Genomic DNA, 54,323 nt, shown 5'->3' on the forward strand with positions numbered 1-54,323 from the left:
CTCCCGCCTACGCTGCCTGCTCATCGCCGGCGGACTCACCCCATAACCCCACACTCAGGTCGGAAGAGCCAGTAACAGGCGATGCCGCTGTAGAGGCCGCCGTAGAGGTCGCTGAACTCCGTTCGCGCTAACTGCTTCTCGTCGAGGTGGAGGATGGTGTCGCGGGTTGGTTGGCCCGGGGCGGCGATGTCGGTGAGCCGGTCGACTCGCCAGACCGTCGTGGGCTGCTCGCCGATGAAGGTGGCCGTGAAGGTGGCGAACCTCGTCGGTTCATGGAAGGCCATCCATTCCCCGGTGAGGACGCGTTCGTCACGAGCGGCGTTCCTGATGAAGTAGCGAAGGTCGTAGCTCTTGCACCGCCTCATGGGCTGGGCGGGCCAGAACTGAAGTTGCTGTCCGTCCTCGTAGTGAGTCGCCCCGGGTGTGGTGGAGGGTCTGATCTGCCGAGAGGATGCAGACATGCCCGCTCCGAGGAAGTATCCCGATGAGATTCGTGACAGGTCGGTCCGGTTGGTGCGTGACCGGCTGGCTGATGTGCCTGGCATGACCGTGACGAGGGCGTGTCGGGACGTGGGTGAGCAGCTGGGGATCAAGGGCGACACGCTACGGAACTGGGTGACAGCGGCCCGCGTCGATGACGGTGAGCTGCCTGGAACCACGAGCGTTGACGCGGCAAGGATCGCCGAGCTGGAGAAGGAGAACCGCGACCTGCGGCGCGCGAATCTCATTCTTCGCCAGGCGAGTGCGTATTTTGCCCAGGCGGAGCTCGACCGCCGCTGAGTGACGTCGACGCCTTCGTCGACGCCCACCGTGACGAGCACGGGGTCGAGCCGATCTGCTCCACGTTGGCCGAGGCCGGCTACCAGATCGCCCCCAGCTCGTACTACGCCCGCAAGTCCCGTAAGCCGTGCGCGCGGGCTGTCTCGGACGCGGTGTGGGACGCACGGATCACCACGATCCACGCCACCAACCGCGGCCTGTACGGGGTCAGGAAGGTGTGGAAGGCGCTGGCGCGTGCCTATCCCGACGAGCACATCGCCCGCTGCACCGTCGAGCGACGCATGCGTGCTCTGGGACTGGCAGGGGTCTCGAACAAGCGGACCCCCACCACCACGCGCCGCCCGAGCAAGACGGTCGCGTTCCCGGCCGACAGGCTCGAGCGGGACTTCACCGCGCCCGCGCCGGACCGTCGCTGGGTCGCCGACATCACCTATGTGGCGACGTGGTCGGGGTTCGTGTACGTCGCGTTCGTCACCGACCTGTACTCGCGGCGGATCGTGGGCTGGCGGGTCGCGAACCACCTGCGAACCGACCTGGCGTTGGACGCCCTAGAGCAGGCCATCTGGTCACGTAGGCAGGACGGCGAGGCCACCCTCGACGCGCTTGTGCACCACAGCGACCACGGCGTCCAGTACTGCGCGATTGCCTACACCGAGCGCCTCGAGCAGGCCGGGATCGAGGCGTCGGTCGGGTCAGTGGGCGACTCGTTCGACAATGCCGCAGCCGAAGCGGTCAATCGGCTCTACAAGAAGGAGCTCATCTGGCGAGAAGGCCCCTGGTCCGGCGTCGAGGCCGTCGAGGCCGTCGAGGCCGCGACCCTGTCCTGGGTCCACTGGTACAACCACGAACGCCTGCACAGCCACTGCGACCACACCCCACCCGCCGAGTACGAAGCCACCTACTACGCTGCACTCAACCGTGCCCCGGCACCCGCCGGCACGGCATAACCCGCCCTCCACGAAATCCGGGGCGACTCACTCCCGTAAAGATCAAGACCCTCCACCAAACCCGGGGCGGTTCAGAGAGCCACCACAACGGCGACCGGGTCCGCAAGCACAACCACTACCTCAAGAACTCGATGTGGTGCGGACAGTGCGGCGAGCGGATGCTCGTCACGAACTCCAAGTCAGCCAGCGGAGACATCTACCCCTACTTCTTCTGCGCCGGACGGCACTCCAAGCGCACCACCTGCACCCAGCGCTCAGTGCTGATCTACGAGATCGAACGCAAGGTGAAGGACCTCTACCTGCAGATCCAGATCGACGCGACGTTCCGCGCCCACGTCGAGGCCCAGATGCGTGCCGAACTGGCCGACGCCCGCAGCGAGGTGGAGCGGCTCCGCGTGTCGCTCAAGAAGAAGCAGGAGCAGTTGACCCGGGAGCGCGGCAAGCTCATGGAAGCCCACTACGCGGGCGCGATCCCGGTCGACCTCCTCGGGCAAGAACAAGACCGGATCAGCAAAGGCCTCGCGAGTATCCAGACCGAACTCGATGCCACCAACGAGAAGTGGGAGGTCATCGAGCGCAACCTGGGACGGGCGCTCGACCTCGCGACCGACTGCCACGCCGCTTACACCAGCGCACCTGAGCACATCCGGCGGCTGTTCAACCAAGCCTTCTTCGAGAAGATCCTGATCCTGCCCGACGACAACGACCGCGTTGGAGTGCGACTCGAAGCCGAACTCGCAGAACCGTTCGACACCCTGCTCACCAAAGCGAAGAGGTCCGCTGGCGATGCCAGCGGACCTCTTCGTCAATCTTCAAACCACTCATCGGCGCTGACTCAATCCATTTGTTTGAGTAAGGACACCGTGGTGGAGCTGAGGGGACTCGAACCCCTGACCCCCTCCATGCCATGGAGGTGCGCTACCAGCTGCGCTACAGCCCCTCACGGGACGGATCCCGTGCGTTGTCGTGACGGACCGTGGCCCGCTGCGACTGGATTACTTTAGCCAGAGTTCATCGCTGCGACCAAATCGGCGTGTGCCGTGCCGGTCGCCCGGCCTCAGCGCTCCGTCGGCCAGGAGGCGCCCTCGTCGGCGTCGGGGGCGCCGAGGTTCCAGGTCTCGATGCGCCAGGCGCCCGAGGGCATCTGCGCGAGCTCGGCCCAGTGGCAGTTGCGAAGACCGCCGAGGACGAGCCAGGCCTGCTTCTGCGGAAGGCCGACGAGCTCGGCGGCGAGGGCGCGTGCGGCGACCCCGTGCGAGACGACCACGGCGAGGCCGTCCTGCGGCATACGGCCCACCAGGTCGAGCGCACCGGCCAGGGCGCGCGTCGCCACGTCGGCCACCGACTCCCCGTGCCCGCCGCGCTTGAAGTCCTCGCCGGTCAGCATGCGCTCGGCGTCGGCGGGATACTCCGCGCGCACCTCGGCGCCCGAGCGGCCCTGCCACTCCCCCGCATGGATCTCGCGGAAGCGCTCGTCGCGCTGCACCTCGACGCCCAGCAGGCCCCCGAGCGCGTCGGCGGTCGCCGCGGCACGCAGCAGGTCGGAGCTGACGATCACGTCAGGACGACGAGCCGCGAGGTGCGGGGCGGCCGCAGTCGCCTGCGCCAGCCCGGTCTCGGACAGCGCGATGTCGAGCTGCCCCTGCCAGATGCCGGCGGCGTTGTGCGCGGTCTCGCCGTGCCGCCACAGGATCAGTCGCTTGCGCATGGGGGTCAGTCGCGCAGACCCGGCCACCCGGTCGTGCGGGCGGGCGCGTCGGCATACGGGTCGTCCTCGTCCTGGCGACCGGTGGGGTCCGGCAGGTCCAGGTCCACCGTCGGGCAGTCCTTCCAGAGCCGCTCGAGGCCGTAGAACTCGCGCTCGTCGCTGTGCTGGACGTGCACGACGATGTCGACGAAGTCGATGAGGACCCAGCGACCGTCCTTCTCGCCCTCGCGACGCACGGGCTTGGCGCCGAGGTCGCGCAGGCGGTCCTCCACCTCGTCCACGATGGCCCGGACCTGGCGGTCGTTGGGCGCGGACGCGAGGACGAAGATGTCGGTCAGGGCGAGCTGGTCGCTGACGTCGAGCGCGGTGATGTCGCGGGCTCGCTTGTCGTCCGCCGCGAGGGCGGCGGCCTTGGCGAGCTCGATGGCACGCGGGGTGGCGGTCACGCAGGATCCTTTGGGGTGGTGGTCGATGACGGCGCGGGCGCCGGCGAGGTGGGGTTGTCCTGTGCTGGGTCGGTGGCGACGAGGCCACCGTTGACGGTGACGCCCGACAGCGCCGGGTCGGTCGAGACGACGGGCGCGGACGCGGCATACAGCCGATATTTGTTGATGTGCTGCACGACGCCGTCGGGCACGAGGTACCAGACCGGCTTGCCCTCGGCGACGCGCTCACGGCAGTCGGTGGAGCTGATCGCCATGGCCGGCACCTCGGTGAGGGTCACGCCGTCGGCGGGCAGCCCGGACTCCGACAGGTGATATCCGGGGCGCGTGACGCCGATGAAGTGCGCCAGGCCCCACAGCTCGTCGACGTCCTTCCACGACAGGATCCGGGACAAGGCGTCGGCGCCGGTGATGAAGAACAGCTCCGCGTCGGGGTTGAGCCGGCGCAGGTCTCGCAGGGTGTCGATGGTGTAGGTCGGGCCGTCCCGGTCGATGTCGACCCGCGACACCGAGAAGCGTGGGTTGGAGGCCGTCGCGATCACCGTCATCAGGTAGCGGTGCTCGCCCGGCGACACGCTCGCGGCGGCCTTCTGCCACGGCTGCCCGGTCGGCACGAAGACGACCTCGTCGAGGTCGAACAGTGCCTGGACCTCGCTCGCCGCGACCAGGTGACCGTGGTGGATGGGGTCGAAGGTCCCACCCATCACGCCGATCCGCTGTCTCAGTGCCCGCTCCCGGGCGCGCTGTGCGAGCCGTGCGACGCGTCGTTGGCGCCCTGGGCCGGGGCCAGCTTGGCGGCGGTGTTGCGGAACGCGAACGTGATCGCCAGCAGCGTCATGAACGCGGCGAGCGCGATGACCCCGAACCAGAAGTCGGCGAACGGCAGCGTCATCGCGTGCTCGGAGTGGTGCTCGCCCTCGGCGAGGATCAAGGCGGCAGAAGTCATGCGGTCATGCTACCTGCTCGGTGCGGGGCCGCCCCCGATGTCGCTGTCGGGGGTGTAACGGCACAGCCGACGCACAGCACCCCCTGCGGCCATTGCTAACGTCGCGGACCTAGGCTGGCACGCATGGTCCCTGAGCTGTCCGTCGTCATCCCCATGTACAACGAGGAGCAGGTGCTCCCGCTGCTGGTGCAGCGGCTGCGCCCGGTGCTCGACGGTCTCGGGACGAGCTACGAGGTCGTCGCGGTCGACGACGGCTCCAAGGACCAGACCGCCGTGCTGCTGCAGCGCTACCGCCGCGAGTGGGAGCAGCTGCGCGTGGTGCGGCTGCGCGCGAACTCCGGCCACCAGGCAGCGATCTCGGCCGGCCTGGTGTCCGCGCACGGCGACTTCGTCGTCACCTTGGACGCCGACCTGCAGGACCCGCCCGAGACGATCGCCGACATGCTGCGCGCGGCCCACGAGGAGGGCGTCGACGTGGTCTACGGCGTCCGCTCGGACCGTTCCACCGATTCCTTCTTCAAGCGCGAGACCGCCAAGGCCTTCTACTCCGTCCACTCCCGCCTGACCGGGATGGAGACCGCGGGCAACGCGGGCGACTTCCGCCTCATGTCGCGGGCCACCGTCGACGCGGTCAACGCCCTGCCCGAGCACGGACGGGTGCTGCGCTTCGTCGTCCCCGCGCTGAACTTCCCGTCAGCGAGCGTGTCCTACAAGCGCGAGGAGCGGGCGGCCGGCGAGTCGAAGTACCCCTTCATGAAGATGGTGATGCTGTCGGTCGACTCGATCATCGGCTTCAGCCTCAAGCCGCTGCGGCTGGCCACGTGGTTAGGCTTCGGGGGCTTCATCGCCTCGCTGCTCCTGATCGCGTATGCCGTGATCGGCCGCTTCACGGGCCATGCCATCGCCGGCTGGGCCTCGACCGTGGGCATGATCGCGCTCGTGGGCGGCCTGCAGCTGCTCTGCCTCGGCATCCTCGGCGAGTACCTCGGCCGCATGTACCAGCAGCTCCAGGAGCGACCCAACTACTTCATCGCCTACGACTCCGCGCGGGACCGTGACGACCACCGGTTCGCCATACCGCGCAGTGCTCGTATGGCGACCGGCCAGCCCGCCGGCGCCACGGCGGCACGGCCCGCGGTCACCCTGCAGGCAGGGTCCGTGGAGGCCGGGGCGGGCCCGCGAGTTGCCGACCCGACGCCGCGGGGGACAGACACGAGCGAAGGCACCCTGGACGCCCACGGCCTGGCGGGCGAACCCATCGACCGCTGACCTACCGGGGGTAGGGGCATCGACCGGGCTTCGTCCCCCAGGCTGATGATCCCGCCGGGGGTAGGGGCAATCAGCCGGGCTTCGTCCCCCAGGCTGATGATCCCGCCGGGGGTAGGGGCATCAGCGCCGACGCGCGACGACGAACTCGCTGACCCCCGGCAAGTCCTTGACCGGCAGGTAACGCTCCACGGTGATGACCGCCCGCAGCGCCGCGTTGACCGCCCAGTGGGTGTCCTGCAGGTCGCTGCCCTGGCTCGTGCGGCGGCGCATCGACACGACCGGCCGCAGCAGGACGTTCCAGGCGAAGCGTCGCTGGATCTCGAAACCGTTGCGCTGCAGCAGGTCCAGGATCTCGGCACGGTGATAGCGCCGCACGTGACCCACCGCGACGTCGTGGTCGGACCAGAGCTTGGGGTCGACGGGCACGGCCACGAGGAACGGGGCGCCCGGCTTGAGCACCCGGTGCACCTCTTGCACGCAGGCGCCGTGCTCCACCAGGTGCTCGAGCAGGTCGAAGGCCATGACCAGGTCCAGCGAGCCGGTCTGCACCGGCAGGTTCGTCGCGTCAGCCCGCATCACCGGCACCGAGCGCTCGTCAGCAGCCAGCGCGCCGTCCTGGGTGTACTCCAGCGCCACGGCCTGCCACCCGTGCTCGATCAGCACGCGGGTGTTGCCTCCCCCGGCGGCCCCGATGTCCAGGGCCCGGCCGGGCGTCATACCGGAGATGAGGCGAGCGAGGATGTGCCTCCGCTCGCGGTACCACCAGTGCGCGTCCTCCAGCCTGGCCAGCTTGCGGACCTCGTGACCCTCCACGTACGGCACGTCCTCTCATCGTCGAATGGCACCAACCTAGAGGAACGTTGGCGCCCAGGCGTGCAGATCGCGCCGTCAGACGCGGACCTGTCCGTCGCCCTCCACTACCCACTTGGTGCTCGTCAGCTCCTCGAGGGCCATCGGGCCGCGGGCGTGGAGCTTCTGGGTGGAGATGCCGATCTCGGCGCCGAAGCCCAGCTCAGCGCCGTCGGTGAACCTCGTGCTGGCGTTGACCATGACCGCGGCCGAGTCCACCTCGTCGACGAATCTCCGTGCCGCAGAGCGGTCGTCGGTGACGATCGCATCCGTGTGACCGCTCGACCAGCGGCGCACGTGCTCGATCGCCTCCTCGAGGGAGGGCACGACGCGGACCGACATGTCCAACGAGAGGTACTCCACCGCCCAGTCCTCGTCGGTCGCCTCCACCCAGCGCGCCCCCGCCTGCTCGGTCACGTCCTTGAGAGCCGGGTCGGCGTGGATGACGACGCCCTCCTGTCCAAGGGATCGCAGGATCCGGGGCAGGGCCTGGTCGGCGACGGCCTCGTGCACCAGCAGCGACTCGGCTGAGTTGCAGACGCTGGTGCGGTGGGTCTTGGAGTTGAGGGTGATGCGTTCCGCCATCTCTAGGTCGGCGCCGGCGTCGACATACACGTGGCAGTTGCCCACCCCCGTCTCGATCGTGGGGACGGTCGACTCGGTCACGACGGTCTGGATCAGACCCGCTCCCCCGCGCGGGATGAGGAGGTCGACCTCCCCGCGGGCGGTCATCAGGGCGCGCACGGCGTCGTGGCCGGGCGCGTCGAGCAGCTGGACGGCGTCGGGGTTGAGCCCGAGGGTGCGCAGGGTCTCGCGGAGGATCTCGACGAGGACGCGGTTGGTGTGCTCCGCCGCGCTGCCGCCGCGCAGGATGGCCGCGTTGCCGGACTTGAGCGCCAGGCCGGCGGCGTCGACGGTGACGTTGGGGCGCGCCTCGTAGATCATGCCCACGACACCCATCGGCACGCGAACCTGCCTGACCTGCAACCCGGTCGGCGTGGTGCTGCCGCGGACGACGTCGCCGACGGGGTCGGGCAGGCCGGCGACGTCGCGCAGGCCCTGGGCGGCCGCGGCGACCCGGGCTTCGGTGAGGGTGAGGCGGTCCAGCAGGTTGGCCCGGGTGCCCGCCGCGGACTCGCGCTCGACGTCGATGGTGTTGGCCTCGACGATGCGGTCGGTGGCGGCGACGAGCGCGTCGGCCATGGCGCGCAGCGCCTCGTCCTTGCGGCCACGCGGCAGCAGCGCCAGCTCGCGGGCAGCGGCGCGGGCACGGGCGGCGAGACCCGAGACGAGCTCGCGGGCACCGGGATCGATGGACATGGCGGGCTGGGCTGTCATGGCTCCATCAAACCGCACCGGCTCGTATGACGCCGCCGCCGTCTCGTCCAACCCGGGTCGATGCGCCTACCTGAGGTAGGTGCATCAGCCGGGGGAACGAAGGCCGGTCGATGCCTTTACCGGCGGCAGAGGCATCAGCCTGGGGAACGAAGGCCGGTCGATGCCTTTACCGGCGGCGGGTCAGAGGAGGGCGAGGTCGTCGCGGTGGATGACTTCGCGGCGGTACTGCTCCCCCAGCTCGTCGCCGAGATCGTGGGTGCTGCGGCCGAGCATCGCGGGCAGCTCGGACGACGCGTAGTTGACCAGCCCGCGCCCCACCACGCGCCCGTCCGGCGCGACCAGGTCGACCGCGTCGCCCTCGTCGAAGCTGCCGCTCACGCCCACGATCCCGGCCGGAAGCAACGAGCGGCGGTGGCTCACCACGGCGTCCACGGCCCCCGCGTCCAGCTCGAGCCGGCCCCGCGCCGTCGACGCGTGCCGCAGCCACAGCAGGCGGCCCCGCGGACGCACCTCCGGCGCCTCGAAGACCGTCCCCACGTCCTCGCCGCCCAGCGCCTCCGCCGCCAGGGCGGCCGACGTCACCAGCGCGGGGATGCCCGCACCCGTCGCGATGCGGGCGGCCTCGATCTTGGTCGTCATGCCGCCGGTGCCGACCTTGCTGCCGGAGCCACGGATGACGACGTCCGCCAAGTCTGCCTCGCCGCGCACCACCGGGATCCGGCGGGCGCCGGGGCGCGACGGCGGTCCGTCATACAGCGCGTCGACGTCGGAGAGCAGCACCAGGGCGTCGGCCTTGACCAGGTGCGCGACGAGGGCCGCGAGCCGGTCGTTGTCGCCGAAGCGGATCTCCTGCGTGGCGACGGAGTCGTTCTCGTTGACGACGGGCACGACGCCGAGGTGCAGCAGCCGCACCAGGGTGCGTCGCGCGTTGACGTAGTGCGAGCGCCGCGTCACGTCCATCTCGGTCAGCAGCACCTGCCCGACGCGGGCCCCGTGCCGCCCGAAACTCGTGGTGTAGGCCGCCATCAGGGCGCCCTGCCCCACCGCCGCGGCGGCCTGCTGGGTGGCCAGGTCGCGGGGGCGCTTGGGCAGCGCGAGCGGGTTGAGCCCGGCGGCGATGGCCCCCGACGAGACGAGCACGACCTGCGCGCCGTCGCGCCAGCGTCGGGCCAGCGCGTCCACCAGCCGGCCGATGGCCAGGTCGTCCAGGTCGCCGTCCCCGCCGGTCAGCGAGGACGATCCCACCTTGACGACGATCCGCCCGGCGCCGGCGATCCGCTCGCGGGTGCCGCCGCTCCCTGCGCTCTCGGCCACGGCAGGTCAGTCCTCGTCGCGCAGCGTCGCCCAGTGGCCCGAGCGTCGCTCGGCGTCCAGCTCGGCGGCGGTCTTGCGGCGGGCGGCCTTGAGGTCGGCGAGCTCGTCGCGCTTCTCGGCGCGGGTGGCCCGGCGGGCCCCCTCGGCCTGCTCGAGCCGCAGGTCGGTGCCGCGGCGGCCGAGCAGCTCGGCGCCGGCGGCCAGCGTCGGCTCCCAGTCGAAGACGACCGCGTCGTCCTCGGCGCCGATCACGACCGTGTCGCCGGCGACCGCGCCGACCTTGAACAGCTGCTCCTCGACACCCAGCCGGCCCAGCCGGTCGGCGAGGTAGCCGACGGCCTCGTCGTTGCTGAAGTCGGTCTGACGGACCCAGCGCGCGGGCCGGTCGCCGACGACGCGATAGATGACCCCGTCGGAGGTGTTCTCCTTGCGGACGACGAAGCCGGTGTCGTCGACGGCCTTGGGGCGTATGACGACGCGCCGGGTCTCGACCTGCTCCACCTCGGCGCGGGCCGCCTCGACGTGGCGCGCCAGGGCGTAGGTCAGCTCCTTGAGACCGGTGCGGGCCACCGCGGAGACGACATGCACCTCGAGGCCGCGAGCCTCCAGGTCGGGCTTGACGAACTCGGCGAGCTCCTCGGCCTCGGGGACGTCGGCCTTGTTGAGCACGACGATGCGGGTGCGCTCGGTCAGGGGCTTGCCACCGAGCGTCTCGTCGGGGACGTAGAGGCTGAGCTCGCGCTCGATCGCCTCGAGGTCGGACATCGGGTCGCGGTCGGGCTCGAGGGTGGCGCAGTCCACGACGTGCACCAGCACCGAGCAGCGCTCGACGTGGCGCAGGAACTCCAGGCCGAGGCCCTTGCCCTCGTGCGCCCCGGGGATCAGCCCGGGCACGTCGGCGACCGTGTAGCGCGCGGAGCCCGCCGTCACGACGCCGAGGTTGGGCACCAGCGTCGTGAACGGGTAGTCCGCGATCTTGGGGCGGGCGCTGGACAGGACGGAGACCAGCGAGGACTTGCCCGCGGAAGGGAAGCCGATCAGCGCGACGTCGGCGAGCGTCTTGAGCTCCAGCACGACGTCGTGCTCGTCGCCGGGCTCACCCAGCAGGGCGAAGCCGGGAGCCTTGCGCCGGGTGGACGCCAGCGCCTTGTTGCCCAGACCGCCGCGTCCGCCCTGGGCGACGACATACTCCCCGCCCATCTCGACGAGGTCGGCGAGCAGCCGGCCCTGCTTGTCCTTGACGACGGTGCCCTGCGGCACGCCCAGCACCAGGTCGTCGCCGTCGGCACCGTTGCGCTCGGCACCCTCGCCCGGCTTGCCGTTGCCGGCCTTGCGGTGCGGGGTGTGGTGGTAGTCCAGGAGCGTGGTCTTCTGCGGGTCGACCCGCAGCACGACCGATCCGCCGCGACCGCCGTTGCCGCCGTCGGGGCCACCGAGCGGCTTGAACTTCTCGCGGTGGACGGAGGCCACGCCGTGACCACCGTTGCCCGCCTGCACGTGCAGCGTCACCCGGTCGACGAAGCTCGCCATGTCCCTGGTCCTTCTCTCGTCAGCAGTGAAACCACGCGAGGGTGCAGGCTCGTGGCCTGCACCCTCGCGCAAACATGTGTGTGTGCTGAGCAGACGCTCAGCGGTGCGTCACTCGCCGGCGACGATGTTGACGACCTTGCGGCCGCGCTTGGTGCCGAACTCGACGGCACCGGCAGCGAGGGCGAACAGCGTGTCGTCCTTGCCGCGGCCGACGTTGGCGCCGGGGTGGAAGTGCGTGCCGCGCTGGCGGACGATGATCTCGCCGGCATTGACCTCCTGGCCGCCGAAGCGCTTGACGCCGAGGCGCTGAGCGTTCGAGTCGCGACCGTTCTTGGAGCTGGATGCACCCTTCTTGTGTGCCATGACTAAGCCTGCCTTCGTCGAATCGTGAGCTGGGGGTGCGAGGAGGCTCAGGCCTCGATCGCGGTGACCTTGATCTGGGTGGTCGGCTGACGGTGACCCTGGCGCTTGCGGTAGCCCGTCTTGTTCTTGTACTTCATGATCGTGATCTTGGGGCCCTTGGTCGCCTTGACGACCTCGGCCGTGACCTTGACCTGGGCAAGCTTGGCTGCGTCACTGGTGACGGTGGAGCCGTCAACGAGGAGCAGGGGCTGGAGCTGGATGGACTCGCCGGGCTTGTCGTTCACCTTGTCGATGATGAGGACGTCGCCCACGGAGACCTTCTCCTGGCGCCCGCCTGCGCGAACAATCGCGTACACGTTGCAGACTCGCTCTCTTGATGAGGATGTGAAACCGGTCGTCGCTTCGTGACCGGCCTCCGATCGCGCCTGGCACTTCGCCTGGGCAACGCGGGGGACGGTGGACGCACCGACGTATCAGACTACCGGGGCGGGGGTGCTGCGGCCAAATCCTGGCCTCGCTCCCCCGCCCCGGCGGTTCGTGCTGCTGGTCCCGCTGCCGACCCCGTCCGAGGGCCGTGGCCGGTCAGGCCTGCGTCGTCTCGGGGGCCTCGGTGCTCGGGGCCCCAGTGCTCTCTGTGTCGCCGGTGTCCTCCCCGCGGCCGACCGGCTCGTATGCCGAACCGCCCGTCTCGAGGGGCTTCGGCGGACCCGCGGGGGCGACCACGCGACCGCGGCGTCGCCGGGGGCGCTTCTCGGGCTCGGGCGTGGCCTCTGCCTCGGCGGGCGACTCGTGGGCCGCCTCGGGCAAGGACGTCGCTGCCGCGATCGCCTCGACCGGGGCGTCGACGTCGCCGACGACGCTGTCCGAGCCCCACCCGGCGCCGGAGGTGCCCGCCCCGGACCTGCCGGGGTCGGAGCTGCCGGTGCCGGAGGTGTCCTCGGGACCCCAGCCGAGGCCGGGGTGGTCGGTGCTCGCCGCGGCGTCGTCGGCGGCGTTGGCGGCCGACTCGGCGTCGGATCCGGGAGCGGCCTCGTCGCCGGCGTCGGGCTCCCCTGCCGGGGTGGCGGCGGGGCCGGCCTCGGCGGGGGTCGATGCCGGCACGGGTGCCGGAGCGGGCGCGCCAGCAGCGGCCTTGGAGGCGCGGCCCTTGCGGGCGGAGCGGCGGCCCCGGGCGGGGCGCTCCTCCTCAGGAGCGTCGGTGACGCCGGTGGCGTCGGAGGCGTCGGAGACGGCGCCGACCGGAGCGGCAGCCGCGTCCGGCTCGTCGCCCAGGACCGAGGCCATGGCGTCGTCGATCGCCCGCGCGACCTCGTCGGGCGAGGCCGGCTGCTCGTCGTCGACGACGGCCTTGGAGGCCGCCATCGCCGCTGCGTGTGCGGCCGCCGCGATCTGGGCCGGCGTCGGGCCGGAGTCCTCGGCCTTGGCCGCGTCGTCCCGTCCCCGTCCGTTGCCGTTGGACCCGTTGGACCCGCCGTTGCCGGACCCACCGTTGTTGGACCCGTTCGAGCCACCGTTGCCGGACCCGTTCGAGCCGTTGCTGGAGCCGCCGTTGCCGGATCCGTTGCCCCCATTGCCCTTGCGACCACGGCGTCCGCCCTGGTCGTGGGAGTGGTCGACACCGGACTCGGTGCCGGGCGCGACCGGCGTGGACGAGATGAGGATCCCGCGGCCGTTGCAGTGCTCGCACGTGGTGGAGAAGGACTCGATGAGCCCGGTCCCGACCCGCTTGCGGGTCATCTGGACCAGCCCGAGCGAGGTGACCTCGGCGACCTGGTGCTTGGTGCGGTCGCGACCCAGGCACTCGACCAGTCGACGCACGACCAGGTCGCGGTTGGACTCCAGCACCATGTCGATGAAGTCGACGACGATGATGCCGCCGATGTCGCGCAGCCGCAGCTGGCGCACGATCTCCTCGGCCGCCTCGATGTTGTTCTTGGTGACGGTCTCCTCGAGGTTGCCGCCCTGACCGACGAACTTGCCGGTGTTGACGTCGACCACGGTCATCGCCTCGGTGCGGTCGATGACCAGGGACCCGCCGGACGGCAGCCAGACCTTGCGATCCATCGCCTTGGCGAGCTGCTCGTCGACGCGGTGCTCGACGAAGACGTCCTTGTCACCGGTCCAGCGCGTGAGGCGCGGGGCGAGGTCGGGGGCCACGGACTCGACATACGAGCTCACGGTCTCCCAGACCTCGGGGCCGGACACGACCAGCGAGCTGAAGTCCTCGTTGAAGACGTCGCGGATCACCCGGACGGTGAGGTCCGGCTCGCCGTGGAGCAGCGCGGGGGCGTTGGTGCCGCGGGCGCCGGCCTTGGTCTGGATGTCGTCCCACATCGCGGTCAGGCGGGCAACGTCGGCGCGCAGCTCCTGCTCGCTGGCCCCCTCGGCGGCGGTGCGGACGATCACGCCGGCGTCGGCTGGCATGACGTCCTTGAGGATCCGCTTGAGGCGGGCCCGCTCGGTGTCGGGCAGCTTGCGGCTGATGCCGGTCATCGAGCTGCCGGGCACGAAGACCAGGTAGCGGCCGGGCAGCGAGATCTGCGAGGTCAGGCGGGCGCCCTTGTGACCCATCGGGTCCTTGGTCGCCTGGACCAGGACGGTCTGGCCGGACTTGAGGGCGTTCTCGATGCGGCGCGGCTGGCCGTTCTCCAGACCGGCGGCGTCCCAGTTGACCTCGCCGGCGTAGAGGACGGCGTTGCGGCCCTTGCCGATGTCGACGAAGGCGGCCTCCATCGACGGCAGGACGTTCTGCACGCGCCCGAGGTAGATGTTGCCCGCGATGCTGGTCGAGCTGGCCGACTGCTCCCGCGAGACGTAGTGCTCCACGAGGACGCCGTCCTCGAGCACCGCGATCTGGGTGCGGTCGCCGCTGTCACGGACGACCATCGTGCGCTCGACGCTCTCGCGGCGGGCGAGGAACTCGGCCTCGGTGATGATCGTGCGGCGACGCCCGGCCTCACGGCCCTCGCGACGGCGCTGCTTCTTGGCCTCCAGGCGGGTCGACCCCTTGATGCCCGTGGCGGACTCGGAGCGGCGCGACTCGCGGACCTTGGTCACGGTGCCGGGCGGGTCGTCGTCGCCACCGCCGGAGCCGGAGCGACGACGGCGGCGACGCCGACGCGAGGAGCTCGACGAGTCGTCGTCGTCCTCGCCCTGGTCGTCCCGGCCGTTGCGGGAGCTGCGGCCGTCATCGGAGTCGTCCGACTCGTCGTCGCCCTTGTCGTCGCTGCGGTCCTCGCCGTCGGAGTCCGCGCGTCCGCCGGAGCGACCACGGCCGCGGCGGCGGCGCGAGCGGCGGGATCCCCCGGACTGCTCGCCGTCGTCGCCCTGGTCGTCGGTGTCGTCTGCGTCGGTCGTGTCGGTCGTGTCGGTCGTGTTGGTCGTGTCGTCGTCGACCTGACGGTCGTCGCGGTCGCCGGTGCGACCGCGGCCCGCGTTGTCGGCGCTGTCGTCGTCGCCGTCGGCCTGCTCGTCAGAGGCGCCCCGGTCGTCGCCGCGGTCGTCGGAGCCCGAGCGACCGCGACGGCCCTTGCCGCCGCGACGGCGACGGCGCGGACCCTGGTCGTCGTCCTGCTCGTCCCGCTCGGCACGGTCGTCGTCGCCCTGAACACCACGCCCGCCCTGCACATCGGCGTCGTCCTGCAGGTCGCGGCCACGGGAGTCCCGGCCACGCAGGTCCCGCTCGTCCCGCGAGCGCGAGACGCGGCCACGAGGCCGGCCGTAGCCCGAGTCGTCGAGGTCGTCGGTGTCGTCCTGCGCACCCTGTGCGTCGTCGGACTCGTCGCGCTGGATGGTGGAGGGGTCGACGCTCGGCGAGGTGGCGCGCCGCGAGCGGCGGGCCACCGTGGGGTCCGGCGCCTGGAACAGCAGGCCGAACGGCGACACGGTCGGCTCGGCGGAGTCGTCGGCGGAGCGGACTGGCAGCTCGTTGATGAGGTCGTTGAGGTGGTCCTGGTCGAGCACGGCCAGGGCGATGTCGACGACCTCCTCGTCGCTGTCGTCGGCGTCCACGTCAGCCGCTGCGGCGGCGACCTCGGGGGCCTGCTCGACGGCGTCCGCCTGGGCGGCGGCGCGCTCGGCGGCGTGGTCCGGGACCCCGGAGGTGAGGCCGGGCGCGTCATACACGTCATCGTCGGCGTCGGTGCCGACGACGGACTCGGTGACGGAGGGGGCCGAGGCCTTCTTGGTGGCCCGGCGGGTGCGCTTGGCGGCCTTCTTGGCCGGCGCGGCAGCGGTGACGGCGTCGACGGCGGCGCGGGCGTCGCCCTCCTCGGCATCGGTGCCGGGGGTGCCGAGCAGGTCGTCGGCGTCGCTGATGCTGGGGCGGTGCGCCTGGCCGGCGACGTCGGCGGGCGCCTCGGCGCTGGCCTCGCTGGAGTCGTTGTCGCCGGAGTCGCTGTCGCTGGGGGCGGCGGCCGCGGCGGGCGCCTTCTTGGCGGCCTTGCGGGGCGCGCGCTTGGTGGCGGCGGCCTTGCGGGCGCGGGTGGCCTTCTTGGCGGGCGCCGCAGCCTCGGTGGTCTCAACAGACGCCGTGGTCTCGGTGGTCTCCGCAGACGCCGTGGTGTCGGCAGGCTCGGCGGTCTGCTCGGACGGCGAGGTCTCTGCGCCCTCGGTGGCCCCAGCGGCCTCGGCGGCGTTGTCGGCGGGGAAGGTGTCGTTGTCGGGTGCCATCGGAGGCGTTCCCTTCTCGACCACGAGGCCACGCCCACTGCCGGCGCGATGCGCCTCGTCGCCGCGTGGTGCGCGGTCGTCGTCGTCACCGGAGCAGGTTGCCCCGACGACGGAAGTCGTCTGCTGCACCGCGCGGCTCGCGCCAGGCGCGTCACTCACGTGGTGCCGCCGCCATCACGTCGACGGAGCCGGTCGGCTCGGTCGTCGGGCGAGACGGGCGACCAGATCGGTCGCGACGCCGCACGTCGCCGTGATGTCGTCGGGTCAGCGGCACGAAGTGGGTCGCACCGTGACCTCTAGCAGTATCGCACAGCGCGCCCGCCCCACCTCTCAGGTGGCCCGGGGACCGCCCACCGCGCGTGGCGCGGTCGGCCCTCAGCGCAGCGGGTCGCCGACCGTGGCGTCCGCCTCTGACCAGGGGCCTTGCACCAGGCGGGTCATCAGCGGGGTGACCTGCGGCAGGCCCTCCCCCGTCGCGGCGAGCGCCGTGATGACGTCGTCGGGTCGCACCGTCGGGGTCGTATGACGCAGCAGCACCCGCAGCAGCTGGGCATCCGTGCTGACGGTGACCCCGCTGGCCGCGGCCCGCCCCGCAGCACCCTCCAGGTCGAGGGCGAGCACCGCCGAGCGGACGTCGAAGGTGCGGTTCCCGCTCTTCGTCATACGGCTGATCTCGACCGTCTCGGCCGCCAGGAAGGCCGACACGGTCCGCTCGACCTGAGCGCGCTGGTCGGCGTCGAGCCCGCGCAGCTCGACGATCCACTCCGAGGCCTGCAGCCGGTCGGCGAGCGACCCGGGCAGCGCGTCGGCGGCCTCGAGGACGTCGATCCCGTCCGGGAGGGCCTCGTCGAGGGCGGCCGCGACCCGGGAGGGCTCGACCGGCTCGGTCACGGAGATCTCGAAGTACTCCGCCTCGCTGGCGGTGCCCGTCGGCGCGGCGTTGGCATAGCTGATCTTGGGGTGCGGGTGGAAGCCTGCGGAGTAGGCCATCGGGACGCCGGCCCGCCGCAGCGCCCGCTCGAGCGCCCGCTGGAAGTCGCGGGTCGAGGAGAAGCGCAGCCGCCCGCGCTTGGCGTAGCGCAGCCGGATCTTCTGCACCGCGGGAGGCGGAGGGGGACCTTCGGGGGTGCGCTGACGAGCCATGAGGCCCAAGGTTACGGGAGTCCTCCGCCCCGCTGGTCCCCCCGTGGTTCCCCACTGGCCCCTCCGGTGGGTCCTCCGGCTCAGACCCCGGTATGACGAAAGGTCGGCACCGTGGTCCGACGCCCGCGACACGGCGCCTTCGGGATGGTCGACGGCATGAACCTCACCACCTCCCCACGCGCCGAGACCCACCATCCCGAGAGCCGCAAGAGCACCGGGAGCCCCGAGAGCAGCGAGAGCCCCGAGGCGGCGCTCGTCGGCCGGGCGCTCGTCAAGACCTACGGACCCACGCGGGACGAGGCGCCACCCGCCCTGGCCGGCGTCGACCTCGCCATCGCGCCGGGATCGTCCGTCGCCGTCATGGGACCCTCCGGCTCCGGCAAGACGACCCTGCTGCACCTGCTCGCCGGGGTCGTCACCCCGACCTCGGGCACCGTCTCGTGGCGGGGGAAGGACCTCGCCCGGCTCGGCGACGCGGCCCGCAGCCGGTTGCGGCGCAGCGACTTCGGCTTCGTCTTCCAGTCCGGGCAGCTGCTGCCCGAGCTCCCCGCCATCGAGAACGTCGCCCTGCCCCTCATGCTCGCGGGGACCGCGCGGCGCCAGGCCGAGGTGCGGGCCCGGGACTGGTTCGCGCCACTGGGGCTGCAGGGACTCGAGCGCCGCCGCCCGGGCGAGCTGTCCGGCGGCCAGGCCCAGCGCGTGGCGATCGCGCGGGCCCTCGTCGGGTCGCCGGGGGTCGTCTTCGCCGACGAGCCGACCGGCGCGCTCGACCAGACCACCGGCCAGGAGGTCATGCACCTGCTGACGACGGCATGCGCGGCGCAGGGGGCGGCGCTCGTGGTCGTCACCCACGACCCGGACGTCGCCGGCTGGTGCCGACGCGTCGTGCGGCTGCGCGACGGACGCGTCGAGAGCGACGAGGTGACCCGATGAGCGCGCGCCGCAGGAGTGCGCAGCGGGCAGGCGCGAGCACGTCGGGCGTGGGGTCGCTGCGCACCGTGTGGACGATCTCCCGGATGGTCGCGCGCGGGCGCCAGGCCCAGGACTCGCTGTCGGGGGTGCTGTCGGTCCTGGCCTTCGCCGTCGCGACCGCCGCGCTGCTCGTGACGGCGGGCGGGCTGCAGGCCTTCGCGCGGCGGGCGGGCGGCCTGGACCCGGAGGTCGGCGACCCGCCGCGATCTACGTCGTGCTCGCCGTCGTGGCGACGGCCCTGCTGGTCGTGCCGATCCTGACCCTCGGAGGCGTCGCCGCCCGGCTGACCCTCGCGCGCCGCGACCAGCGCCTGGCCGCGCTGCGCCTGGCGGGGGCCACGTCGGGCCAGGTCACCGCGCTGACTCTCCTCGAGGCGGGGATGCAGGCCGCGGTCGGTGCGGGTGCAGGCGTGGCCGCCTATGCCGTCGCCCTGGTCCCGGTCGGGCTGCTCCGCTTCGACAGACGGGCGCTCGGGGCGGGCGACCTGTGGCTGGGCGTCCCGATCGTCCTCGCCGTCGCGCTGGGCGTGGTGCTGCTCGCCCTGGGCGCCGCCGGGTCGACCCTGGCTCGCGTCGTGGTGACACCGTTGGGCGTGGCGGCCCGGCATACCCCTCGGGCGCAGTCGGTCCTGCGACTCGTCCTCGCCCTCGTGGTGGCAGCGGTCTGGACGCTGGGCTTCCAGCTGCTCGGGCAGGTCGGCACCGGGGTGCTCGTGCTCGCGATGGTCGCCATGGTGGCGACGGTCAACGTCGTCGGGCCCTGGTTCGTGCAGGTCAGCGCCCGGATCGCGGCCCGAGCGGCCCGCCGCCCCACGACCCTGCTCGCCGCCAGGCGCATCGCCGACGACCCCCAGACGACGTGGCGCTCGGTGGGCGCGCTCTGCCTCGGAGTCATCGTGGCGGCGTGCGGCGGCGCGATGGCCTCGGCGTTCTCCGCCCGTCCGGACCCGGCCACGCCCCACCTCGCCGACGATCTCGTCACGGGGTGCGCCGTCGCCCTGACGATCCTCGCGCTCGTCGCCGTGACGTCCAGCGGCGTCGTCCACGCGACCCGCGTCTACGACCAGCGCGGCACCCTGCAGGCGCAGGCCCTCGCCGGCACTCCCCTGTCGCAGCTGCGGGCCGTGCGCCGCCGCGAGGTCACGCTGCCGCTCACCGTGGGCGTCGGGCTGGCCACGCTGCAGGGCGGCCTGCTGATGGCGCCGGCCGCCGCCACGGCCTTCAACGCCGGGGCGCTGGTGCTGTTCGCGGCATCGATCGTCGGGTCCTTCGTCGTGGCCCTGGCGTCCGTCCGCGCCAGCGACGGCCTGGTGCGTGAGGCCGTGGCCATGGCCTGATCCCGCTGGCCGCCGCCGGCCCGGGTCGGCTGCCTGCCGCGACTCGCACGCACAACGGGCCCGATCGATGAGGCGACCTGCGCCGATGCGTCGTTGTGCATGTGAGTTCACGGCCCGCGCGCCTCGCCGCCGCGCAGCACCACGACGAGACGCCGGGCGGTCGGCATACCGGATCGTCCCCTCGCGCCCTAGGGTCAGGGGCATGCTCAGCGCACTGGCGGCGGGGCCGCGCACCGACCTGGAGATCCTGCTGCTCCAGGGGTCGCGGATCGAGGTGGGCGCGGACCACCTCGTCGTGCGCTCGCCGCACAACCCCGACTTCCACTGGGGCAACTACGTGCACGTGACGACCGGCGACCCCGACGACGCGGGGCGCTGGCTCGAGGTGTTCGCCAGGGCGTTCCCCCAGGCCGGGCACGTGGCGCTCGGGCTGCCGCGGCTCCCCCACCCCGCTGCCTATGCCGTGCACGGGCTGGAGGTCGGCACCGACGCCGTCCTCACGACGACCGAGCTGCCGGAGCAGCGGCCGCTGGCCGAGGGGTATGCCGTCCGGGCGCTGCTGCCAGACGACTGGGCCCAGGTGCGCCGGGCCGCCGCCGACGAGAACGCCCGCACCGGGGACTACGACCCGCGCGAGCACGACGCGTTCACCGTGGCGCAGATCGCCGCGCGACGACGCCTCGCGGCAGCGGGGAGCGCGGCCTTCTTCGGCGCCTTCACGGACGACGGGCTGCTGGCGGCGGACCTCGGGATCGTCGCGCTGGGGCGGCGGGCGCGCTACCAGTCGGTGGGGACGGTGGCCGAGCACCGGCGGCGCGGCCTGGCGGGGCACCTGCTGGGGGTGGCGGCACGCTGGGCGGCGGAGCGCGGGGCGCGCGAGTGGGTGATCGTCACCGAGTCGACCAACGACGCCGGTCGGCTCTATCGCTCCGTGGGGTTCCGGGACGACGTGCAGGTGGTTGCGGCATACCGCAAACCAGATCGTGAGACATAATCCGAAGTTATTGACCCCATAAGCGTTGCCGCCCTAGTCTCCTCGCATGCCGCCCTTCCCGAGGACCACGCCATGCACCTGACTCGCGTCGTGCGCCGGCACGTGGACCTGCAGCGGGTTGCCAGTCAGCTCTGTCGCTGACCCGCTCCCGCCCCTCGTCCACCGCACGTCCTCAGGAGCCCCCGCATGCCCTCCATCATCATCCTCGCGATCGTCGGTCTCATCGCCCAGCTCATCGACGGCAGCCTCGGCATGGCCTATGGCGTGACGTCGTCGACGCTGCTGCTGGCCGCCGGCACCAACCCCGCCTCCGCCTCCGCCACCGTGCACCTCGCCGAGATCGGCACGACCCTCGCCTCCGGCGCCAGCCACTGGAAGTTCGGCAACATCGACTGGAAGGTCGTCGGTCGCATCGGCATCCCCGGCGCCATCGGGGCCTTCCTCGGCGCGACGGTCCTGTCCTGGCTGTCGACCGAGGTCGCCGCCCCGATCATGTCGCTCGTGCTGCTGGCCCTCGGCGTCTACATCCTCGTGCGGTTCACGGTCCAGAGCGTGACGACCCAGCACCTCGGCAAGCCGCTGCGCCGCCGGTTCCTGTCGCCGCTCGGCTTCGTCGCCGGCTTCGTCGACGCCACCGGTGGCGGCGGCTGGGGCCCCGTCGGCACGCCGGCCATCCTCGCCAGCGGTCGCCTCGAGCCGCGCAAGGTCATCGGGTCGATCGACGCCTCGGAGTTCCTCGTGGCCATCGCGGCGTCGATCGGCTTCTTCCTCGGCCTCGGCGGCGGCGCGATCGTGCCCGGCATGGCCTTCGCCCTGCTGATCGGCGGCCTGATCGCCGCCCCCATCGCCGCCTGGCTGGTCCGGCACCTGCCACCGCGCCTCCTCGGCTCGGCCGTCGGCGGCCTGATCGTGCTCACCAACGCGCGGACCCTGCTGCGCAGCGACTGGATCGACGCCTCCGGCGCCGTGCAGAACCTCTCGTATGCCGCCATCGTCGCCGTCTGGATCGGCGCCGTCGCGTGGTCGCTGCGCGAGCACCGGCGCGAGCAGCGCGAGCTCGTCGAGGCTGACGTGCGACGGGCCGAGGCGCTCGACCCGGCCTGACCCGCCGGACCCACCTGACGGATCTCCCTGCCGGATCTACCTGAGGTAGTCACATCGACCTGGCGTGCGAAGTCGGGCGAATGTGACTACCTGAGATAGGTCAGGCGAGGCCGCGGCGGTCCAGCTCCGCCTCGATCTCCACCGCCAGGGCCGCCCAGGCGGGCGACCGTCCGCGTTGAAGCTCCGCACCAGCGCATAGGCCGCCGCGCCGTGCTCGACCTCCACCTGGTCGGCCTCCAGCCAGCCCTGCCGCTGCAGGTGGTCGACGTTGCGCACGGCCACCTCGCGGATCCTCGGGTCGTCGGGCGGCCAGTCGTACATCTCGTCGGTGACGAGGTAGAGGTCGCGGAACTGCGGGTCGTCCAGCTGGTCCACGCCGATCCGCAGCCAGTGGGACACGAGCTGTGGGTAGAGCACCTGCATGAGCACCCACCCGTCGCGCTCCAGCCGGACCATCCGCTCGGACACCCCCAGCGTGCGGACCTTGTCCAGGTAGGCCTGGACGGCCGGGTCGAGCGGATCGCCCGACGCGAGCCTCCGCAACCGGCGCCGGTTGCCCTGCAGGTCGCGGATGCGCCGCCCCAGCTCGTGGTCGATCTCGTCGAGCGCCGTCCTGGTCTCGGCCGGCGGAGCGTCCTGCAGCTCCTTGACCCGGGACAGCGGCACGCCTGCCTCGGCCAGGGTGCGGATGCGGGTCAGGTCGACGACGGCCTGCCCGTCATACCGCCGATAGCCCGAGTGGTCCCGGCCCGGCTCGGGGAGCAGACCCAGCCGGTGATAGTGCCGTATGGCGCGCTGGGTCACCCCCACGTAGTCAGCGAGCTGCCCGATCGTCAGCACGCGTCGTCTCCCCCTCTGGTGTGGCCGGCGGCAGCACGAACGCCCGCAGCCCTGGCGCCAGGATCCCGTAGGCCGCGGCCGGGATCCACGCGACCAGCATCGCCCAGCCGGCCGCCTCCAGGGGCTGGAAGCGCAGCAGCACGGCCATCAGGCCGAGACCCAGGGGCGAGGCGACCAGCGCGAGGGCGTTGAGCAGCCCGAACACCCGCCCGCGGACCGCGTCGTGGACGTGCTCGGTCATCGCCACCATCGAGATCGGCCCCATGAGGCCGCTGCCGATCCCGGCCGCCGCCATGCCGGCCGCGACGAGCCAGAAGCCGACGAGCGGTGCGATGAGCAGGAAGGACCCGGTGAACAGCGCGATCGAGAGCACCCAGGTCAGCCAGCGGCGCCCGGACAGGGCCACCGCGTAGAGGACGGCACCGACCATCGACCCGATCGCGAACGCCGAGGTCGCGAGGCCGAGCTGCTCCGGCGCGCCGAGACCCTGGAAGTGCGCGGGCAGGACGACGGCGAGCAGGGGCGCGACGACCAGGGCGGAGGCGAAGGACAGCACGATGACCGCGACCAGGGCGGGGCTGCGGCGGACCACGGCCCAACCGCTGCGGGGCGAGTCGTCGTCCTGCGCGGGGGCGGGTGCCGGGGCGAGCCGCATCGCCAGGGTCGCGAGGGCGGCGAGGGCCGAGCAGGCCGCGGTCAGCCACACCACGCGGATGGGGTCGAGGACCGCGAGGAGCGTGCCCGCGAGCGCCGGCCCGGCCAGGAAGCTCACCCCGAACACCGCCTGCCGGTAGCCCGCGACCTTGTCGAGCGGCACGCCGCCGGCCGTGGCGACGTTGGCCATGAGGGTCTCGCGGGCCGTCATACCGGGCACGTCGAAGACCGCGCCGAGCACCCCGAGGACCACGAACCACGCCACGGTGAGGCCGGTGAGGTGGTCGACGACGGCGAGTCCGGCGACGGCGACGGCGGAGCCGAGGTCGGCGAGGACGCTCATCCGGCGGCGCCCGACCCTGTCGATGAGCCAGCCGCCGACGAGGGCGGCCGCGACGGACGGTATGCCGGAGGCCGCGGCGACCAGGCCGGTGACGGAGGCGTCGCCGGTGCGCGACAGGACCAGCCAGGGCAGGACGATCCCGATCGCGGCGTTGCCGAAGAGCGAGAGCGCCTCGGCGGTGAGGAAGAGCCAGAGCGAGGATCGTGAGGTGATGCCGACATCGTGGAGGGTTGACCCTGCGTCAAGGTCAAGCAGCCGCGGCGCACGATCCCGACGCAGGAATCGGTGCCGGTGCCGGTGCCGGTCGACGTGGACGCTCCAGACCTACCGCGGGCAGGATCATCAGCCTGGGGAACGAAGGCCGGTCGATGCCTCTACCGGGGGTAGGTCGCGAGGAGGGTGGCGAGATGCACGCCCTCGCGCCGCGCGAGGTCGTCGAGCTGGGTGCGGCAGCTGAACCCGTCGGCCAGCACCACCGCGTCGGGCCCCGCCTCCCGCACCGCCGGCAGGAGCTGCTGCTCGGCCACCGCCACCGACACGTCGTAGTGCCCCTGCTCGACCCCGAAGTTGCCGGCCAGGCCGCAGCATCCGCCCAGCCGGACCACCTCGGCCCCCGAGCGCTCCAGCAGGGCCGCGTCCGCGCCCCAGCCGAGGATGGAGGCGTGGTGGCAGTGCGGCTGCGCGACGACCTCGACGCCGGTCAGGTCCGGCGGGGTCCAGCCCTCGGTGCGGTCGAGCAGCTCGGCGAGCGTCAGCACTCCCCCGGCGACGCGGCGCGACGCGTCCGTGCCGAGCAGGTCGACCACGTCGTGGCGCAGCGCCGCCGTGCAGCTGGGCTCCAGGCCGACGATCGGGATGCCTTGCACGACATACGGATCGAGCTCGCGGACCGCCTTGGTCAGGATCCGCCGGGCGCTGTCGAGCTGGCCCGTCGAGATCCACGTGAGGCCGCAGCAGACCTGGCGCCCGGTGACGATCGGCGTGTAGCCGGCGGCCCGCAGCACGGTCACCGCGTCGATCCCGACCTGGGGCGAGAAGTGCTCCACGAAGCTGTCGACGAAGATCACGACCGGCCGACCCGGCGATCCCTCGGCGGACGGGTCGGCGCCGTGCTCGGCGAACCACCCGCGGAAGGTCTGCTCGGCGAACCGCGGCAGCGAACGACGCGGGTCCACGCCGGCGGCCTTCATGCCGACCTTGGCCACGCCGGGAGCACCCATGAGCGCGTTGGTGATCCGCGGGCTCTTGCTCGCCAGTCGCGACCACGCGGGCAGCCACCCCAGCGCGTAGTGCGACGGCGGGCGCAGCCGCCCGCGGTAGGTCTGGTGCAGCACCTCGGCCTTGTAGGTCGCCATGTCGATGCCGGTCGGGCAGTCCGAGGCGCAGCCCTTGCAGGACAGGCACAGGTCGAGGGCCTCGTGCACCTCGGGCGCGCGCCAGTCCTTGATCGCCGAGAACGGGCTCAGCATCTCCTGCAGGGCGCGGGCGCGGCCGCGGGTGGAGTCCTTCTCCTCCCGGGTCGCGAGGTATGACGGGCACATCACCGACACGGCGCCCGGCGCGTGGTCCGCGCGGCACTTGCCGACGCCGGTGCAGCGGTGCACGGCCTGCGTGAAGTCCCCTGCGTCAGCGGGATAGTGGAAGGCCAGCCGGTCGCGGTTCGTCGAGACCGGCTGCGCCGCAGCGACCCTCACGTGGGCGTCGACCGGGTCGGGGTCGACGAGCACGCCGGGGTTGAGCAAGTCGTCCGGGTCCAGGGCGCCCTTGAGGCCGCGGAACAGGTCGATGGCGCCGGGTGAGTACATCCGGGGCAGCAGCTCGGAGCGAGCCCGCCCGTCGCCGTGCTCGCCGGACACCGATCCGCCGTAGCGGGCCACGAGATCGGCCGAGGCATAGAGGAACTCGCGGAACCGGTCGGTGCCTCCGGGCCGCTCGAGGTCGAAGTCCAGCCGGATGTGCAGGCATCCGTCGCCGAAGTGGCCGTAGGGCAGGCCGGTGAGGTCGTGCTGCTCGAGCAGCACGTCGAACTCGCGCAGGTAGGCGCCGAAGGACTCCGGGGGCACCGCCGCGTCCTCCCACCCCGCGTGGCCCGGACGGTCGCGCGGGGTGCGTCCGGCGAGCCCGGCGCCGTCCTCGCGGATCCGCCACAGCGCCCGCCCCTCCACCGGGTCCTCGACGACCCGGTGCGAGCGCGCCCCGACGGCGCCGACGAGATCGGCCACCCGCGAACGCAGCTCGTCGACCGAGTCCGCCACCGGCTCGACGAACAGCCAGGCGTTGCCCTCGGGCAGGTCGGGAACGGCGTTGTCGCCCAGTCGTGCTCGCACCACGTCGACGATGCGGCGGTCGATCCCCTCGGAGGCCACGGCCCCCAGCTGCTTCATCAGGGGCGCCACGTCGCCGGCGGCGTAGATGTCGTCGAACCCCAGCACCACCAGTGTCTTCTCGGGCGGGTCGGTGACCAGCCGCACGGTGGCCTCGGTGACGACGGCGAGCGTGCCCTCGGAGCCCACCAGGGCCCGCCCCAGGTCGAATCCCCGCTCGGGCAAGAGGTGCTCGCAGGCATAACCGGACACCTGGCGGCCGAACCGGCCCATCTCGGTGCGGATCGTCGCGAGGTTGGCGCCGACGAGCGAGCGCACCGCCTCGACCTGCTCGGCGCCACCTGCCCCGGTCGTCGACACGGTCGGCGCGTCACCGAGCACCCCTGTCGTCAGGCGCAGCTCGTGCCCGGGGCCCGTCAGCGCGACCATCCCGGCGATGTTGTCCGACGTGCGGCCGTAGCCCAGCGCGCGGTTGCCGCACGCGTTGTTGCCGATCATGCCCCCGACCGTGCAGCGGGTGTGGCTCGACGGGTCGGGACCGAAGCGCACGCCGTGCGGCACCGCCGCGCGCTGCAGGGTCGCGTGGATCGCTCCGGGCTCGACCACCGCTGTGCGGGCCTCGGGGTCGATCGACAGCACCCGCCCCATGTGCCGCGAGAAGTCCAGGACGACGCCCGGGCCCACGGCGTTGCCCGCGCAGCTCGTTCCCGCGCCCCGGCTCGTGAGCGGCACCCCCGTGCGGCGGCACACGTCGAGCACGGCCGCGACCTCGGCGGCGTCGTGCGGGCAGACGACGACCTGCGGGACCACCCGATAGAGCGACGCGTCGGTGGAGTACATCCCCCGCGTCAGCGCGTCCGCACGGATGTCCCGCACCCCCGCGCGTTCCAGCTCCGGCACCAGGTCAAGGGCGGTCGTCATACCGGCATCCTCCCCGATCACCAGGCGAGACGACACCGGCGGGTCGCGCTCTGGGACAGTTAGCGTCGGACCATGCCGAGCGCCGAAGGAAACCTGACCTGGCTCCCCCTCGCTGACCGCGCCGACCTCGTCGCACCGCCCGTCGCGGCCGCGGCGCACCTGGTCCCGGGCGCCCGCGTCGCCGAGATCGACCCGCACCTGGCGGACACCGCGACCTTCTGCGAGACGTATGACGTCGCGCCCGACGCCTCCGCCAACTGCGTGGTCGTCGCGGGCCGCCGCGGCGACGAGGTCACCTACGCCGCCGTCATGATCCTGGCCACCGACCGCGCCGACATCAACAAGGTCGTGCGCAAGGAGCTGGGGGTGCGCAAGGTGTCCTTCGCCGACCAGGAGGACGCCGAGACGCGGACCGCGATGATCCAGGGCGGCATCACGCCGATCGGCCTGCCCGAGGACTGGCTGATCCTCGTGGACGAGGCCGTCGTCGCGGCGGGTCCCGTCGTGATCGGGGGTGGCCTGCGCGGGGCCAAGATCCTGGTCGAGGGGTCGGCTCTTGCCTCCCTGCCCGGCGCCCGGGCCCTGCCGCTCGCCCTCCCCCGCGCCTGACCCCGCTCCCCGTCGACTGGTCTGGCACGGCCCGTCAACGAGGGATCCCGTCGTCGTCATAACCGATGATCTCGTCCCCGTCCTGCTGTCGAGCACGGGGCGTCGACGGCCGCGGTCGACGTACTCCAAGAGACCACCCAGACCGGCCCGGAGGTCGCCCGCCTGCGCGATCCGGTCGTCCTCGATGTGCAGCCCCATGGATCGAGCGTCGCAGCGTGGCTCCCGGCGGGACAACCCCGTTCCTGGACGACCCGCCCTCCGGCGACTCGGACTCAGCGCAGCGGGAGGAGCATGAGCTCGTCGGCCGGTTTGTACCCGAGCGAGGCATAGAACGGCACCGACATCTCGCTCGGGTGCAGCACGAGGCGGTCCAGCCCCTCGTCCCTCGCGTGCTCGGTCAACGCCTTCATCAGCGCGACGGCGATCCCCTGGCGCCGCACCCGCGGCCGGACGTAGAGCTGGGCGACATAGCCCCACCGCCCCTGCGGCCGGGCCAGGTCCGGCATACGGCTGTAGACGAACAACGAGACCATCCCCACCGGCTCGTCGTCGATCGACGCCGCCCAGAAGCGGCGCGACTCCCCTTGCGCCGCAACCCAACCCGCGAGCTGCCGGCGCAGCTCGACGAGGTCCCCCTCACGCCCGCGATCCGCGGCCCACGCCGCTCGCAGCTCGACGAGCACGTCGAGGTCCGCGGGGTCGCGGCGGGGCTGCAGGCGATCGACGGTGACCATGGTCCGAGCCTAGAGCCCGTATGTCGTCAGCTCGCCCGCACGCGTGATCACACGCCATTGGTCACCAATGGACGCTGGACGGGGGTTGTGAACGATCCAAAACGTCAGTGGTGACCAATGGCGCGAGCGGGGGTCGCGAGCGGGGATTGCGAGCCGGGCAGCGAGAACCAGCGAGGGCGGTCAGGCGTCGGAGCCGTCGTCGGTCGAGACCCGCATCCCGGCGCCCTCGCCGCCCGACGCCGACGGCACGCCCACCGACGCGGCGCGCAGCGCGGCCGTCCCGGGGTTGGCGACCGACAGGGGCAGGAGCTTGCGGCCGGTCGGGCCGGTCTCGATCGTGGTCCCCATCTGGGGGCACACGCCGCACTCGAAGCACGGGGTCCAGCGGCAGTCGTCGACCTCGGTGAGGTTGAGCGCGTCCTGCCAGTCGTCCCAGAGCCACTGCTTGTCGAGCCCGGAGTCGATGTGGTCCCAGGGCAGGACCTCGTCCTCGTCCCGCTCGCGCTGGGTGTACCACGCCACGTCCACGCCGGTCCCCTCGAGGGCGGTCGAGGCGCAGCGCATCCACCGCTCGTAGGAGAAGTGCTCGCTCCACCCGTCCATGCGCCCGCCGTCGCGGTAGACGGCCTCGATGACGCGGCCGGTGCGCCGGTCGCCGCGGGACAGCAGGCCCTCGACCTGGCCGGGCTCGCCGTCGTGGTAGCGGAACCCGATGGAGGAGCCGAACCGCTTGTCCGAGCGGATCGACTCGCGGAGCTTGGCCAGGCGCGCGTCGGTGTCCTCGGGCGAGAGCTGCGAGGCCCATTGGAAGGGCGTGTGCGCCTTGGGCACGAAGCCGCCGATGGAGACCGTGCAGCGGATGTCCTTGCGGCCCGACACCTGTCGCCCGGTCTCGATCACGCGCTTGGCCAGCTCGGCGATCTGCAGGACGTCCTCGTCGGTCTCGGTGGGCAGCCCGCACATGAAGTAGAGCTTGACCTGCCGCCAGCCCGCGCCGTAGGCCGCGGCGACGGTCTTGATCAGGTCCTCCTCGGACACCATCTTGTTGATGACCTTGCGGATCCGCTCGGAGCCACCCTCGGGCGCGAAGGTCAGGCCGGAGCGCCGCCCGTTGCGGGTCAGCTCGTTGGCCAGGTCGATGTTGAACGCGTCGACGCGGGTCGACGGCAGCGACAGGCCCGTCTGCGTGCCCTCGTAGCGGTCGGCGAGCCCGCGGGTGATGTCGGCGATCTCGGTGTGGTCGGCCGAGGACAGCGACAGCAGCCCGACCTCCTCGAAACCCGTTGCGGCCAGGCCGCGCTCGACCATCTCGCCGATGCCGGTGATGGACCGCTCGCGCACGGGGCGGGTGATCATCCCGGCCTGGCAGAAGCGGCAGCCGCGCGTGCACCCGCGGAAGATCTCGACGGACATCCGCTCGTGCACCGACTCCGCGAGCGGGACCAGCGGCTGCTTGGGATAGGGCCACGCGTCGAGGTCCATGACGGTGTGCTTGGACACCCGGTCGGGGACCCCGGGTGCGGTGGGGGTGACCGCCTCGATCTGGCCGTCGGGGCGGTAGGTCACGGCATACAGGCTGGGCACGTAGACCCCGCCCGTCCGCGCGAGCTCCAGCAGTATGCCGGCGCGCCCGCCCGGTCGCCCGGCGGCCTTCCACGCGCGGACCAGGTCGGTCGCCCGCAGCACGGCCTCCTCGCCGTCACCGACGATGGCGCAGTCGACGAAGTCCGCCATCGGCTCGGGGTTGAAGGACGCGTGGCCACCCATGACGACGATGGGGTCGTCCTCGCCGCGGTCGGCCGCGTGCAGCGGGATGCCGGCGAGGTCGAGGGCGGCGAGCAGGTTGGTGTAGCCCAGCTCGGTGGAGAAGGAGATGCCGAAGAGGTCGAAGTCGCGCACGGCGCGGTGGGAGTCGACGGTGAGCTGCGGGATGCCGGCGGCGCGCAGCTGCTCCTCCATGTCGGCCCACACGGAGTAGGTCCGCTCGGCGAGGGCGTCGGTGCGCTCGTTGAGCACCTCGTAGAGGATCATCATCCCCTGGTTGGGCACGCCGATCTCGTAGGCGTCGGGGTACATCAGGGCCCAGCGCACGGTCAGGTCCTCGCCGCCCGGACCGTGGCCGCCGCAGTGCCAGTCCTTGACGGTGGAGTTGAGCTCGCCACCGACGTACTGGATGGGCTTGCTGACCCGCTCCAGCAACGGCTCGAGGGCCTCGTAGTACGAGGCGCCAGGCGTCTCGTGACGCACGGCGCCGGGGGCGTTCTGGGTGATGGGCATGACTCAAGGGTAAGAGACGAAGACGTCCACCCAGGATCTGCCGACTCGTGACAGGGTGGAGCCAGACCACCGGACCGATCGAGGAGACCCCATGACCGAGCCGCTCACGCCCCCTCCCGCGACCGCAGCCGCCACCGAGCCCGCCCTGCGGCTCGAGGCCCCGCCCGCCCCCGCGCCCGTGCAGGCGACGCAGGCACCCAAGATGGCGCCGGCGGTCGACCCGTCCGCGATGCCGGGCCTGGACGCCAAGGTCGACGACTACCTCTCGGCGCTGACCGGCGCGCAGGCCAAGTCGCCGGAGTTCGAGGCCAAGGCGGCGGACGTGCGCACCATGGGTGACGCCGAGATCCGCAAGGCCGCCGAGTCGTCCAACCGCCTGCTCAAGACCCCGGTCACGGCTCTGCAGAAGGGCGGCCTGTCCCAGGAGTCCGGCGTCGGCAAGTCCCTGCTGGACCTGCGCCGCACGGTCGAGGACCTCGACCCGAGCCAGGCCCGGGGCTCCAAGAAGTTCCTCGGGATGATCCCCTTCGGCGACAAGGTCACCGACTACTTCCGCCGCTACGAGTCCGCGCAGGGCCACCTCGACGGCATCCTGCAGGCCCTCAAGAACGGCCAGGCCGAGCTGCAGCAGGACAACGTCGCGCTCAACCAGGAGAAGACCCAGCTCTGGACCACGATGGGGCTGCTCAACCAGTACATCTACGTCGCGGAGCGGCTCGACGCCAAGGTCGCGGCGCAGATCGCGGAGCTGGACGTCACCGACCCCGACAAGGCCAAGGCGCTGCGCGAGGACGTGCTCTTCTACGTCCGCCAGAAGCACCAGGACCTGCTCACCCAGCTCGCCGTGTCGATCCAGAACTACCTGGCCATCGACATCGTGATCAAGAACAACATCGAGCTGATCAAGGGCGTCGACCGCGCCTCCACGACCACCGTCAGCGCCCTGCGCACGGCCGTCATCGTGGCCCAGGCCCTCAACAACCAGAAGCTCGTCCTCGAGCAGATCACCGCCCTCAACGCGACGACCTCGACGATGATCGAGCGCACCTCCGAGCTGCTGCGCGACAACTCCGTCGAGATCCAGCGCCAGGCGGCGTCGGCGACGATCGGGCTGCCGCAGCTGCAGGCGGCCTTCCAGAACATCTACACGACCATGGACGCCATCGACAGCTTCCGCAACGAGGCCCTGGACACGATGGCCACCACCATCGGCACCCTCGAGGGCGAGGTGTCCAAGAGCCAGGAGTACCTCGCTCGCGTCCGCCAGACCGACGAGCGCCGCGCCGCCGGCTCGCTCGACCTCGGCCAGTGAGCGGGTCGGGCCCCGGCGGTCTGCGGGCGTCGATCGACGCCCTGGTCGAGGCGGGCCGCGCGGCGGGGCTGGACGCCGAGCGGGTCCGTGACGAGGGCCTGGCCCTGTCGGCGGCCGTGCTCCAGACCTCACGTCCGGGCAGCACCGTCCACACCTCCTGGGCCACGGAGCTCGGGCGGTGGGGGTCGGAGTTCTTCGAGCACGCGCCGCGCGGGCGCCGGTTCGCGTCGTCCCCGTCCACCCTGCTGACGGGGCTGCTCGCCGACGGCTCGTCCCACGCCGCGGCCTACGCGTCCGCCCTCGCCGAGGTCGCCACGGCCGCGTGCACCCTGCCGGGGGCCGACTCCGGGGCCGTCGGTCGCGCGACCACCTCCGCCGGTGCCCAGCTGGCCGCGGCGGGCGCGCCGGGTTCTGCCGTCGGGGCAGCACCACCCGGCCGTATGCCGGACGCGCCGACCCCACCCGGGGTCGCCGGCTCGCCGCGAGCATCCGCGTCGCCACCGTCCTCGTCGTCCGACTCCGTCCGCGAGCAGCTGCGGGCGCTCGAGGCGGCGACCCTGCAGGCGCTGCGCGGGCTGCGACCCCCGTCCGTGGGCGATGCCCCGCACCCTGCCCCGCCGACGCCACCCGGCATACCGGCCGGCCCTCCCCCGTCCGGCCCGGGCGCACCCGGCATCCCCGAGCAGCCGTCCGCCCCCCGCGCCGCTCCCACCACCCCGAGCGAGCCGGCCGAGCCGGTGGCGCCCCCCGAGCCGGAGAAGTCCGTCGACGAGCTGCTGGCCGAGCTCGATGCCCTGGTCGGGCTCGCCCGCGTCAAGCGCGAGGTGCACCGCCAGGTCGCCCTGCTGCAGATGGAGGCCAAGCGTGAGAAGGCCGGGCTGCGGTCCGCCACGCTGACGCGACACCTCGTCTTCACCGGCAACCCGGGCACGGGCAAGACCACCGTCGCCCGTCTCGTCGGCGGGATCTATCGGGCGCTCGGGCTGCTGAGCAAGGGGCAGCTGGTCGAGGTCGACCGCTCCGAGCTGGTGGCGGGCTACCTCGGGCAGACCGCGACCAAGACCTCCGAGGTCGTCGGTTCCGCGCTCGGCGGCGTGCTGTTCATCGACGAGGCCTACGCGCTCAACGGCGACCAGTACGGCAAGGAGGCCATCGACACCCTGGTCAAGGAGATGGAGGACCACCGCGCCGACCTCGTCGTCATCGTGGCGGGCTATCCCGAGCCGATGTCGGAGTTCATCCGCACCAACCCCGGGCTGCAGAGCCGGTTCAACACGGTCATCGAGTTCGAGGACTACACCGACGACGAGCTCGTGGGGATCATCGAGGACCTGTCGGCCAAGAACGACTACGACCTGTCGGAGGGCGCGATCACGCGGTTCCGCGAGATCCTGGCCGCGACGCCGCGCGGCGAGTCCTTCGGCAACGGGCGCTTCGCCCGCAACACCCTCGAGGGAGCCATCGGGCGTCACGCCTGGCGGTTGCGCGAGGAGGACGACCCCTCCGTCGAGCAGCTGCGCACGATCGAGGCCGAGGACCTGGACGAGCGCGAGGGCGTGGATCTCACCGTCTGAGCCCAGCCGGGCTGGGTATCCTTGGTGATGCGTCGACACGCCCTCCCCCTCGGTGTGGCCACCGCAGCCGGTCTGGTGACCGCTGCCGTGGTGTGGCACCCGTGCCTGCCCGGCCCGGGTGCGCACGCGCAGTCCCGCGCCGGCGGGTCCAGCGTCAACGCAACCGGGGTCAGCGGGTCCGGCGCGGCGGCGGCCAGGTCGTCCTCGCCGACCCCCACCCCCAAGGGTGCCCCGATCCACAAGGTCGTCACCCTCGGAGACTCGGTCGCCGAGGGTGCCGCGACGGGTGGCCGGTCGTTCGGGGACATCGTCGCCGCCGACCTCTCCCGCCCCGGCGCCCCCGTCACGTCGGCCAACCTCGCCGTGAGCGGACTGACCACCCCCGACCTGATCGAGCAGGTCAGGACCGACGCCGACACCCGCAAGGCCCTCGACGACGCCGACGTCGTCCTGATCACGATCGGCGCCAACGACGTGGTCGAGACGTTCACCGAGACGTCCGACCGAGACTGCGACGACGCCTGCATCGCCAGCAAGGCCGAGGCCGTCGGCGCCGACGTGCGGACCGCCCTGACCGCCATCGACGAGACCACGCACCGTTCGGGCGTCCGGGTCTACCTCACCACCTACTGGAACGTCTCGGTGGACGGCGCGGTGGCCAAGGAGGAGGAGTCCTCCTCCTTCAACGCCTGGACCGACCGGCTCACCCGTCGGGTCAACGCCGAGCTCGCCGAGGCGGCCCACGAGCGCGGCGCCGGCACCGTCGACACCTATGCGGCGTTCAAGGCCGACGGGAGCGTCGACCCCACCCGACTGCTGGCCGAGGACGGCGAGCACCCCGACGAGCAGGGCCAGCGCGTCATCGCCAAGGCCGTCGAGGCCGAGCTCGGCCGCTGAGGTCGGAGTCCGGGACCGCTTCAGGCGCGTCGCTGATCGGTCGTCGTCCGACGTCCCACGCTACCCAGCGGCCGACGCCTGGGCGGCACGGCGGAGAACGCCAGGGTGGCGGGCGAGCTTCGGCCCCATGGCGACGGCGAACGCGGTGAGGCCCGACCAAGGCCCCAGGTGGGGGCGGATCCTCTGGATCATGCCGGCATCGTTGGTGTCGACGATCATCGCGTCCACGAGGGGACGTCCCGCGACCCTGCCCGCGCCCAGGACGACGTGAGTGGCTCCGTCGCGGTGATGCTCTGTCCATGTCAGGCCCGAGATGGTCGTGTACACAGCGGTCAGCAGGATGCGCAGGTCGTCGTGACCCCGGAACGTCGCCCCTCCCACCAACGGGGAGACGAGACAGGCGTCGTCCGCGAGCGTCGTCATGAGCGTTGGGATGTCGGCATCGACGGCGGCTCGCTTGAACACGTCCACGGCGTCGTCCATGCAGGAACGCTAGCAGCGCTGCGACATGGCTTGGGGGGTCGGGCGCGATCGGCTCATAGGCTTGCGAGGTGATCGACGCCGCTCTCGCCTGGGCCGAGGCCGTCCTGGGCAGAGACATCGTGACGTGCGGCCGCCTGGCCGGCGGCATGACGTCGACGATGCTGGCGATCGAGGACGAGTCCGGACGCCGGTCCGTGCTGCGACTGATGACGGAGGAGCCCTGACGCAGCCACGGCGAGCGACTGCCGGTCCGATCCGCATCGTCGACGACGACGTGCTCGTCAGGATGAGCGAGCTCCTGGCCGCCATCCACGGCGTCACCCCGTCGGCACCGTTCCGGACCTTCCAGACCTGGGCCTGGGAGGCGAAGTGGCGCGTGCCGCCGTGGACCCGGCACCCGAGCTCATGGCAACGCGCCTTCGACGGGTGAGCCTGACTGCTCCCGGAGCGCGAGACGTCATCCCACCTCGACGCGGGCGACGGGGCTGACCTCCCAGACGCCCGACGCGGCAGCCCGCCGCGCGTAGTCCGCGAAGTCGGTCGCCTCGCGGCCAAGCGCCCTCCGCACACCGTCGGTCACCGAGGCGTTGCGCCCGTCCAGGATCGACGTGAACAGGTCGACGAAGTCCATCGGCAGCCCCTCGGCCTGCAGCATCACCGCGTACTCAGCCGGCGTCACCGGCTCGTAGCGCACCTCGCGGCCGATCGCCTCGCCGAGCTCGTGCGCCACGTCGGCGAAACCGAGGAGCCGGGGCCCGCTCAGCTCGTAGACCTCGCCCGAGTGACCCGGCCTGGTGAGGGACGCGACCGCGACGTCGGCGATGTCCTCGGCGTCGACGAAGGCCTCGACCGCGCCGCCGGCCGGGATGGCGATCACCCGGGACCGCACGGGCTCGCGGAAGAAGGACTCGCTGAAGTTCTGGTCGAACCAGCTGCAGCGCACGATCGTCCAGGAGGCGATCCCTGCGGTCTGCACGGCCCGCTCCGCCGCCTCGGCAGCCTCCTCGCCGCGGCCGGACAGCAGCGTCAGGTGTCGCACACCGTGGTCGCGAGCGAGGCCCGCGAGAGCGGTGATCGCCTCGACGGCGCCGGGGAACGCCAGGTCGGGGTGGTAGGACACGTAGGCCGCGTCCACCCCCTCCAGTGCGTCCGACCAGGTCGCGGGGTCGTCCCAGTCGAAGCGGACGGCGGTCGAACGAGACAGCGGACGGTGGGGGGTCCCGGTGCTCTCGAGGCGGTGGACGATGCGGCAGCCGGTCTTGCCGGTCGCTCCGATGACGGCGATCATGGCGAGCTCCTGTCGATGGGTGGGTGGCTGTGCGGGACGGATGGTCGCCCCGTGCGGGGAGATCCGCTGCCTCCATGCCACCGCACGCCCGCCGGGGCGGGCCATGCTCCCCGCGCTCGCCGGCATGCGTGGGACTCGCCGTCACCTCACGTGGCTGCCACGTCCGGCTGGTCCTCGCCGGTCCGGTACGCCTGGGGGCTGACGCCATACTCCCGCTTGAAGGCCGCGCTGAAGCTGAACGGGCTGGCGTAGCCCACCCGGTGCGCGATCGCGCCCACCGTGAGGTCGTCGCCGCGGAGCAGGTCGGCGCCGAGGGCCAGCCGCCACTGCATGAGATAGGCCATCGGTGGCACCCCGACCACCTCCCCGAACCGCCGCGCGAGGGCCGGCCGAGACAGGCCCACCGTGCGCGCGAGCTGCTCGACCGTCCAGGGCTCCCCCGGCCTCTCCTGCAGGAGGCGCACCGAGGCCTGCACGACCGGGTCCTGCCCCGCGGCCAGCAGCCGGAGGCGTGAAGGGTCCCCGGGTCGGTCGCCCAGGCCCGCAGGGTCGCGATGAGCAGCAGGTCGAGGAGGCGGTCGAGCATGCTGTCCTGGCCGAGGGCCGCCGTGGCCAGCTCGTCCTGGAGCAGCGAGGCGACACCCGGGGCCGGGGAGCGGACGACCAGGTATGCCGGAAGGGCCCGCAGCAGGAGCCGCCCCACCTCGCCGTCGCTGCGATAGGTGCCCACCAGCAGGCAGTCCTCGCCGTCCGGGTCGTTGCCCCAGGTCCGGACCCCGGCCGCCATCTCCTCCGACAGGTCCCGGCCGTCCGACCCCGAGCACCCCTGCCCGGGCCCGATCACGATCGACGGTGGCGCGTCCACGTCCGTGGACAGGGTGTAGGTGACGGGCGATCGGACGACCACCGCGTCGCCGGGGCCCAGCGCCGTCGGACGGGCGCCCTCCGGTCGGAACCACGACCGGCCGTGCACCTGCTGGACCAGGGTGAGGGGTGCCTCGTCGGCGACGGCGATCGACCACGGCGGCCGCATGACGACCCGCAGGAGGAAGGCGCCGCGGGCGCGTGGCCCGTCGAGGAAGCCGGACAGGGGGTCCATGACCCCAACCTAGGACCTGTACCGGTCCTGGGCCCGGCGCTCCGCCCCCGAGGCACCTCACGCCCGGGCCGAGACGCCGGCGCATGCCGCCGAGAGCCAGGGCCATGGGAGCGGGCCCGCCCCGGTGATGTGCTGGTGGGGTCCGGCACCGACCGGTGCCGCGGACGTCAGGTCGAGGCCAGGAGATCCCCATGTCGTCATCGCTCGTCACCGCCGTCGCCGGACTGGGCTCGCTCGCGGTCGGCGGTCTCTACGTCGCCTTCTCGTGGCGGGTGATGCCGCGGCTCGCCGCGCTCCCCACCCCGGTCGCCGCGGCCACCATGCAGGACCTCAACCGCCGGGTCGAGCGGGCACCGTTCCTGTCCGCGTTCTTCGGCACGGCGGCGCTGAGCGCGGCCGTGCTGTGGCAGGACCGTGGTCTGGCCGCGACCGGGTCCATCGCCTACCTCGCGGGCTTCGCCATGACCCTGGCCTACCACGTCCCCCGCAACACGCGGCTGGCCCGGGTCGACGCGGCGTCCCCGGCGGCGGGGCCGGTGTGGCGGGACTACCTCACCGAGTGGACGCGGGCCAACACGGTCCGCGCGGCGCTGTCGGTGGGCGGCGGCATCGCGCTGCTCGTCAGCTCGGCGACCAGCCCGTGAGCTCGGCGACCGGCCCGTGAGCGGCGTTCAACCGGTGACGGCCCCGCGGTCGCGCTTGCGCCGGACGTAGACCTGCTTGCGCACGCGGGCCACCACCGAGCCGTCGGTCCCCACGACCTCGTTGTCGAACCACACGAGGCACTTGGCGCCGTCGGCGGTCTCGCGGCGGACCTGCTCGAGGTGCTCCTCGGTGAGCCGGAACTCCGTCGACACCTCGGTGCGGCCGGGCGCCACGAACTCGATTTCGGCGGCCTTGTCCCACACCACGTAGTCCGAGCCGAGGTTGCGCAGCACGAGCAGCATCCAGAAGGGGTCGGTCATGGAGTAGAGCGACCCGCCGTACTGCGTCCCCACGTAGTTGGCGGTGAGCCGGTGCTTGCGCAGGCGCACGGCGACGTGGCGGAAGTCCTCGCTGATCGCCGTGATGTGGATGCTGGAGCACAGGAATGGCGGCCAGAGGTTCATGAACCGCCGCATGGCCTCGGCCGACCCGAGGAAGGCGGTGAGGTCGGCGTAGGTGCGCGGGAGGCGTCGGGGCAACGGCATGGGCAGACCCTACCTACTCACCGGTAGCGGTGCCAGGACGAAGCACGTCGCGCCACGCCGTCGCGCGCAGCAGGCGAGGTCAGGCCGGCACGATCGACGAGAGCACCTCGCGGCAGCGCGCGACGTCGTCCGACATGACCGCCAGGAGCTCCTCGACCGAGTCGAACTTGAGCGTGGGGCGCAGCCGCTCGACGAACTCGACCGCCACCTGGTCGCCATAGAGGTCGAGGTCGGTGCGGTCCAGGACATAGGCCTCGACCCGTCGCTGCGTGCCCTCGAAGGTCGGGTTGGTGCCCACCGAGATCGCGGCGGGCAGCACGCGCTCCTGGTCGTCGTCATCCAGGGCGACCCGGGTCAGCCACCCGGCATACACGCCGTCCGCGGGGATCATCCCCTGCGCGTCCTGGCTCAGGTTGGCGGTCGGGTAGCCGAGCTCGCGGCCGCGGTGGTCGCCGTGCACGACGGTGCCCATCACACGGTGCGGGCGCCCCAGCACCGCGGCCGCCCCGGCGACGTCGCCGTCGCCCAGCCGCTGCCGCACCAGGCTCGAGGACCAGCGCTGGCCCTCCCCCAGGTCGGCGACGGTCATCACCTCGAAGCCGTAGCGGGCGCCGAGCTCGCGCAGCGTCGCGGCGTCGCCGGAGTTCTTGTGGCCGAAGCGGGTGTCCTCGCCGACGACTACGGCGCACGCGTGCAGGGCGTCGACGAAGACGGTGCGGACGTAGTCCTCGGGCGACATCAGCGCCAGCTCGTGCGTGAACTCCTCCACGAGGACCGCGTCGAGACCGACGTGCTCGATCAGGTCGAGGCGGTGCTCGAGGGACGTGACGGGGGCGGGCGCGCGCTCCGGGTGCAGCACCGCGACCGGGTGGGGGTCGAAGGTCACCGCGACCGTCTGCGCGCCGCGCTCGGACGCCAGCTGCAGGACCGCCTGCAGGACCGCCTTGTGCCCCCGGTGGACGCCGTCGAAGTTGCCCAGCGTCACGACCGTCGGGCCGAGGTCCGCGGGGATCTGGGACAGGTCATTCCATCGATGCACGTCCCAACTCTAGTCTCCCGGGCGACGGCGCCGGCCCACGTCGGCCAGCACCTGCGCCCGTCGCTGCGCCGCGGGCAGGGAGACAGCCTGCTTGTATGCCGCCGCCTCCTGCCTCCCCGACCCACGCAGCGCGGCGATCTCGGCCTCCACGTCGGCGGGCGTCTTGTTCTGCGACATCTTCGCCTTGGCGACCCACCGCGTGATCGGCACCTCGATGCGCACGATGGCCCGGAGCTGCCCCTCGAGCCACGGGGCGGGCGCCTCGTCCGGCGTCCACGGCTCCGGGCGCCCGGTCTCGTGGCGCGCCGTCAGCCGCGTCACCGCGTCACGCACCCGATCCGGGTCGTCGACGGCCACGAGCGGTCCGTAGGCGTGCACCGTCAGGTAGTCCCACGTCGGGACGACCCGACCGTGCTCGGCCTTGGACGGCAACCAGCCCGGGCTCACGTAGTGGTCAGGGCCGCGCAGCATCACCATGGCCTCGGACGAACGCGCCACCGCCCCTGACCCCACCTGCGGATTCACATGCTGCCACTGGGGATTCGTGCGGGCGACGTGGGCGACCAGCGTGCCGAGCGGCCCGGCCTGCTCGTCATACAGCCACGGCAGCGGGGTGGCGTGCAGCCCGTCCTCGCCATGGGTGACCAGCTCGCCCATCTCGCAGGTGCGCAGGAGCTCGCGCACCTGGTCGTCGGTCATGGCGAAGTGCGCGGGGACGTACATGGCCCCATGCTCTCAGGCGCGTCCACCCGCACCGTGCGAACCCCGCGCTCCCAGCGCAGAACCCGCACGCGGGCGGGGACGGCGAACGGCCGGGCGAGCCACGAGGGCTCGCCCGGCCGCTGGGCGGCGGTGATGACCTCAGGCGCTGTAGTTGCGCTCGATGTGATCGGCGAAGCGGTCGGAGACCACCTTGCGCTTGAGCTTGAGGCTCGGGGTCAGCTCCCCGTCCTCCACGGTGAGGTCGCGAGGCAGGATCGAGAACCGCTTGACCATCTCCCAGCGGTTGAGCCCGCTGTTGAGCTGGTCGACATACCCCTGGATCAGCTGCTCGGCCTCGGGAGAGGCGACCACCTCGGCATAGGACCTGCCGGCCAGACCGTGCTCCTGGGCCCAGGGCATGATCATGACCTCGTCCAGCGCGATCAGGGCGGTGACGTAGTTGCGCTCGCTGCCGTAGACGATGAACTGGCTGGCGTAGGGGCACAGGCCCTTGAACTGGATCTCGATCTGCGAGGGCGCGACGTACTTGCCGCCAGAGGTCTTGAAGACGTCCTTCTTGCGGTCCGTGATGCGGATGAAGCCGCGGTCGTCGATCTCGCCGATGTCGCCGGTGTGGAACCACCCGTCGGTGAAGACCTGCTCGGTCAGCTCGGGGGCGTTGTGGTAGCCGCGCATGACGCCCGGCCCCTTCATCAGGATCTCGCCGTCCTCGGCGGTCTTGAACTGCGTGCCCGGCACGGGCCACCCCACCGTCCCGAAGCTGTAGCTCCCGGGGTTGGGACGGTTGACCGAGGAGGCGGAGCTCGTCTCGGACAGGCCGTAGCCCTCGGTGATGAGCAGTCCGCACGCGGCGAACCAGCGCGCGATCTCCGGGTCGAGCTTGGCCGAGCCGGAGACCATGGACTTGATCCGGCCGCCGAAGCGCGCGCGAACCTTGCTGAGCACCAGACGGTCCGCGAGCTGGTGCTGCAGCTGCAGCGGGACGGGGATCGACTCGCCCCGCTCCTTCAGCTCGGCCACCTGGCGGCCGACCTTGAGGGCCCACGTGGCGATCTTGACCTTCTGCGGCGGACCCTCCATGAGGACCGTGCTGATGCGGGCGTAGGCCTTCTCGAAGATCCGCGGCGCCGCACCCATGAAGGTGGGCTTCACGATCTCCATGTTCTCGACGATCTTGTCGATGCGGCCGTCGATGCAGGTGGGGAAGCCCACCTGGAAGGACAGCGCCAGCAGCAGCTTGCCCATGACGTGCGAGAGCGGCAGCCAGAGGTACTGCAGGTCGTCCTGGGTCACGAGCTGGACCGCGTCGACCGCGGCGCCCTCGTAGACGATGCAGTCGTGGGTGAGGATCGCACCCTTGGGACGGCCGGTCGTGCCGGAGGTGTAGATGAGGGTCGCGACGTGCTCGCGCGAGATGCCGTCGATGCGGCGGTCGACCAGCTGCGGGTCCTCGGCGAGTGCCGTCCGGCCCAGCTCGGCGAGGTCGTCGAGCGTGATGACCCAGTCGCCGTCCGGGGTCCCGTCGAAGGTCACGACCTTCATCACGTCGGGGAGCTGGTCGCGCTGCTCGCGCACCTTGGCGACCTGGGTGTCGTCCTCGGCGAAGACGACCCGGCTGCCGGAGTCGGCGATGATGAACGCCACCTCGCTGGCGATGGTCGTCGGATAGACGGTGCTGGTGGCGGTGCCGCTGCACATGATGGCCAGGTCGGCCAGGGCCCACTCCAGCCGGGTGGTCGAGGCGACGGCGACCCGGTCCTCGTGCTGGACGCCGAGCACGATGAGCCCGGCCGCGAGGTCGTAGGCCCGGTCCTTGACCTGACGCCAGGTCAGCGTCTGCAGCTCGTCGCCGCGGAAGTACTGGAAGCCGGCTCCGTCCGGGGTCTTGGCGGCCCGGTCACGGAAGACGTGCGCGACGCTCTCCATGCGGTTGTCGATGACCGGCCAGTCGACCTTCTCGTCCTTGGCGGACAGCAGGGGCATGTCTTCTCCTCCACGTCGAGGGATGGGTGCGGGGTGACCCACGAGTAGCTTTCGGGCGAGTGTGCCTGTTCGCGTCGCGAAAAGGAAGGACGCATCTCACACTCTCCCCTGTTCGGCGCCGTGGCGCCGGTCGAGCCTGGCAGCCCGTCGGGCGGGAGCCCGGCCGAGCCTCAGCGCTGCTCGAGCCAGTCGAGGCGGACGTGCTCGGGTCCGAGCTCGGACACCGAGCCCACCCCGAGCAGCTGCATGGTCGTGGCCATCTCGCGGGTGAGCAGCTCGAGCAGCCGGTCCACGCCGCGCTCTCCCCCGGCCATGAGGCCGTAGAGGTAGGCCCGGCCGATCATGGTGAAGTCGGCGCCGAGCGCCAGCGCCGCGAGCACGTCGGCGCCCGAGGTGATCCCCGAGTCGAGGATGATCGGGACGTCGGGCCCGAGGGCCGCCCGCACCGACGGGAGCTCGCGCAGCGGCACCGGTGGCCGGTCCAGCTGACGACCGCCGTGGTTGGAGAGATAGACCGCGTCGGCGCCCCGGTCCACGACCATGCGGGCATCGTCGGCGGACTGGATCCCCTTGACCACCAACGATCCCGGCCACGCCGACCGGATCCAGTCGAGGTCCTCGAGGCCCAGGGTGGGGTCGAACATCGAGCCGATCACGGCGGACGTGGCGGTCGTGCTGTCCGTCAGGGACGCGAAGGTCAGCGGCTCGGTGGTGAGGAAGTCCCACCACCACCGGGGGCGGTAGGACGCGTCGAGGACGGTCCGCCAGGTCAGCGTGGGCGGGATCGTCATCCCGTTGCGGGCATCCCGGTGCCGGAGCCCGCCGGTGGCGGTGTCCACGGTCACCAGGAGGGTGTCGTATGACGCCGCGCGGGCCCGCTGCACGAGCTCGAGGCAGTCCTCGCGCCGGTCCTTCCAGAGGTAGAGCTGGAACCATCGCCGCGTGTCCGGCGCCGCCTGCGCGAGCGCCTCGATGGAGGTGGTGCCCATCGTGGACAGCGCGAACGGCACGCCGTGCCTCGCCGCGGCCCGGGCGCCGGCGACCTCGCCCTCGGTGTGCATCATCCGCGTGAACCCGGTGGGGGCGATGCCGACGGGGAGGCTGCTGCGGCCACCCAGGACGTCGACCGACAGGTCCACCGCGGGCACCGGCCGCAGCACCTGCGGGCGCAGCTCGACCTGGCGGAAGGCCGCCCAGTTGCGGCGCAGGCCCTCCTCGCCGTTGGCCGCGCCGTCCACGTAGTCGAAGGGGCCGCTCGGCGTGACCCTCCGGGCGATGCGGCGCAGGTCGCCGACGTCGGCGGCCCGGGCGAGGCGGGCGCCGGTCAGGTCGCGGCTCGGCGCCGTGAAGCGCACCAGCGGTCGCAGCTCGGCGGGACGAGGCAGGCGGCGCGGCATACGGCGTGGATCGGTGGGCAGGCTCACGGGGCGACCTCGGTGCGGGGGTTGTCGGCGGACCCGCGGGCCAGCAGGACCGCGAGCAGGGTGACGGCGAAGCACAGCGCGAGGAACCCGGCCGCCAGGTGGACCGCGCCGTGGGCGGCGGAGATGAGCGCCGCCGCGATCAGCGGCGTGTTGCCCGCGACGATCGCGCCGTTGAGCTCCCGGGCGACGGCCACCCCGGAGAAGCGGTAGCGGGCGGGGAACAGGTTGGTGAGGAAGGCGCCCTGCGCACCGGACGTCAGCGCCAGCACCACGCCGTAGCCGAAGCACAGCGCCAGGGTCACGATCAGCAGGTCGCCCGTCTGCATCGCCAGGAACAACGGGTAGGCGTAGAGCACGCCGATCGCGGCGCCGATCCCCATGGCCCGTCCGGCCCCGATCCGGTCGCCGATCAGGCCGCCGACGGGCGAGGCGAGGACGCCGCACAGCGAGGCGATCGAGACCGCGAGGAGCGCCTCGGGCTTGGCCATGCCGGCCTGCTTGGTGAGGTAGGAGAGCGAGAACGCCGCGAGGATGTAGTTGTTGGCGTTGTGCCCGGTGACGGACAGGAAGGCCAGCAGCACCTGGCGCCAGGAGCCACGCAGGAGCTCGGCCGCCGGCACGGCCTGCTTGCGCTGGTGCTCCTGGCGGCGCTGGGCGGCGGCGAACTCCGGCGTCTCGTCCATGTGGCGGCGGATCCACAGGGCGAGGAAGAACAGGACCGCCGACACGAGGAAGGGCACGCGCCACAGGCCGCCCAGCAGCGTCTCCGTGGGCACCGACGACACGGAGAGGAAGGCCAGGGTGGCGAGGAGCGTGCCGGCGGGCGGCGCGGACAGCACGATGGCGGTGTAGAACCCGCGGCGGCGCGGCGGCGCGAACTCGGCGACCACCGTCAGGGCGCCCGCGAGCTCGGCGCCGGCCCCCGAAGCCCTGCAGGATGCGCAGGAGCACGAGCAGCAAGGCGGCCCAGATGCCCAGGGTGGCCGCGGTCGGCAGCAGGCCGATCCCGACGGTGGCGAGTCCCATGAGCGCGATCGTGAGGATCATGGCGGGCTTGCGCCCGACGCGGTCACCGATGTGGGCGATGATCAGCCCGCCGAGGGGGCGGAAGAGGAAGCCGACGGCGAAGGTCGCGAAGGCGGCCAGGTCGCCCGCGGCCGAGAGGCTGTTGGGGAAGAAGAGCGGGCCGATGATCAGGCCGGCGGCGGCGCCGTAGAGGGCGTAGTCGTACCACTCGATGAGGGTGCCCACCATGGAGGCGACGAGGGCCTTGCGGGCGCCGGGGGTGAGCCGGTCCGGCGGGGCGGTGGGGGGTGCAGCAGAGCGCGCAGACGTCATTGTCAGCTCCTGGTTCGGGGGTGTCGATAGACATACTGCAGATATATGACAGAGATCCGCAAGGGTTCTCGGCCGGTGGATCTGCCAGGATGGCCCCATGTCCCACGAGTCCATGTCCGAGCGGCTGCGCGACGAGCTGCGCGCGCGGATCGTCGCGACCGACGTGCACCCGGGCGACCTGCTCCTCGAGAAGTCCCTCGCCGAGGAGTACTCCGTCTCCAAGACCCCCGTCCGCGAGGCCCTGCAGATGCTCGCCGTCGAGGGCTGGGTCACCGTCATCCCCCGCCGCGGCTACACCGTCAGCAGCATGGGCTTCCACGACATCCGCGAGGTCATGGAGCTGCGCCGGGCCGTCGAGCCCATGGTCGCCGCCGCGGCCGCCGCCGGGGTGACCGCGGCCTTGGTCACCGACCTCGAGGGCCTCCTGGAGCAGCAGGTGTCCGCCTCGGAGCACGCGGAGGCCGTCCGTGCCGCGTCGTTGTTCCACCGGCGGATCGCCGCCGCCGCCCGCAACCGCCGGGCCGAGGCGACGCTGTCGCACCTGTTCGACGAGACCACCCGCGCGCACGCCCTGCTGCCCCCGCTCGCGACCTACATCGCCGCCGACAGCGAGCACGCCGCGCACGCCGACGTCCTGGACGCGATCCGCGCCGCCGACCCGGCCGCCGCCGAGCGGATCATGCGCGACCACCTCACCGAAGCCGAGAGCGCGATGATCGCGGCGTTCTATCGCTGATGCCCGGCTGGTGACGCGTCGTCAGCGCGGCTCGGCCGGGGCCAGCACCACGAGGCTGCGGGCCTGCGCCCGCGTCTCGTCCAGCATCGCCACCAGGCGACCGTCCGGGGCGAACCCCGCGACCACGCCCTCCCCCGGCACCCCGGAGCCGATCCGCTGGCCGTAGCCCAGCGCCGTGGCCTCCTCGGCCGTGAGCTCGTGCGCCGGGAACTGCGCGCGCGCCGCGGTCGCCAGGTCCAGCAGCGGCAGGGCGGGCAGGTCCGCGCGGTCGAGCCGGTCCACGCCGAGGCGGGTGCGCGCGGCGTCATACGCCGCCGTCAGGCCCTTGAGGTCCGCCGCCACGTCCAGGGCGTAGCCGCCCACGCGGGTGCGGCGCAGCGCGGTCAGGTGACCACCCACGCCGAGGGCCGAGCCGAGGTCGCGCGCCAGGGCGCGCACATAGGTGCCCGACGAGACCTCGACGCTCACGTCCAGGTCGTATGCCGTCTCCCCCGCCACGCGCTGGTCGTGGATGTCGAAGCGGGACACCGTGACCGGGCGCGCGGGCAGCTCGACGTCCTCGCCCGACCGGACCCGGGCGTAGGAGCGGCGCCCGTCGACCTTGATCGCCGACACGGCGCTCGGGACCTGCTCGATGGCGCCCGTGAGCCCGGCCACCGCGGCCGCCACGCGCTCGGGGGTGACACCGTCCACCGGCGTGGTCGCCGTCACCTCGCCCTCGGCGTCGTCGGTGACCGTCGCCTGGCCCAGGCGGATCGTCGCGTCGTAGGCCTTGTCGCAGCCCACCAGGAAGGTCAGCAGCCTGGTGCCGCGCCCCAGCCCCAGGACGAGGACGCCCGTGGCCATGGGGTCGAGCGTGCCGGCGTGACCGACCTTGCGGGTGCCGGCCAGCCTGCGGACCCGCCCGACCACGTCGTGGCTGGTCCAGCCGGCCGGCTTGTCCACGACGAGCAGGCCGTCGGGTCCGTCGGAATCACGGCTCCTAGCCATCGGCACGCCCGGTGCCCTGGGCGGCGTCCTCCTCCTGGTCGACCAGGTCCAGCGCGGCCACGTCCTCGAGCTGGGAGGCCTCCTCGGCGTCGACGCCGCCGTCCTTGACGGACGCGGGCGGGGGCACGGCCATGTAGCCGTCCACCGAGTCCGAGTCGCTGGCGGAGGTGACGTCGCTGGCGGAGGTGACGTCGCCGGCGGAGTCGGCAGGTGCCGCGCCCACCCCGGACAGCTCGTCGTCGGCGCCCACGGGCTTCTTGTAGGGGTCGGCGTCACCGGCGTAGGCGGCCTGCGCGCGCTGGCGGGCCAGCTCCTCGTCCCGCTCGCGTGCCTTGCGCAGTGCGTCCTCGAGCTGGGAGGACGTCTCGGGCAGAGCGTCGGCGATGAACTCCAGGCTCGGGGTGAGCCGGATGCCGAGGGCCTTGCCGACGTAGGACCGGATCCGGCCCAGGTTGTCCTGCAGGGCGGCGGCGGTGCCCTCGCGCTCCTCGTCGGAGCCGAAGACGGTGTAGAAGATCGAGGCGTGCTGCAGGTCACCGGTGACGCGGACGTCGGTGATGGTGACGAAGCCGAGGCGCTCGTCCTTGAGGCGGTACTCGAGATACTCGGCCGCGACGACCTTGATGCGGTCGGCGATCTTGCGGGCGCGTGCCGGGTCTGGCATGAGAGTGCCCCTTCGTGATGGGTCGGACGCCGCCGGCGGGGGTGCCGACGGGCGTGGTGCGTGGGTCAGCCCTTGCGGGCGACCACGATGTCGCGGTCGATGGAGGCGTCGACGCGGTGACGGAGTCCACCGTAACCACCCTGGTCGACCACGGTGAGGCCATGTCGCCCCAGCAGGTCGGTCACGTCGTCGCGGGGGGCCACGTGCCGGTTGATCGCGAGCCCGACCGCGCCCCCGGTGCGCAGCGCCCGGACCCACCCGGGCAGCGCCTCGTCGAGCAGGTCGAGCGGGCTGCGGGCCAGGCGGTCGCCGTGGCTGCCGTGCTGGACGCCGTAGGGCGTGTCGGTGACGATCACGTTGGTCTGCCCGGCGGGCAGCAGGCCCTGCAGCCTGGTCGTGTCGACTCCCAGGTAGGTCACGCGCTGCACGCGTCCCGCCTTGTAGTCGTCCTTGTCGGCGGCCAGCTCGACGTCGAAGCGGCGCCCGAGGGTCTTGCCGTTGCGGCGGATGCCTCCGGAGGTCAGCTTGTGCTTGACCCGGTGCTGGCGCAGGTAGGTGCTGAGGAAGGCCTGGTAGGCCTCGAGGTCCTTGGCGTCCAGGTCGATGCCGGTGACGTCGAGCCCGAGCGTGATGGCGGTGCTGAGCGTGGTGCCGCGACCGCACATCGGGTCCAGGACCGTCATGGTGCCGTCGAGGTAGCGCTCGGGCCACGCCGTCGCCATGGCGGTGACGGTCAGCAGCAGCCGGGTGAACTGCTCGTTGGTCTTGCCCTGGTACTTCAGGATCGTGACCAGGTCGCTCGGGAACCGGTCCGGTCGTTCCAGCGCGACCGGCCTCAGCAGGGCAGCGTGCTCGTCGCCCTCGCGCAGATACAGGGCCTGTATGCCGGACAGCGCCGACACCGCGCGGAGCGGGTCGCCGGTCAGCGGCGCCGCCGTCTCGAACCCGAGGTAGTCGACCCCCGCCACCTCGACCGGCGCGACGTCCGTGACGCCGTCCGGCACGAGCGCATCAGCGACACAACGCAGCTCGGCCGCCATGAGGGCGGGCGCCCGATCGGCATACACCCGGTTGTGCGAAGGCGCCACGAGCGCCAGGTAGGAGTTCATCGTCGTCCTTCGTGTCCGTCGGGCCCTGTCGGGACGGGCCTTCCATCCGCAGCTCGTGCCTCGCTGCTCCCGCCAGACCCAGCCCGTCCCGTCCCGACAGGGCCCGACGCCAGCCACCGCCCAACCTCCGCCCGACTATGAAGGCAGAGGCCGGGAGCCGCGAGGGACGAGCGGCGGATGGTAGGTCCGGCCCGCTCGTCCCTCGCAGCGTCACGCGCAGGTGCTCAGTCGCGCGGCTTCTCGCGCATCTCGTACGTCGCGATGAGGTCACCCAGCTGGAGGTCGTTGTAGGACCCCAGGTTGATGCCGCACTCGAAGCCCTCGCGCACCTCGGTGACGTCGTCCTTGAAGCGTCGGAGGCCGGCGACCTCGACGTTCTCGGAGACGACGACCCCGTTGCGCGTGATGCGAGCCCTCGCGCCACGCTTGATCTCGCCGCTGCGGACGATCGATCCGGCGATGTTGCCGAACTTGCTGGAGCGGAAGATCTCGCGGATCTCGGCGGTGCCGAGCTCCACCTCCTCGAACTCCGGCTTGAGCATGCCCTTGAGGGCCGCCTCGATCTCCTCGATCGCCTGGTAGATGACCGAGTAGTAGCGGATCTCGACGCCCTCGCGGTCGGCGTACTCGGCGTTCTGGCCCTCGGCGCGGACGTTGAAGCCGATGATGACCGCGTTGGAGGCGACGGCGAGGTTGATGTTGTTCATCGTGATCGCGCCGACGCCGCGGTCGATGATGCGCAGGTCGACCTCCTCGCCCACGTCGATCTGCAGGAGGGCGTCCTCCAGCGCCTCGACCGAACCGCTCGCGTCACCCTTGAGGATGAGGTTGAGCGTCTCGACCTTGCCGGCCGCGAGAGCCTCGTTGAGGTCCTCGAGGGAGATGCGCTTGCGGGACTTGGCCAGGCTGGCCTGGCGGTCCGCGGCCTCGCGCTTCTCGGCGATCTGCCGGGCGGTGCGGTCGTCCGGCGCGACGACGAAGGTGTCGCCGGCGCGGGGCACGGACGCGAGTCCGAGCACCTGGACGGGACGCGACGGGGTCGCCTCCTTGACCTGCTTGCCGTGCTCGTCGAGCATCGCGCGGACGCGGCCGTGGGCCGATCCGGCGACGATCGCGTCGCCGACCCGCAGGGTGCCCTGCTGGACGAGGACGGTCGCCGTCGCACCGCGACCACGGTCGAGGTTGGCCTCGATGGCCACGCCGCGGGCGTCGGTCTCGGGGTTGGCGCGCAGGTCGAGGGCGGCGTCCGCGGTGAGCAGGACCGCCTCGAGCAGCTGGTCGATGTTCTGACCCTGCTTGGCCGAGATGTCGACGAACATCGTCTCGCCGCCGTACTCCTCGGCGACGAGGTTGTACTCGGTCAGCTGCTGGCGGACCTTGGCCGGGTTGGCGCCGTCGACGTCGATCTTGTTGACGGCGACCACGATCGGCACGTCCGCGGCCTGGGCGTGGTTGAGCGCCTCGATGGTCTGCGGCATGACGCCGTCGTCCGCGGCCACGACGAGGATCGCGATGTCGGTGACCTTGGCACCACGGGCACGCATGGCCGTGAAGGCCTCGTGACCGGGGGTGTCGATGACCGTGAGCTTGCGCTCCTGGTCCTCGTGCTGCACGGCGACCTGGTAGGCACCGATGTGCTGGGTGATGCCGCCGGCCTCGGTCGAGATGACGTTGGCGTTGCGGATCGCGTCCAGCAGGCGGGTCTTTCCGTGGTCGACGTGACCCATGACGGTCACGACCGGCGGACGGGCCTGGAGCTCCTCGTCGGAGTACTCCTCGCCCTCGAGGTCGATGTTGAAGGACGCGAAGAGCTCCTGCTCCTCCTCCTCCGGCGAGACGACCTGGATGTCGTAGCCGAGCTCGGAGCCGAGCACCTTGAAGGTGTCCTCGTCGAGCGACTGCGTCGCCGTCGCCATCTCACCGAGGTGGAACAGCACGGTGACCAGCGACGCCGGGTTGGCGTTGATGCGGTCGGCGAAGTCCGTCAGCGACGAGCCGCGGCGCACGCGCACGACGGTCGAGCCGTCGCCACGGGGCACCGAGACGCCACCGATGGACGGCGCCTGCATCTGCTCGAACTCCTGACGCTTCGCGCGCTTGCTCTTGCGTCCGCGGGCGGGCTTGCCGCCGCGACCGAAGGCACCCTGGGTGCCGCCGCGACCGGCGCCACCGCCGGGACGACCACCGCCACCGGGACGGCCGGCGAAGCCGCCGCCACCACCGGGACGCGCGCCGAAGCCGCCGCCGCCACCACCGGGCGCACCGGGACGACCGCCGCCGCCACCACGGGCGGGACGCTCACCGGGACGCGGCACGGACGAACGGCTCGGCATGGCGCCGGGCGTGGGACGGGCGCCGCCGGGACGAGGCGCCGCGGGACGCGGGCCACCCGGACGAGGACCGGCAGCGCCGGCCTGGCCACCGGGACGCGGCGCCTGGGGGCGAGGCATGCCCTGCGAGGGCGCGAAGGGGTTGTTGCCGGGACGGGCCGAGCCCTGACCACCACCGGGGCGCGGAGCCCCGCCGGGACGAGGTGCGCCGCCGTCACGAGCGGGACGGTCGGTCCGCTCGGGGCGGTCGGTCCGCTCGGGACGGTCGGTCCGCTCGGGGCGGTCGGTGCGCTCAGGGCGGTCGGTGCGCTCCGGACGCTCGGTGCGCTCGGGACGCTGACCCATGCCCTGCGAGGACGCGAACGGGTTGTTGCCGGGGCGAGGAGCTCCGGGACGACCGCCCTGACCACCCTGGCCGCCGGAGCGGCCGGAGGTCTGCGGCTGGCGCGGGCCGGGAGCAGCCGGTCGGGGACCAGGCTGTGCCGGCCGCGGGCCGGGGGCTGCGCCAGCGGCTGCCGGAGCAGGGGCGGCGGCGGGCGCCGGTGCCTCGGCTGCGGGCGCCTTCGGGGCGGCCTTGGCCGGAGCGGGGGTGTCGGCGGCGGGAGCCTCCGGGGCTGCCGGCGTCTCCCGCGCGGACGACGGGGCAGCCGGGGCCGCCGGCTTCTCCTCGGCGGGGGCGGCGGCCTTCCTGGCCGGTCCCGGCGTCGGACGGGACGGGGTGCCAGCAGCAGGCTTGGGGGCCGCCGCGGCAGTCTTGGGGGAGCCGCCGGAACCGCCGGCGAGCTCGGCCGGGAAGGACTCCCGGATGCGGCGCACGACCGGCGCCTCGATGGTGGAGGACGCCGCGCGGACGAACTCTCCCTGGTTCTTCAGGTGCTCGAGCAGAACCTTGCTCTCGACTCCGAGCTCCTTGGCGAGCTCGTAGACCCGGACCTTAGCCACAATTCTCCTTGATCTCGGTCCGGGCGGGCGCGGAGAGGTCCTCCGCCGGTCACGGACCGTCGTTAGTGCTGGGGCATGCTCATCGCTGAGTACTCATCGGGTGCTCATAGCGTCAAACCCGCTTTCGGTTCTCGGACGGTGCTGTCACGGCCTCGGCGACGGGTGCCGTCAGGGCCGGTCGTGCTCGCTCTCCACCCACGCCCGCAGCGCGGCGACGTCGGTCATGACGTCCGCACGGAGGGCACGCCCGAACGCCTTGCGGCGCACGGCGAGCTCCAGGCAGGCCGGGTCCGGGTGGAGCCAGGCTCCACGTCCGGGCCTGCGTCGCAGCGGGTCCGGGACGACGTGGAGGGATCCACGCTCGTCCGGCTCCGCCACCACTCGCAGGAGAGCCGCCCGGTCACCGACACCACGGCAGCCCACGCACGTTCGGGCGGGACCCGGGGCGGGCGAGGTCGTGGTGGTCGTGCGACCGGACTGATCCATCCTACCGTGTCCCCGGGCGTGTCGTCGCACCGTGCCGTGCGGGGAGCCCTGCTCGCCGGGCGGGCCGGGAGCCTCAGGCACCCGGTTCGGCGTCGGCGGGGCCCGGGTCGGCCGGTGCCTGCCGGCCACCCACGGGGGTGTCGGGATGGATGTCGATCCGCCAGCCCGTCAGCTTGGCGGCGAGGCGGGCGTTCTGCCCCTCCTTGCCGATGGCGAGCGACAGCTGGTAGTCGGGCACGACGACCTTGGCGGCGCGCAGCTTGGGGTCCACGACCTCGACGGACAGCACCCGGGACGGCGACAGGGCGGACGCCACGAACTCGGTGGGCTGGTCGGAGTAGTCGACGATGTCAATCTTCTCGCCGTGCAGCTCGGTCATGACCGCGCGGACGCGGGCTCCCATCGGCCCGATGCAGGCGCCCTTGGCGTTGACGCCGGGGGCCTTGGCGATGACGGCGATCTTGGTGCGGTGCCCGGCCTCGCGCGCCAGCGCCGCGATCTCGACGGTGCCGTCGGCGATCTCGGGCACCTCCAGGGCGAAGAGCTTGCGGACGAGGTTGGGGTGGGTGCGCGACAACATGATCTGCGGGCCGCGGTTGCCCCGCTTGACGCTCACGCAGTAGCAGCGGATGCGGTCGCCGTGGACGTAGCGCTCACCCGGCACCTGCTCGGAGACGTGCAGCTCGCCCTCCACGCCCCCACCGAGGGCCACCTGGACGACCCGCGGGTTGGAGCTCTGCTGGACGACGCCGGACAGGATGTCGCCCTCCTTGCCGCGGAAGTCGCCGAGCACGGACTCGTCCTCGAGGTCACGCATGCGCTGGTGGATGACCTGGCGCGCCGTCGAGGCGGCGACCCGCCCGAAGTCGGCGGGGGTGTCGTCATACTCCCTGGGCTCGGGGCGCGGCTCGCCCTCGGCTACGGGCTCGAGGTCCTCGAGGGCCCAGACCGTCACCTTGCCGGACTTGCGGTCGAGCTCGACGCGGGCACGGCGGGCCGCCCCCTCCGTCTTGGAGTACGCGAGGAGCATCGCGTCCTCCATGGTCTTGACGAGCACCTCGAGCGGGATCTCGCGCTCGGTGGCGAGCATCCGCAGGACCGCCATGTCGATGTCCATCAGTTCTTCTCCTCGGTCGCGCGGGTGAACTCGACCTGCACCTGGGCGCGGGCGATGTCGGGATAGGCGAGCTGCCGGGTCGACGACGAACCCTTGGTGGTGACCTCGAGGGTGACCTGCTCGGGGCCGGCGGCGACGACGCGCCCGGTGACCTGGCCGTCGGGGGTCGAGGCCTTGACGAGCCGACCGACGTTGCGCCGGAAGTGTCGCGGCTCGGTCAGCAGCCGGTCGACGCCGGGCGAGCCGACCTCGAGGACGTAGGGCTGCTCGCCCATGACCTCGGACTCGTCGAGGAGCTCGCTCACGCGTCGGGTGGCGTCGGCCACCAGGTCCAGGTCGAGCGGCTCGACGGCCGTGGTCTCGTCGGCGGGTGGCGTGGTCACCAGGTCGGTGTCGACGGTCAGTCGCACGAGGCGGCGCTTGCCCACCTGCTGCACGGTGAGCTGCTCGACCATGAGCCCCAGCTCGGCGAGCGCGGGGTCCAGCAGCGTGCGGACGTCCTGCTCGGTGCTCCGGGTGACCATCGTTGCCTCCGCTTTCGGTGATGTGCGCCTGCGCCGCGGCACGTCTGTGCGCGGGGCCCGGCAAAGTCCACACCCTATGCCATCGGCCCTGCTGGAACTCTATCGAGCGGGCGAGCGGGATGACAGCACGCGTCCGGGTGCTCTCGGGCTGTGTCACGTCGTCCGCGCCCCGTGTCCGGGTGGCAGGATCGCAGCCATGGTCGACCGGTCGTCCCCGCCCGCCCCGCTCACCCCGCGCGACGTCGCCGGGGTGCCCTCGCGGCGCGCGCTGCTGACGGCCGCCTCCCTCGCCCCGCTCGCGCTGCTGACCGCCTGCCGGGTCCGGCTGGAGGACGACGCCCCTCGCGTGCCGCTGATCCCCACCCGCGAGCCGACCGAGGACGAGGCGCTGCTGCTCGCCGCCTGGCGCGCGTCGACCGACCTCGGCCGTATGACGACCGGCCTGGCCGGTGACGGGGTGACGGCATCGCGCCTGCACGCCGTCCAGGCCCGCACCTTCGACCAGGTGCTGCGCGACCGCCGGGTGCCGGACGCGCAACGCACCTCCCCCGCGGCCTCCCCCACGGCCTCCTCCACGGCTGCATCGTCGGCGGGGTCGACGGTGTCGGCTGCGGCGACAGGGTCGTCGGCGTCGGCTGCATCGTCGGCGGGGTCGACGGTGTCGGC

Annotated in this window: 50 protein-coding genes, 1 tRNA gene, 4 pseudogenes and 1 other annotated feature; of the genes and pseudogenes, 17 read left to right on the plus strand and 38 right to left on the minus strand. The window is 72.4% G+C overall.

Going from position 1 to position 54,323, the window contains the following annotated elements; all coding sequences use genetic code 11:
- Positions 1-35: 35 nt before the first annotated feature.
- Entirely contained in the window at positions 36-461 is a 426-nt protein-coding gene (locus B4K29_RS08090; RefSeq protein ID WP_286966992.1) for a hypothetical protein, read from the minus strand.
- On the opposite strand from B4K29_RS08090, the gene B4K29_RS08095 reads away from it, so the two are divergent.
- A protein-coding gene (locus B4K29_RS08095) for an IS3 family transposase (protein ID WP_286966993.1) occupies positions 460-1,727 on the plus strand; the annotation gives its coding sequence in 2 pieces (ribosomal slippage) (positions 460-751 and positions 751-1,727; 1,269 coding nt in all). The genes B4K29_RS08090 and B4K29_RS08095 overlap by 2 nt on opposite strands.
- Positions 744-875 (plus strand) — a sequence feature (AL1L pseudoknot). It overlaps the preceding gene by 132 nt.
- A 158-nt stretch (positions 1,728-1,885) precedes the next feature.
- A pseudogene (locus tag B4K29_RS18425) lies at positions 1,886-1,963 on the plus strand (hypothetical protein); the annotation flags it as partial.
- Between the two features lie 18 nt (positions 1,964-1,981).
- Here B4K29_RS18425 and B4K29_RS08100 read toward each other — a convergent pair.
- The 6 genes from B4K29_RS08100 to B4K29_RS08125 form a co-directional block, all read right to left on the minus strand.
- Positions 1,982-2,536: a hypothetical protein gene (locus B4K29_RS08100; protein WP_286966994.1), complete on the minus strand. Its 555-nt coding sequence runs from the start codon at positions 2,534-2,536 to the stop codon at positions 1,982-1,984.
- Positions 2,537-2,591: 55 nt separating this feature from the next.
- Positions 2,592-2,667, minus strand: a tRNA-Ala gene (locus B4K29_RS08105).
- A 117-nt stretch (positions 2,668-2,784) separates the two neighbouring features.
- The gene (locus B4K29_RS08110; RefSeq protein ID WP_286959923.1) at positions 2,785-3,435 is read right to left on the minus strand and encodes a histidine phosphatase family protein; all 651 of its coding nucleotides are present in this window, start codon (positions 3,433-3,435) and stop codon (positions 2,785-2,787) included.
- A gap of 5 nt (positions 3,436-3,440) precedes the next feature.
- Entirely contained in the window at positions 3,441-3,881 is a 441-nt protein-coding gene (rsfS, locus tag B4K29_RS08115) for a ribosome silencing factor (protein ID WP_019284291.1), read from the minus strand.
- Positions 3,878-4,582: a nicotinate-nucleotide adenylyltransferase gene (gene nadD / locus B4K29_RS08120; RefSeq protein WP_019284290.1), complete on the minus strand. Its 705-nt coding sequence runs from the start codon at positions 4,580-4,582 to the stop codon at positions 3,878-3,880. Before nadD ends, rsfS begins: the two co-directional genes overlap by 4 nt.
- 17 nt (positions 4,583-4,599) lie before the next feature.
- Positions 4,600-4,824, minus strand: a complete 225-nt coding sequence (locus B4K29_RS08125; RefSeq protein ID WP_239262499.1) for a hypothetical protein — start codon at positions 4,822-4,824, stop codon at positions 4,600-4,602.
- 123 nt (positions 4,825-4,947) lie between these two features.
- Here B4K29_RS08125 and B4K29_RS08130 point away from each other — a divergent pair, with 123 nt between their 5' ends.
- Complete coding sequence (locus B4K29_RS08130) at positions 4,948-6,093, plus strand: glycosyltransferase family 2 protein (protein ID WP_286966996.1); 1,146 nt, start codon at positions 4,948-4,950, stop codon at positions 6,091-6,093.
- Between the two features lie 120 nt (positions 6,094-6,213).
- Here the strand turns inward: B4K29_RS08130 and B4K29_RS08135 are convergent, their stop codons facing one another.
- The 8 genes from B4K29_RS08135 to B4K29_RS08170 all read right to left on the minus strand — a co-directional run bounded on the left by B4K29_RS08135 (position 6,214) and on the right by B4K29_RS08170 (position 17,301).
- Entirely contained in the window at positions 6,214-6,915 is a 702-nt protein-coding gene (locus B4K29_RS08135; protein WP_286966997.1) for a class I SAM-dependent methyltransferase, read from the minus strand.
- A 66-nt stretch (positions 6,916-6,981) separates the two neighbouring features.
- On the minus strand, positions 6,982-8,280 hold the full coding sequence (locus B4K29_RS08140) for a glutamate-5-semialdehyde dehydrogenase (RefSeq protein ID WP_286966999.1): 1,299 nt from the start codon (positions 8,278-8,280) through the stop codon (positions 6,982-6,984).
- A gap of 180 nt (positions 8,281-8,460) precedes the next feature.
- Entirely contained in the window at positions 8,461-9,594 is a 1,134-nt protein-coding gene (gene proB / locus B4K29_RS08145) for a glutamate 5-kinase (protein WP_286967001.1), read from the minus strand.
- A gap of 6 nt (positions 9,595-9,600) precedes the next feature.
- On the minus strand, positions 9,601-11,124 hold the full coding sequence (gene obgE / locus B4K29_RS08150; protein WP_286959948.1) for a GTPase ObgE: 1,524 nt from the start codon (positions 11,122-11,124) through the stop codon (positions 9,601-9,603).
- 108 nt (positions 11,125-11,232) lie between these two features.
- Complete coding sequence (rpmA, locus tag B4K29_RS08155) at positions 11,233-11,487, minus strand: 50S ribosomal protein L27 (RefSeq protein ID WP_019284283.1); 255 nt, start codon at positions 11,485-11,487, stop codon at positions 11,233-11,235.
- A 47-nt stretch (positions 11,488-11,534) separates the two neighbouring features.
- Positions 11,535-11,843, minus strand: a complete 309-nt coding sequence (gene rplU / locus B4K29_RS08160) for a 50S ribosomal protein L21 (protein WP_037210518.1) — start codon at positions 11,841-11,843, stop codon at positions 11,535-11,537.
- Positions 11,844-12,069: 226 nt separating this feature from the next.
- Positions 12,070-16,158, minus strand: a complete 4,089-nt coding sequence (locus tag B4K29_RS08165) for an Rne/Rng family ribonuclease (protein WP_286967002.1) — start codon at positions 16,156-16,158, stop codon at positions 12,070-12,072.
- 375 nt (positions 16,159-16,533) lie between these two features.
- On the minus strand, positions 16,534-17,301 hold the full coding sequence (locus B4K29_RS08170; protein ID WP_286967003.1) for a TIGR03936 family radical SAM-associated protein: 768 nt from the start codon (positions 17,299-17,301) through the stop codon (positions 16,534-16,536).
- Between the two features lie 156 nt (positions 17,302-17,457).
- Here B4K29_RS08170 and B4K29_RS08175 point away from each other — a divergent pair, with 156 nt between their 5' ends.
- From B4K29_RS08175 to B4K29_RS08195, 5 genes are all read left to right on the plus strand, one after another.
- Positions 17,458-18,234, plus strand: a complete 777-nt coding sequence (locus B4K29_RS08175) for an ABC transporter ATP-binding protein (RefSeq protein WP_084412615.1) — start codon at positions 17,458-17,460, stop codon at positions 18,232-18,234.
- Complete coding sequence (locus B4K29_RS08180) at positions 18,231-18,533, plus strand: hypothetical protein (protein WP_286967004.1); 303 nt, start codon at positions 18,231-18,233, stop codon at positions 18,531-18,533. Before B4K29_RS08175 ends, B4K29_RS08180 begins: the two co-directional genes overlap by 4 nt.
- Positions 18,488-19,609 (plus strand): hypothetical protein, encoded by a 1,122-nt coding sequence (locus tag B4K29_RS08185; protein ID WP_286967005.1) that lies wholly within the window; start codon positions 18,488-18,490, stop codon positions 19,607-19,609. The genes B4K29_RS08180 and B4K29_RS08185 overlap by 46 nt, the downstream gene beginning before the upstream one ends.
- Positions 19,610-19,811: 202 nt before the next feature.
- Complete coding sequence (locus B4K29_RS08190) at positions 19,812-20,603, plus strand: GNAT family N-acetyltransferase (protein WP_029211240.1); 792 nt, start codon at positions 19,812-19,814, stop codon at positions 20,601-20,603.
- Between the two features lie 186 nt (positions 20,604-20,789).
- Positions 20,790-21,707, plus strand: a complete 918-nt coding sequence (locus B4K29_RS08195) for a sulfite exporter TauE/SafE family protein (protein WP_029211239.1) — start codon at positions 20,790-20,792, stop codon at positions 21,705-21,707.
- Between the two features lie 36 nt (positions 21,708-21,743).
- On the opposite strand, the gene B4K29_RS08200 is transcribed toward B4K29_RS08195, so the two are convergent.
- The 3 genes from B4K29_RS08200 to B4K29_RS08210 all read right to left on the minus strand — a co-directional run bounded on the left by B4K29_RS08200 (position 21,744) and on the right by B4K29_RS08210 (position 26,789).
- Positions 21,744-22,547, minus strand: a complete 804-nt coding sequence (locus B4K29_RS08200) for a MerR family transcriptional regulator (RefSeq protein ID WP_084412613.1) — start codon at positions 22,545-22,547, stop codon at positions 21,744-21,746.
- Positions 22,522-23,823: an MFS transporter gene (locus B4K29_RS08205; RefSeq protein ID WP_349680243.1), complete on the minus strand. Its 1,302-nt coding sequence runs from the start codon at positions 23,821-23,823 to the stop codon at positions 22,522-22,524. Before B4K29_RS08205 ends, B4K29_RS08200 begins: the two co-directional genes overlap by 26 nt.
- Positions 23,824-23,918: 95 nt before the next feature.
- A complete protein-coding gene (locus B4K29_RS08210) occupies positions 23,919-26,789 on the minus strand; it encodes an FAD-binding and (Fe-S)-binding domain-containing protein (RefSeq protein WP_286967007.1) in 2,871 nt (956 codons plus the stop codon).
- Between the two features lie 72 nt (positions 26,790-26,861).
- Between B4K29_RS08210 and B4K29_RS08215 the strand changes: the two genes are divergently transcribed.
- Positions 26,862-27,398 carry a YbaK/EbsC family protein gene (locus B4K29_RS08215; RefSeq protein WP_029211236.1) on the plus strand — a complete coding sequence of 179 codons (537 nt, stop codon included), beginning with the start codon at positions 26,862-26,864 and terminating at the stop codon, positions 27,396-27,398.
- Positions 27,399-27,670: 272 nt separating this feature from the next.
- Here the strand turns inward: B4K29_RS08215 and B4K29_RS08220 are convergent, their stop codons facing one another.
- Both B4K29_RS08220 and B4K29_RS08225 read right to left on the minus strand, forming a co-directional pair.
- Positions 27,671-28,132, minus strand: a complete 462-nt coding sequence (locus tag B4K29_RS08220; protein WP_029211235.1) for a GNAT family N-acetyltransferase — start codon at positions 28,130-28,132, stop codon at positions 27,671-27,673.
- 180 nt (positions 28,133-28,312) lie between these two features.
- Positions 28,313-30,409 (minus strand): TIGR03960 family B12-binding radical SAM protein, encoded by a 2,097-nt coding sequence (locus B4K29_RS08225; RefSeq protein ID WP_286959996.1) that lies wholly within the window; start codon positions 30,407-30,409, stop codon positions 28,313-28,315.
- Positions 30,410-30,500: 91 nt separating this feature from the next.
- On the opposite strand from B4K29_RS08225, the gene B4K29_RS08230 reads away from it, so the two are divergent.
- The 3 genes from B4K29_RS08230 to B4K29_RS08240 are packed head-to-tail and all read left to right on the plus strand — an operon-like array spanning position 30,501 to position 34,192.
- Entirely contained in the window at positions 30,501-31,721 is a 1,221-nt protein-coding gene (locus B4K29_RS08230) for a toxic anion resistance protein (protein ID WP_239262473.1), read from the plus strand.
- Positions 31,718-33,295, plus strand: a complete 1,578-nt coding sequence (locus tag B4K29_RS08235) for an AAA family ATPase (RefSeq protein WP_286967008.1) — start codon at positions 31,718-31,720, stop codon at positions 33,293-33,295. The genes B4K29_RS08230 and B4K29_RS08235 overlap by 4 nt, the downstream gene beginning before the upstream one ends.
- Before the next feature lie 27 nt (positions 33,296-33,322).
- Positions 33,323-34,192, plus strand: a complete 870-nt coding sequence (locus tag B4K29_RS08240) for an SGNH/GDSL hydrolase family protein (RefSeq protein WP_286967010.1) — start codon at positions 33,323-33,325, stop codon at positions 34,190-34,192.
- A 60-nt stretch (positions 34,193-34,252) separates the two neighbouring features.
- On the opposite strand, the gene B4K29_RS08245 is transcribed toward B4K29_RS08240, so the two are convergent.
- The gene (locus B4K29_RS08245; protein WP_019284265.1) at positions 34,253-34,675 is read right to left on the minus strand and encodes a hypothetical protein; all 423 of its coding nucleotides are present in this window, start codon (positions 34,673-34,675) and stop codon (positions 34,253-34,255) included.
- Positions 34,676-34,743: 68 nt separating this feature from the next.
- Between B4K29_RS08245 and B4K29_RS08250 the strand changes: the two genes are divergently transcribed.
- Positions 34,744-34,899: a hypothetical protein gene (locus tag B4K29_RS08250; RefSeq protein WP_019284264.1), complete on the plus strand. Its 156-nt coding sequence runs from the start codon at positions 34,744-34,746 to the stop codon at positions 34,897-34,899.
- A 62-nt stretch (positions 34,900-34,961) separates the two neighbouring features.
- Positions 34,962-35,105: a hypothetical protein gene (locus tag B4K29_RS08255; RefSeq protein ID WP_019284263.1), complete on the plus strand. Its 144-nt coding sequence runs from the start codon at positions 34,962-34,964 to the stop codon at positions 35,103-35,105.
- 27 nt (positions 35,106-35,132) lie between these two features.
- On the opposite strand, the gene B4K29_RS08260 is transcribed toward B4K29_RS08255, so the two are convergent.
- The 3 genes and pseudogenes from B4K29_RS08260 to B4K29_RS18335 all read right to left on the minus strand — a co-directional run.
- Positions 35,133-35,963 carry an NmrA family transcriptional regulator gene (locus B4K29_RS08260; protein ID WP_286967012.1) on the minus strand — a complete coding sequence of 277 codons (831 nt, stop codon included), beginning with the start codon at positions 35,961-35,963 and terminating at the stop codon, positions 35,133-35,135.
- 146 nt (positions 35,964-36,109) lie between these two features.
- Positions 36,110-36,439 (minus strand): helix-turn-helix transcriptional regulator, encoded by a 330-nt coding sequence (locus B4K29_RS08265; protein WP_286967013.1) that lies wholly within the window; start codon positions 36,437-36,439, stop codon positions 36,110-36,112.
- Positions 36,440-36,555: 116 nt separating this feature from the next.
- Positions 36,556-37,062, minus strand: a pseudogene (locus B4K29_RS18335) (cupin domain-containing protein); the annotation flags it as partial.
- Positions 37,063-37,253: 191 nt separating this feature from the next.
- On the opposite strand from B4K29_RS18335, the gene B4K29_RS08270 reads away from it, so the two are divergent.
- On the plus strand, positions 37,254-37,706 hold the full coding sequence (locus B4K29_RS08270) for a DUF1772 domain-containing protein (RefSeq protein WP_286967015.1): 453 nt from the start codon (positions 37,254-37,256) through the stop codon (positions 37,704-37,706).
- Between the two features lie 27 nt (positions 37,707-37,733).
- On the opposite strand, the gene B4K29_RS08275 is transcribed toward B4K29_RS08270, so the two are convergent.
- The 7 genes and pseudogenes from B4K29_RS08275 to B4K29_RS18340 all read right to left on the minus strand — a co-directional run.
- Positions 37,734-38,252 (minus strand): DUF4442 domain-containing protein, encoded by a 519-nt coding sequence (locus tag B4K29_RS08275; protein WP_286967016.1) that lies wholly within the window; start codon positions 38,250-38,252, stop codon positions 37,734-37,736.
- A gap of 79 nt (positions 38,253-38,331) precedes the next feature.
- Positions 38,332-39,291: a bifunctional riboflavin kinase/FAD synthetase gene (locus tag B4K29_RS08280; RefSeq protein WP_286960024.1), complete on the minus strand. Its 960-nt coding sequence runs from the start codon at positions 39,289-39,291 to the stop codon at positions 38,332-38,334.
- Positions 39,292-39,300: 9 nt separating this feature from the next.
- A complete protein-coding gene (locus B4K29_RS08285) occupies positions 39,301-40,014 on the minus strand; it encodes an FMN-binding negative transcriptional regulator (protein ID WP_286960028.1) in 714 nt (237 codons plus the stop codon).
- Between the two features lie 138 nt (positions 40,015-40,152).
- Complete coding sequence (locus B4K29_RS08290; RefSeq protein WP_029211224.1) at positions 40,153-41,997, minus strand: AMP-dependent synthetase/ligase; 1,845 nt, start codon at positions 41,995-41,997, stop codon at positions 40,153-40,155.
- Positions 41,998-42,167: 170 nt separating this feature from the next.
- On the minus strand, positions 42,168-43,421 hold the full coding sequence (locus B4K29_RS08295; protein ID WP_376786238.1) for an alpha-hydroxy acid oxidase: 1,254 nt from the start codon (positions 43,419-43,421) through the stop codon (positions 42,168-42,170).
- Positions 43,418-44,311, minus strand: coding sequence for an MFS transporter (locus B4K29_RS08300; RefSeq protein ID WP_286960929.1), 894 nt, complete (start codon positions 44,309-44,311; stop codon positions 43,418-43,420). Before B4K29_RS08300 ends, B4K29_RS08295 begins: the two co-directional genes overlap by 4 nt.
- A gap of 91 nt (positions 44,312-44,402) precedes the next feature.
- Positions 44,403-44,873, minus strand: a pseudogene (locus B4K29_RS18340) (MFS transporter); the annotation flags it as partial.
- On the opposite strand from B4K29_RS18340, the gene B4K29_RS08310 reads away from it, so the two are divergent.
- On the plus strand, positions 44,857-45,495 hold the full coding sequence (locus tag B4K29_RS08310) for a GntR family transcriptional regulator (RefSeq protein WP_029211221.1): 639 nt from the start codon (positions 44,857-44,859) through the stop codon (positions 45,493-45,495). The pseudogene B4K29_RS18340 and the gene B4K29_RS08310 sit on opposite strands and share 17 nt — an antisense overlap.
- Before the next feature lie 21 nt (positions 45,496-45,516).
- Here B4K29_RS08310 and truB read toward each other — a convergent pair whose 3' ends face one another.
- The 7 genes and pseudogenes from truB to rimP all read right to left on the minus strand — a co-directional run bounded on the left by truB (position 45,517) and on the right by rimP (position 53,657).
- Entirely contained in the window at positions 45,517-46,485 is a 969-nt protein-coding gene (gene truB, locus B4K29_RS08315; RefSeq protein ID WP_286967017.1) for a tRNA pseudouridine(55) synthase TruB, read from the minus strand.
- 232 nt (positions 46,486-46,717) lie between these two features.
- Positions 46,718-47,149: pseudogene (gene rbfA, locus B4K29_RS08320) on the minus strand (30S ribosome-binding factor RbfA); the annotation flags it as partial.
- A gap of 65 nt (positions 47,150-47,214) precedes the next feature.
- Positions 47,215-48,258: a TRM11 family SAM-dependent methyltransferase gene (locus B4K29_RS08325; protein ID WP_286967018.1), complete on the minus strand. Its 1,044-nt coding sequence runs from the start codon at positions 48,256-48,258 to the stop codon at positions 47,215-47,217.
- Positions 48,259-48,482: 224 nt separating this feature from the next.
- Complete coding sequence (gene infB / locus B4K29_RS08330) at positions 48,483-51,530, minus strand: translation initiation factor IF-2 (RefSeq protein WP_286960043.1); 3,048 nt, start codon at positions 51,528-51,530, stop codon at positions 48,483-48,485.
- Positions 51,531-51,698: 168 nt separating this feature from the next.
- Positions 51,699-52,016 (minus strand): YlxR family protein, encoded by a 318-nt coding sequence (locus B4K29_RS08335; RefSeq protein ID WP_051274059.1) that lies wholly within the window; start codon positions 52,014-52,016, stop codon positions 51,699-51,701.
- A gap of 73 nt (positions 52,017-52,089) precedes the next feature.
- Positions 52,090-53,133: a transcription termination factor NusA gene (gene nusA, locus B4K29_RS08340; RefSeq protein ID WP_029211215.1), complete on the minus strand. Its 1,044-nt coding sequence runs from the start codon at positions 53,131-53,133 to the stop codon at positions 52,090-52,092.
- Entirely contained in the window at positions 53,133-53,657 is a 525-nt protein-coding gene (gene rimP / locus B4K29_RS08345) for a ribosome maturation factor RimP (RefSeq protein WP_019284245.1), read from the minus strand. The genes nusA and rimP overlap by 1 nt, the downstream gene beginning before the upstream one ends.
- Positions 53,658-53,853: 196 nt before the next feature.
- Here rimP and B4K29_RS08350 point away from each other — a divergent pair.
- Positions 53,854-54,323 (plus strand): hypothetical protein (locus tag B4K29_RS08350; RefSeq protein WP_286960050.1); only part of this gene is annotated, 470 nt, incomplete at its 3' end.

The sequence above is a fragment of the Arsenicicoccus sp. UBA6765 genome, assembly GCF_002453335.1.
Classification (GTDB): Bacteria; Actinomycetota; Actinomycetes; order Actinomycetales; family Dermatophilaceae; genus Arsenicicoccus; species Arsenicicoccus bolidensis.

Bases quoted from the DNA above. Each gene is read 5' to 3' on its own strand.
- B4K29_RS08090 (WP_286966992.1), bottom strand. From the start codon at position 461: ATGTCTGCATCCTCTCGGCAGATCAGACCCTCCACCACACCCGGGGCG.
- B4K29_RS08110 (WP_286959923.1), bottom strand. From the start codon at position 3,435: ATGCGCAAGCGACTGATCCTGTGGCGGCACGGCGAGACCGCGCACAAC.
- nadD (WP_019284290.1), bottom strand. From the start codon at position 4,582: ATGGGTGGGACCTTCGACCCCATCCACCACGGTCACCTGGTCGCGGCG.
- B4K29_RS08125 (WP_239262499.1), bottom strand. From the start codon at position 4,824: ATGACTTCTGCCGCCTTGATCCTCGCCGAGGGCGAGCACCACTCCGAG.
- B4K29_RS08130 (WP_286966996.1), top strand. From the start codon at position 4,948: ATGGTCCCTGAGCTGTCCGTCGTCATCCCCATGTACAACGAGGAGCAG.
- B4K29_RS08140 (WP_286966999.1), bottom strand. From the start codon at position 8,280: ATGACAGCCCAGCCCGCCATGTCCATCGATCCCGGTGCCCGCGAGCTC.
- obgE (WP_286959948.1), bottom strand. From the start codon at position 11,124: ATGGCGAGCTTCGTCGACCGGGTGACGCTGCACGTGCAGGCGGGCAAC.
- rpmA (WP_019284283.1), bottom strand. From the start codon at position 11,487: ATGGCACACAAGAAGGGTGCATCCAGCTCCAAGAACGGTCGCGACTCG.
- B4K29_RS08165 (WP_286967002.1), bottom strand. From the start codon at position 16,158: ATGGCACCCGACAACGACACCTTCCCCGCCGACAACGCCGCCGAGGCC.
- B4K29_RS08170 (WP_286967003.1), bottom strand. From the start codon at position 17,301: ATGGCTCGTCAGCGCACCCCCGAAGGTCCCCCTCCGCCTCCCGCGGTG.
- B4K29_RS08175 (WP_084412615.1), top strand. From the start codon at position 17,458: ATGAACCTCACCACCTCCCCACGCGCCGAGACCCACCATCCCGAGAGC.
- B4K29_RS08180 (WP_286967004.1), top strand. From the start codon at position 18,231: ATGAGCGCGCGCCGCAGGAGTGCGCAGCGGGCAGGCGCGAGCACGTCG.
- B4K29_RS08190 (WP_029211240.1), top strand. From the start codon at position 19,812: ATGCTCAGCGCACTGGCGGCGGGGCCGCGCACCGACCTGGAGATCCTG.
- B4K29_RS08195 (WP_029211239.1), top strand. From the start codon at position 20,790: ATGCCCTCCATCATCATCCTCGCGATCGTCGGTCTCATCGCCCAGCTC.
- B4K29_RS08210 (WP_286967007.1), bottom strand. From the start codon at position 26,789: ATGACGACCGCCCTTGACCTGGTGCCGGAGCTGGAACGCGCGGGGGTG.
- B4K29_RS08215 (WP_029211236.1), top strand. From the start codon at position 26,862: ATGCCGAGCGCCGAAGGAAACCTGACCTGGCTCCCCCTCGCTGACCGC.
- B4K29_RS08220 (WP_029211235.1), bottom strand. From the start codon at position 28,132: ATGGTCACCGTCGATCGCCTGCAGCCCCGCCGCGACCCCGCGGACCTC.
- B4K29_RS08225 (WP_286959996.1), bottom strand. From the start codon at position 30,409: ATGCCCATCACCCAGAACGCCCCCGGCGCCGTGCGTCACGAGACGCCT.
- B4K29_RS08230 (WP_239262473.1), top strand. From the start codon at position 30,501: ATGACCGAGCCGCTCACGCCCCCTCCCGCGACCGCAGCCGCCACCGAG.
- B4K29_RS08240 (WP_286967010.1), top strand. From the start codon at position 33,323: ATGCGTCGACACGCCCTCCCCCTCGGTGTGGCCACCGCAGCCGGTCTG.
- B4K29_RS08245 (WP_019284265.1), bottom strand. From the start codon at position 34,675: ATGGACGACGCCGTGGACGTGTTCAAGCGAGCCGCCGTCGATGCCGAC.
- B4K29_RS08255 (WP_019284263.1), top strand. From the start codon at position 34,962: ATGAGCGAGCTCCTGGCCGCCATCCACGGCGTCACCCCGTCGGCACCG.
- B4K29_RS08260 (WP_286967012.1), bottom strand. From the start codon at position 35,963: ATGATCGCCGTCATCGGAGCGACCGGCAAGACCGGCTGCCGCATCGTC.
- B4K29_RS08270 (WP_286967015.1), top strand. From the start codon at position 37,254: ATGTCGTCATCGCTCGTCACCGCCGTCGCCGGACTGGGCTCGCTCGCG.
- B4K29_RS08275 (WP_286967016.1), bottom strand. From the start codon at position 38,252: ATGCCGTTGCCCCGACGCCTCCCGCGCACCTACGCCGACCTCACCGCC.
- B4K29_RS08285 (WP_286960028.1), bottom strand. From the start codon at position 40,014: ATGTACGTCCCCGCGCACTTCGCCATGACCGACGACCAGGTGCGCGAG.
- B4K29_RS08290 (WP_029211224.1), bottom strand. From the start codon at position 41,997: ATGCCCCTGCTGTCCGCCAAGGACGAGAAGGTCGACTGGCCGGTCATC.
- B4K29_RS08310 (WP_029211221.1), top strand. From the start codon at position 44,857: ATGTCCCACGAGTCCATGTCCGAGCGGCTGCGCGACGAGCTGCGCGCG.
- truB (WP_286967017.1), bottom strand. From the start codon at position 46,485: ATGGCTAGGAGCCGTGATTCCGACGGACCCGACGGCCTGCTCGTCGTG.
- B4K29_RS08325 (WP_286967018.1), bottom strand. From the start codon at position 48,258: ATGAACTCCTACCTGGCGCTCGTGGCGCCTTCGCACAACCGGGTGTAT.
- B4K29_RS08335 (WP_051274059.1), bottom strand. From the start codon at position 52,016: ATGGATCAGTCCGGTCGCACGACCACCACGACCTCGCCCGCCCCGGGT.
- nusA (WP_029211215.1), bottom strand. From the start codon at position 53,133: ATGGACATCGACATGGCGGTCCTGCGGATGCTCGCCACCGAGCGCGAG.
- rimP (WP_019284245.1), bottom strand. From the start codon at position 53,657: ATGGTCACCCGGAGCACCGAGCAGGACGTCCGCACGCTGCTGGACCCC.